At 72.0% G+C, this 55,416-nt stretch carries 60 protein-coding genes (2 of these 60 cut by a window edge); 16 read left to right on the forward strand and 44 right to left on the reverse strand.

Features of this window, described 5'->3' with window-relative positions:
- From E8D34_RS08855 to E8D34_RS08920, 15 genes are all read right to left on the reverse strand, one after another.
- Positions 1-397, reverse strand: partial view of an allantoate amidohydrolase gene (locus E8D34_RS08855; RefSeq protein ID WP_136594250.1) — the 5' end (the start) only. It extends 872 nt beyond the left edge of the window; 397 of the gene's 1,269 nt are visible here — the first part of the coding sequence; the start codon lies at positions 395-397; the stop codon falls past the left edge of the window.
- The gene (locus E8D34_RS08860) at positions 394-1,572 is read right to left on the reverse strand and encodes an FAD-dependent oxidoreductase (protein WP_136594251.1); all 1,179 of its coding nucleotides are present in this window, start codon (positions 1,570-1,572) and stop codon (positions 394-396) included. The genes E8D34_RS08855 and E8D34_RS08860 overlap by 4 nt, the downstream gene beginning before the upstream one ends.
- Before the next feature lie 4 nt (positions 1,573-1,576).
- Positions 1,577-2,911, reverse strand: a complete 1,335-nt coding sequence (locus tag E8D34_RS08865; RefSeq protein ID WP_136594252.1) for an FMN-binding glutamate synthase family protein — start codon at positions 2,909-2,911, stop codon at positions 1,577-1,579.
- Positions 2,911-3,597 carry a protein glxC gene (locus E8D34_RS08870; protein WP_136594253.1) on the reverse strand — a complete coding sequence of 229 codons (687 nt, stop codon included), beginning with the start codon at positions 3,595-3,597 and terminating at the stop codon, positions 2,911-2,913. Before E8D34_RS08870 ends, E8D34_RS08865 begins: the two co-directional genes overlap by 1 nt.
- Entirely contained in the window at positions 3,594-4,592 is a 999-nt protein-coding gene (locus E8D34_RS08875; RefSeq protein WP_136594254.1) for a glutamine amidotransferase, read from the reverse strand. The genes E8D34_RS08870 and E8D34_RS08875 overlap by 4 nt, the downstream gene beginning before the upstream one ends.
- A gap of 39 nt (positions 4,593-4,631) precedes the next feature.
- On the reverse strand, positions 4,632-5,930 hold the full coding sequence (glnT, locus tag E8D34_RS08880; RefSeq protein WP_136594255.1) for a type III glutamate--ammonia ligase: 1,299 nt from the start codon (positions 5,928-5,930) through the stop codon (positions 4,632-4,634).
- A gap of 119 nt (positions 5,931-6,049) precedes the next feature.
- On the reverse strand, positions 6,050-7,111 hold the full coding sequence (locus E8D34_RS08885; protein WP_206056632.1) for a DUF3445 domain-containing protein: 1,062 nt from the start codon (positions 7,109-7,111) through the stop codon (positions 6,050-6,052).
- The gene (locus E8D34_RS08890; protein ID WP_206056633.1) at positions 7,108-8,139 is read right to left on the reverse strand and encodes a PDR/VanB family oxidoreductase; all 1,032 of its coding nucleotides are present in this window, start codon (positions 8,137-8,139) and stop codon (positions 7,108-7,110) included. Before E8D34_RS08890 ends, E8D34_RS08885 begins: the two co-directional genes overlap by 4 nt.
- Complete coding sequence (locus E8D34_RS20735; protein ID WP_168929378.1) at positions 8,136-8,639, reverse strand: dimethylamine monooxygenase subunit DmmA family protein; 504 nt, start codon at positions 8,637-8,639, stop codon at positions 8,136-8,138. The genes E8D34_RS08890 and E8D34_RS20735 overlap by 4 nt, the downstream gene beginning before the upstream one ends.
- Entirely contained in the window at positions 8,636-9,655 is a 1,020-nt protein-coding gene (locus E8D34_RS08895) for a DUF3445 domain-containing protein (protein ID WP_168929379.1), read from the reverse strand. Before E8D34_RS08895 ends, E8D34_RS20735 begins: the two co-directional genes overlap by 4 nt.
- A complete protein-coding gene (locus E8D34_RS08900) occupies positions 9,655-10,596 on the reverse strand; it encodes a PDR/VanB family oxidoreductase (RefSeq protein ID WP_136594256.1) in 942 nt (313 codons plus the stop codon). The genes E8D34_RS08895 and E8D34_RS08900 overlap by 1 nt, the downstream gene beginning before the upstream one ends.
- A complete protein-coding gene (locus E8D34_RS08905) occupies positions 10,593-11,129 on the reverse strand; it encodes a dimethylamine monooxygenase subunit DmmA family protein (protein ID WP_136594257.1) in 537 nt (178 codons plus the stop codon). The genes E8D34_RS08900 and E8D34_RS08905 overlap by 4 nt, the downstream gene beginning before the upstream one ends.
- Complete coding sequence (locus tag E8D34_RS08910) at positions 11,129-11,509, reverse strand: ethanolamine utilization protein (protein WP_136594258.1); 381 nt, start codon at positions 11,507-11,509, stop codon at positions 11,129-11,131. The genes E8D34_RS08905 and E8D34_RS08910 overlap by 1 nt, the downstream gene beginning before the upstream one ends.
- A 138-nt stretch (positions 11,510-11,647) precedes the next feature.
- Positions 11,648-12,421, reverse strand: coding sequence for an ethanolamine ammonia-lyase subunit EutC (eutC, locus tag E8D34_RS08915; protein WP_136594259.1), 774 nt, complete (start codon positions 12,419-12,421; stop codon positions 11,648-11,650).
- Entirely contained in the window at positions 12,418-13,818 is a 1,401-nt protein-coding gene (locus tag E8D34_RS08920) for an ethanolamine ammonia-lyase subunit EutB (RefSeq protein WP_136594260.1), read from the reverse strand. The genes eutC and E8D34_RS08920 overlap by 4 nt, the downstream gene beginning before the upstream one ends.
- A 75-nt stretch (positions 13,819-13,893) precedes the next feature.
- Here E8D34_RS08920 and E8D34_RS08925 point away from each other — a divergent pair, with 75 nt between their 5' ends.
- Positions 13,894-14,886: an alpha/beta hydrolase gene (locus tag E8D34_RS08925; RefSeq protein WP_240771241.1), complete on the forward strand. Its 993-nt coding sequence runs from the start codon at positions 13,894-13,896 to the stop codon at positions 14,884-14,886.
- A 116-nt stretch (positions 14,887-15,002) separates the two neighbouring features.
- Here E8D34_RS08925 and E8D34_RS08930 read toward each other — a convergent pair whose 3' ends face one another.
- From E8D34_RS08930 to E8D34_RS08945, 4 genes are read right to left on the reverse strand one after another with little or no spacing between them, the layout of a single operon-like run.
- On the reverse strand, positions 15,003-15,791 hold the full coding sequence (locus E8D34_RS08930) for a sulfite exporter TauE/SafE family protein (RefSeq protein ID WP_136594261.1): 789 nt from the start codon (positions 15,789-15,791) through the stop codon (positions 15,003-15,005).
- Positions 15,788-16,927: an SPFH domain-containing protein gene (locus tag E8D34_RS08935; RefSeq protein ID WP_136594354.1), complete on the reverse strand. Its 1,140-nt coding sequence runs from the start codon at positions 16,925-16,927 to the stop codon at positions 15,788-15,790. The genes E8D34_RS08930 and E8D34_RS08935 overlap by 4 nt, the downstream gene beginning before the upstream one ends.
- Positions 16,927-17,400 carry an NfeD family protein gene (locus E8D34_RS08940; RefSeq protein ID WP_136594262.1) on the reverse strand — a complete coding sequence of 158 codons (474 nt, stop codon included), beginning with the start codon at positions 17,398-17,400 and terminating at the stop codon, positions 16,927-16,929. Before E8D34_RS08940 ends, E8D34_RS08935 begins: the two co-directional genes overlap by 1 nt.
- Positions 17,401-17,441: 41 nt before the next feature.
- A complete protein-coding gene (locus E8D34_RS08945) occupies positions 17,442-18,233 on the reverse strand; it encodes an ABC transporter ATP-binding protein (protein ID WP_136594263.1) in 792 nt (263 codons plus the stop codon).
- Positions 18,234-18,277: 44 nt separating this feature from the next.
- Here E8D34_RS08945 and E8D34_RS21040 point away from each other — a divergent pair, with 44 nt between their 5' ends.
- Together E8D34_RS21040 and serB are read left to right on the forward strand one after the other, a co-directional pair.
- Positions 18,278-19,042: a hypothetical protein gene (locus tag E8D34_RS21040; RefSeq protein WP_206056634.1), complete on the forward strand. Its 765-nt coding sequence runs from the start codon at positions 18,278-18,280 to the stop codon at positions 19,040-19,042.
- The gene (gene serB, locus E8D34_RS08955) at positions 19,039-20,265 is read left to right on the forward strand and encodes a phosphoserine phosphatase SerB (RefSeq protein ID WP_136594264.1); all 1,227 of its coding nucleotides are present in this window, start codon (positions 19,039-19,041) and stop codon (positions 20,263-20,265) included. The genes E8D34_RS21040 and serB overlap by 4 nt, the downstream gene beginning before the upstream one ends.
- Before the next feature lie 64 nt (positions 20,266-20,329).
- Here the strand turns inward: serB and E8D34_RS08960 are convergent, their stop codons facing one another.
- Complete coding sequence (locus E8D34_RS08960) at positions 20,330-20,836, reverse strand: histidine phosphatase family protein (protein WP_136594265.1); 507 nt, start codon at positions 20,834-20,836, stop codon at positions 20,330-20,332.
- A 47-nt stretch (positions 20,837-20,883) separates the two neighbouring features.
- On the opposite strand from E8D34_RS08960, the gene E8D34_RS08965 reads away from it, so the two are divergent.
- A complete protein-coding gene (locus tag E8D34_RS08965) occupies positions 20,884-21,567 on the forward strand; it encodes a TIGR02206 family membrane protein (protein ID WP_136594266.1) in 684 nt (227 codons plus the stop codon).
- A gap of 56 nt (positions 21,568-21,623) precedes the next feature.
- Here E8D34_RS08965 and fabI read toward each other — a convergent pair whose 3' ends face one another.
- The 3 genes from fabI to E8D34_RS08980 all read right to left on the reverse strand — a co-directional run bounded on the left by fabI (position 21,624) and on the right by E8D34_RS08980 (position 23,470).
- A complete protein-coding gene (fabI, locus tag E8D34_RS08970) occupies positions 21,624-22,403 on the reverse strand; it encodes an enoyl-ACP reductase FabI (protein ID WP_136594267.1) in 780 nt (259 codons plus the stop codon).
- Positions 22,404-22,410: 7 nt separating this feature from the next.
- Entirely contained in the window at positions 22,411-23,121 is a 711-nt protein-coding gene (locus E8D34_RS08975) for a beta-ketoacyl-ACP reductase (RefSeq protein ID WP_136594268.1), read from the reverse strand.
- 136 nt (positions 23,122-23,257) lie between these two features.
- Complete coding sequence (locus E8D34_RS08980) at positions 23,258-23,470, reverse strand: dodecin (protein ID WP_136594269.1); 213 nt, start codon at positions 23,468-23,470, stop codon at positions 23,258-23,260.
- Positions 23,471-23,495: 25 nt separating this feature from the next.
- Here E8D34_RS08980 and E8D34_RS08985 point away from each other — a divergent pair, with 25 nt between their 5' ends.
- The 3 genes from E8D34_RS08985 to E8D34_RS08995 all read left to right on the forward strand — a co-directional run bounded on the left by E8D34_RS08985 (position 23,496) and on the right by E8D34_RS08995 (position 25,111).
- On the forward strand, positions 23,496-23,801 hold the full coding sequence (locus E8D34_RS08985; RefSeq protein WP_136594270.1) for a DUF3099 domain-containing protein: 306 nt from the start codon (positions 23,496-23,498) through the stop codon (positions 23,799-23,801).
- On the forward strand, positions 23,791-23,982 hold the full coding sequence (locus tag E8D34_RS08990) for an acetone carboxylase (protein WP_136594271.1): 192 nt from the start codon (positions 23,791-23,793) through the stop codon (positions 23,980-23,982). The genes E8D34_RS08985 and E8D34_RS08990 overlap by 11 nt, the downstream gene beginning before the upstream one ends.
- A gap of 211 nt (positions 23,983-24,193) precedes the next feature.
- Positions 24,194-25,111, forward strand: a complete 918-nt coding sequence (locus E8D34_RS08995; RefSeq protein WP_136594272.1) for a DUF559 domain-containing protein — start codon at positions 24,194-24,196, stop codon at positions 25,109-25,111.
- A gap of 89 nt (positions 25,112-25,200) precedes the next feature.
- Here E8D34_RS08995 and moaA read toward each other — a convergent pair whose 3' ends face one another.
- Positions 25,201-26,199 (reverse strand): GTP 3',8-cyclase MoaA, encoded by a 999-nt coding sequence (gene moaA, locus E8D34_RS09000; protein ID WP_136594273.1) that lies wholly within the window; start codon positions 26,197-26,199, stop codon positions 25,201-25,203.
- Between the two features lie 35 nt (positions 26,200-26,234).
- On the opposite strand from moaA, the gene E8D34_RS09005 reads away from it, so the two are divergent.
- Entirely contained in the window at positions 26,235-27,218 is a 984-nt protein-coding gene (locus E8D34_RS09005) for an SURF1 family protein (protein ID WP_240771242.1), read from the forward strand.
- Here the strand turns inward: E8D34_RS09005 and E8D34_RS09010 are convergent.
- The 3 genes from E8D34_RS09010 to glpK are packed head-to-tail and all read right to left on the reverse strand — an operon-like array spanning position 27,104 to position 31,225.
- Entirely contained in the window at positions 27,104-27,880 is a 777-nt protein-coding gene (locus E8D34_RS09010; RefSeq protein WP_136594274.1) for an SDR family oxidoreductase, read from the reverse strand. The genes E8D34_RS09005 and E8D34_RS09010 overlap by 115 nt on opposite strands.
- Before the next feature lie 26 nt (positions 27,881-27,906).
- Positions 27,907-29,646: a glycerol-3-phosphate dehydrogenase/oxidase gene (locus tag E8D34_RS09015; protein WP_136594275.1), complete on the reverse strand. Its 1,740-nt coding sequence runs from the start codon at positions 29,644-29,646 to the stop codon at positions 27,907-27,909.
- A gap of 58 nt (positions 29,647-29,704) precedes the next feature.
- On the reverse strand, positions 29,705-31,225 hold the full coding sequence (gene glpK, locus E8D34_RS09020) for a glycerol kinase GlpK (protein ID WP_136594276.1): 1,521 nt from the start codon (positions 31,223-31,225) through the stop codon (positions 29,705-29,707).
- 137 nt (positions 31,226-31,362) lie between these two features.
- Between glpK and E8D34_RS09025 the strand changes: the two genes are divergently transcribed.
- Complete coding sequence (locus E8D34_RS09025; protein ID WP_136594277.1) at positions 31,363-32,175, forward strand: ABC transporter ATP-binding protein; 813 nt, start codon at positions 31,363-31,365, stop codon at positions 32,173-32,175.
- On the forward strand, positions 32,172-34,712 hold the full coding sequence (locus E8D34_RS09030; RefSeq protein ID WP_136594278.1) for an FtsX-like permease family protein: 2,541 nt from the start codon (positions 32,172-32,174) through the stop codon (positions 34,710-34,712). The genes E8D34_RS09025 and E8D34_RS09030 overlap by 4 nt, the downstream gene beginning before the upstream one ends.
- An 87-nt stretch (positions 34,713-34,799) precedes the next feature.
- Here the strand turns inward: E8D34_RS09030 and abc-f are convergent, their stop codons facing one another.
- From abc-f to E8D34_RS09050, 4 genes are all read right to left on the reverse strand, one after another.
- The gene (abc-f, locus tag E8D34_RS09035; protein WP_136594279.1) at positions 34,800-36,398 is read right to left on the reverse strand and encodes a ribosomal protection-like ABC-F family protein; all 1,599 of its coding nucleotides are present in this window, start codon (positions 36,396-36,398) and stop codon (positions 34,800-34,802) included.
- A gap of 111 nt (positions 36,399-36,509) precedes the next feature.
- Positions 36,510-37,415 carry a phosphotransferase gene (locus E8D34_RS09040; protein ID WP_136594280.1) on the reverse strand — a complete coding sequence of 302 codons (906 nt, stop codon included), beginning with the start codon at positions 37,413-37,415 and terminating at the stop codon, positions 36,510-36,512.
- A 9-nt stretch (positions 37,416-37,424) separates the two neighbouring features.
- A complete protein-coding gene (locus tag E8D34_RS09045; RefSeq protein WP_136594281.1) occupies positions 37,425-39,044 on the reverse strand; it encodes an ABC transporter permease in 1,620 nt (539 codons plus the stop codon).
- Entirely contained in the window at positions 39,041-39,991 is a 951-nt protein-coding gene (locus E8D34_RS09050; protein ID WP_136594282.1) for an ABC transporter ATP-binding protein, read from the reverse strand. Before E8D34_RS09050 ends, E8D34_RS09045 begins: the two co-directional genes overlap by 4 nt.
- A 61-nt stretch (positions 39,992-40,052) precedes the next feature.
- Between E8D34_RS09050 and E8D34_RS09055 the strand changes: the two genes are divergently transcribed.
- Complete coding sequence (locus E8D34_RS09055; protein ID WP_136594283.1) at positions 40,053-40,526, forward strand: GNAT family N-acetyltransferase; 474 nt, start codon at positions 40,053-40,055, stop codon at positions 40,524-40,526.
- Here the strand turns inward: E8D34_RS09055 and E8D34_RS09060 are convergent.
- A complete protein-coding gene (locus tag E8D34_RS09060; RefSeq protein WP_136594284.1) occupies positions 40,523-41,158 on the reverse strand; it encodes an acVLRF1 family peptidyl-tRNA hydrolase in 636 nt (211 codons plus the stop codon). The two genes, E8D34_RS09055 and E8D34_RS09060, sit on opposite strands and share 4 nt — an antisense overlap.
- 48 nt (positions 41,159-41,206) lie before the next feature.
- Between E8D34_RS09060 and E8D34_RS09065 the strand changes: the two genes are divergently transcribed.
- Positions 41,207-41,725 carry an SRPBCC family protein gene (locus E8D34_RS09065; RefSeq protein ID WP_136594285.1) on the forward strand — a complete coding sequence of 173 codons (519 nt, stop codon included), beginning with the start codon at positions 41,207-41,209 and terminating at the stop codon, positions 41,723-41,725.
- Here the strand turns inward: E8D34_RS09065 and E8D34_RS09070 are convergent.
- The 11 genes from E8D34_RS09070 to E8D34_RS09120 form a co-directional block, all read right to left on the reverse strand.
- Positions 41,713-42,156, reverse strand: coding sequence for a hypothetical protein (locus E8D34_RS09070; protein WP_136594286.1), 444 nt, complete (start codon positions 42,154-42,156; stop codon positions 41,713-41,715). The genes E8D34_RS09065 and E8D34_RS09070 overlap by 13 nt on opposite strands.
- A 10-nt stretch (positions 42,157-42,166) precedes the next feature.
- Positions 42,167-42,511: a metal-sulfur cluster assembly factor gene (locus tag E8D34_RS09075; RefSeq protein WP_276606591.1), complete on the reverse strand. Its 345-nt coding sequence runs from the start codon at positions 42,509-42,511 to the stop codon at positions 42,167-42,169.
- 62 nt (positions 42,512-42,573) lie between these two features.
- Complete coding sequence (gene sufU, locus E8D34_RS09080; RefSeq protein ID WP_136594287.1) at positions 42,574-43,041, reverse strand: Fe-S cluster assembly sulfur transfer protein SufU; 468 nt, start codon at positions 43,039-43,041, stop codon at positions 42,574-42,576.
- 2 nt (positions 43,042-43,043) lie between these two features.
- Positions 43,044-44,309 carry a cysteine desulfurase gene (locus E8D34_RS09085; RefSeq protein ID WP_136594288.1) on the reverse strand — a complete coding sequence of 422 codons (1,266 nt, stop codon included), beginning with the start codon at positions 44,307-44,309 and terminating at the stop codon, positions 43,044-43,046.
- A gap of 40 nt (positions 44,310-44,349) precedes the next feature.
- On the reverse strand, positions 44,350-45,108 hold the full coding sequence (sufC, locus tag E8D34_RS09090; RefSeq protein WP_136594289.1) for a Fe-S cluster assembly ATPase SufC: 759 nt from the start codon (positions 45,106-45,108) through the stop codon (positions 44,350-44,352).
- Positions 45,105-45,452: a non-heme iron oxygenase ferredoxin subunit gene (locus E8D34_RS09095; RefSeq protein WP_136594290.1), complete on the reverse strand. Its 348-nt coding sequence runs from the start codon at positions 45,450-45,452 to the stop codon at positions 45,105-45,107. The genes sufC and E8D34_RS09095 overlap by 4 nt, the downstream gene beginning before the upstream one ends.
- Before the next feature lies 1 nt (position 45,453).
- A complete protein-coding gene (sufD, locus tag E8D34_RS09100; protein ID WP_136594291.1) occupies positions 45,454-46,641 on the reverse strand; it encodes a Fe-S cluster assembly protein SufD in 1,188 nt (395 codons plus the stop codon).
- Complete coding sequence (sufB, locus tag E8D34_RS09105) at positions 46,641-48,059, reverse strand: Fe-S cluster assembly protein SufB (protein ID WP_136594292.1); 1,419 nt, start codon at positions 48,057-48,059, stop codon at positions 46,641-46,643. The genes sufD and sufB overlap by 1 nt, the downstream gene beginning before the upstream one ends.
- A complete protein-coding gene (locus E8D34_RS09110; protein WP_136594293.1) occupies positions 48,056-48,808 on the reverse strand; it encodes a helix-turn-helix domain-containing protein in 753 nt (250 codons plus the stop codon). Before E8D34_RS09110 ends, sufB begins: the two co-directional genes overlap by 4 nt.
- Before the next feature lie 76 nt (positions 48,809-48,884).
- Positions 48,885-49,361, reverse strand: a complete 477-nt coding sequence (locus tag E8D34_RS09115; protein ID WP_168929381.1) for a hypothetical protein — start codon at positions 49,359-49,361, stop codon at positions 48,885-48,887.
- Complete coding sequence (locus E8D34_RS09120; protein ID WP_136594294.1) at positions 49,354-49,719, reverse strand: hypothetical protein; 366 nt, start codon at positions 49,717-49,719, stop codon at positions 49,354-49,356. The genes E8D34_RS09115 and E8D34_RS09120 overlap by 8 nt, the downstream gene beginning before the upstream one ends.
- A 42-nt stretch (positions 49,720-49,761) precedes the next feature.
- On the opposite strand from E8D34_RS09120, the gene E8D34_RS09125 reads away from it, so the two are divergent.
- Genes E8D34_RS09125 through E8D34_RS09135 form a run of 3 tightly spaced genes read left to right on the forward strand, consistent with a single transcriptional unit; the run spans position 49,762 to position 52,396 of the window.
- Positions 49,762-50,697, forward strand: a complete 936-nt coding sequence (locus E8D34_RS09125) for an ABC transporter ATP-binding protein (RefSeq protein WP_240771243.1) — start codon at positions 49,762-49,764, stop codon at positions 50,695-50,697.
- The gene (locus tag E8D34_RS09130) at positions 50,694-51,458 is read left to right on the forward strand and encodes an ABC transporter permease (RefSeq protein WP_136594295.1); all 765 of its coding nucleotides are present in this window, start codon (positions 50,694-50,696) and stop codon (positions 51,456-51,458) included. The genes E8D34_RS09125 and E8D34_RS09130 overlap by 4 nt, the downstream gene beginning before the upstream one ends.
- A gap of 8 nt (positions 51,459-51,466) precedes the next feature.
- Complete coding sequence (locus E8D34_RS09135; RefSeq protein ID WP_136594296.1) at positions 51,467-52,396, forward strand: COX15/CtaA family protein; 930 nt, start codon at positions 51,467-51,469, stop codon at positions 52,394-52,396.
- Between the two features lie 298 nt (positions 52,397-52,694).
- Here E8D34_RS09135 and E8D34_RS09140 read toward each other — a convergent pair whose 3' ends face one another.
- Positions 52,695-53,606, reverse strand: coding sequence for a heme o synthase (locus tag E8D34_RS09140; RefSeq protein ID WP_240771251.1), 912 nt, complete (start codon positions 53,604-53,606; stop codon positions 52,695-52,697).
- Between the two features lie 192 nt (positions 53,607-53,798).
- Between E8D34_RS09140 and tkt the strand changes: the two genes are divergently transcribed.
- Positions 53,799-55,416, forward strand: partial view of a transketolase gene (gene tkt, locus E8D34_RS09145; protein ID WP_136594297.1) — the 5' portion only. The gene runs 488 nt beyond the window's last position; the window shows 1,618 of its 2,106 coding nt (coding positions 1-1,618); the start codon lies at positions 53,799-53,801; its stop codon lies beyond the right edge, outside the window.

Here is a 55,416-nt window from a genome sequence, read left to right on the forward strand (position 1 = left end):
AGACCGCGATCGCCCGCGCGCGAGTCGTGTCCCCGTCGAGGTCCCGAGCCGCGAGCAGGTCGAAGGCGACCAGCGCGGAGGCGACGCCGAGCGGACCGTCGTACGCGCCACCGCCGGGGACCGAGTCCAGGTGCGAGCCCGTCACCACCGCGTCCTCACGGGAGCCCGACGGTGCGTGCCACGCCCAGATCACGCCGTTGCGGTCGGTCTCCACGTCCAACCCGCGCTTGCCGGCGTGCGCGATGAACCACTCCCGCAGGTCCAGCTCCGCCGTCGACAGCACCGGACGCGAGTAGCCGCCGCGGACCGGATCACGACCGATGTCGGCGATCTCGGCCAGCAGGCCGGCGACCGAGTCCCCCGTCGGCGACGCGGCGGTCCCGGGGCTCGGCGTCACCGCATCTCCCCCGCGCCGACGTACGGGTGCAGGCTGGTCAGCGGGCGCCCCTCGGCGAACCGCTCCAGGCGGAAGTCCGCCGCGGGGATGTCGGCGTCGGTGCTGTCGCCCTCGAGCAGCAGGTCGGCGACGAGGTCGCCGACCGCCGGGCTGATCTTGAACCCGTGGCCGGCGAAGCCGGCGGCGAGCACCAGGCCGGCGGGGCCGACCGGCGCGATCACCGGGTTCCAGTCCGGCGGCACGTCGTAGACGCCCGCGTAGGAGTGGGTGATCGACGGGTCGGGGAAGCCCGGGAAGCGGTGCATGACCTTCTCGGCGTACTTCTCGATGCTGGCCTCGCTGGCCAGGTTCGAGTAGTGGTCGGGGTCGACGAACCTGTTCTCGGGCTCGTCGTGGTCGCTGTTGCCGACGAGGAACTGACCGGTGCCCTCGATCCGGCAGTACTGCAGGCTGACCAGGTCCGACACCACGGGCAGGTCGACCAGCGGGAGGCCGGCGTCGACGATCAGCAGCTCGGACCGGTAGCCCTCGACGGGGAAGTCGACGCCGACGTCGGCCAGCAGCTTCGCCGACCACCAGCCCGCCGCCACGATCACCGCGTCGGCCTGGAGCACCTCGCCCGAGGCGAGCTCGACGCCGGTCACCTTCTCCCCCTCGGTGAGCAGGCGCGCGACGGCCGTGTTCTGGCGCACGCGGGCACCCTTGTCGCGAGCCACCTGGCCGAAGTAGAGCGCCAGCTGAGTGGCGTCGGCGTACCCGCCGCGCGGCTCGTAGGCGACGGCCGAGACGTCGTCGACGTTCATCATGGGCCACATCGGGGCGAACCGGTCCACGTCGACCATCTCGGCCTCGATGCCCAACGCCTGCTGGGCCGCGATGTTGGCCCGCAGCGCGGCCTCGTTCTCCTCGCCGACGATCACGCTGTAGCCCACCTGGCGGAACCCGACGGTGGCGCCGAGCTTCTCGAACAGCGGCACCCCGCGCCAGGCCATCGCGGCGATGGACGGTACGCCGTAGTGCGCGCGGACGATGCCGCTGGACTTCCCGGTGCCGCCGCTGGCCAGGCTGTGGCGCTCCAGGACGAGCACATCCTCGATGCCCCGCTCGGTGAGGGCGCGGGCGATCGAGAGGCCGATCAGACCGCCGCCGACGACGATGACGCGCTTGCCGGACATCGGATCAGAATCCGCCCTGTCCGGGGATCCAGCTGGTGCCGGCGAGGGGGACGCGGGCCATGGCGGCCGCCTCGATCGTCACCGCCACCAGGTCCTCGGGCTCCAGATGGGTCAGGTGCGCCTTGCCGCAGGCGCGGGCGATGGTCTGCGCCTCCATGGCCAGCACCCGCAGGTAGTTGGCCAGCCGGCGGCCGCCCTCCACCGGGTCGAACCGGGCGGCGAGCTCGGGGTCCTGGGTGGTGATGCCGGCGGGGTCCCTGCCGTCCTGGAAGTCGTCGTAGAAGCCGGCTGCGGAGCCGATCCTCTCGTACTCGGTCGCGTACTTCGGGTCGTTGTCGCCGAGCGCGATCAGGGCGGCGGTGCCGATGGCGACCGCGTCCGCGCCGAGCGCCATCGCCTTGGCGACGTCGGCACCGGAGCGGATGCCGCCGGAGACGATCAGCTGCACCCCGCGCTCGGCCTGGCGGTGCACGCCGAGCTCCTGCAGCGCCTGGACGGCCTGCGGGACCGCGGCGAGCGTGGGGATGCCGACGTGCTCGATGAAGACGTCCTGGGTGGCGGCGGTGCCGCCCTGCATGCCGTCGACCACGACCACGTCGGCGCCGGAGTGCACCGCCAGCTTGGTGTCGTAGTACGTCCGGGTGGCGCCGACCTTGACGTAGATCGGCTTCTCCCAGTCGGTGATCTCGCGCAGCTCGGCGATCTTGATCGCGAGGTCGTCCGGGCCGGTCCAGTCGGGGTGGCGCGACGCGCTGCGCTGGTCGATGCCCTGCGGCAGCGTGCGCATGCTCGCGACCCGTTCGGAGATCTTCTGCCCCAGCAGCATGCCGCCGCCGCCGGGCTTCGCACCCTGGCCGAGGACGACCTCGATGGCGTCGGCCTTGCGCAGGTCGTCGGGGTTCATCCCGTAGCGCGACGGCAGGTACTGGTAGACGAGGTGCTTGGACTGGCCGCGCTCCTCCGGGGTCATGCCGCCGTCGCCGGTCGTCGTGGAGGTGCCGACCTCGGAGGCGCCGCGGCCCAGCGCCTCCTTGGCCCGGCCGGACAGCGCACCGAAGGACATGCCGGCGATGGTGACCGGGGTGTCCAGGTGCAGCGGGTACTTCGCGTGCCGGCCGCCCAGGACGACGTCGGTGCCGCACTTCTCGCGGTAGCCCTCGAGCGGGTAGCGCGACATCGAGGCGCCCAGGAAGAGCAGGTCGTCGAAGTGGGGCAGCGCCCGCTTGGCGCCCCAGCCGCGGATGTCGTAGATGCCGGTCTCCGCGGCCCGTTGGATCGCGGCGATCGCGCCGCGATCGAAGGTCGCGCTCTCGCGGAGGCCCCAGGTGTTCGTGCTCATCAGTAGGCCCCCGTGTTGTCGACGTGGAAGTGGTACAGGGTGCGGGCGGAGCCGTACCGGGTGTAGTCGGCCGGGTCGTCCTCGGTGAACCCGGCGGCCTTGAGCAGGCCGGCGAGCTCCTCGAGGTGCTCCGGACCCATCTCCTTGGCGACGCAGTCCGCGCCGAGGGAGGCGACGGTGCCGCGGACGTAGATGCGGGTCTCGTAGATCGAGTCGCCGAGCCCGTCGCCGGCGTCGCCCCGGACGACCACGCGGCCGGCCTGGGCCATGAAGGCGCTGCTGTGTCCGACGTTGCCGCCGACCACGATGTCCACGCCCTTCATCGAGATCCCGCAGCGCGCGGCCGCGTCGCCCTCGACCACGAGCAGGCCGCCGTGGGCGGTGGCGCCCGCGCTCTGCGAGGCGTTGCCCTTGACCACGACGGTGCCGCTCATCATGTTCTCGGCCACGCCGGTGCCGGCGTTGCCGTTGACGACCACCTCGGCCTGCTGGTTCATGCCGGCGGCGTAGTACCCGACGTGCCCCTCGACCGTCACCTTGACCGGGGCGTTGAGGCCGACGGCGACGTTGTGGGCGCCGAACGGGTTGGTGATCGTGATGTCGGCCCCGCCGTCGAGGAGATCGGGAGCGTGCAGGGCGGTGTTGACCTCGCGCAGCGGCGTCGCGGTCAGGTCGTAGGTCGTCATGCGGAGACTCCCTCGAGGATCGGCGCCGCCGCCGACTCGCCGGTCGGATCGCCCGCCGAGTCGACGGACGACCCGACGGACGACCCGCCGGTCGACGCGGTGCGGGTCCACGCGTAGATGACCTCGGGCTCGGGCTCCCAGATCCGGGCCGCCTCAACGCCCGGCAGGTGCGCGAGGGCACGGAACTCGCTGGCCATCGCCACCCAGTCGTCGGTCTCGGCGATCACGGCCGGCTTGCAGGCGATGGCGTCGCGGACCACGGCGAACGAGTCCCGGTGGGAGACCAGCAGCGTGTAGAAGCCGTCGAAGGTCGCGCAGAGCTCCTTGAGCGCGGCCTCCACGTCCTTGCCCTGGGCCAGCTGGTGGGCCACGAACCGGGCGCCGACCTCGGTGTCGTTCTCGCTGTCGAACTCCACCCCGGCGGCGCGCAGCTCGCGCCGGATGGTGGCGTGGTTGGAGAACGAGCCGTTGTGCACCAGGCACTGGTCCACGCCGACGGCGTACGGGTGCGCGCCTGACGGCGTGACCGCCGACTCGGTCGCCATCCGGGTGTGGCCGACGCCCTGCCAGCCCTGGGCCCGCGAGAGGCCCCACGCCTCGGAGAGCGTCCGCGGCGCGCCGACGCCCTTCAGCACGGCGAGGTCGGCGCCGAAGCCGGCCACGAGCGCCTGCGGCACCGCGGTCCGGGCGGCGGCGAGGAGGGCCTCGCTGTCCGCGTCGGCGGTCAGCAGGTACGTCGCGTCGAGCACCTTCACGGTGACCGGTGAGCCGAGGGCGTCGGTGACCGCGACGGCGACCTCGTCGGCCGGCGCGGTCACGTCGAGCAGCGAGACCGCGCCGTGTCCCGGCGGGGTCCACGCCGGGTCACCGTAGACGGCGACTCCGGCGGAGTCGGCGCCACGGTCCTGCATCTCGCACAGCATGCCCGAGAGCAGCTCGCCGAGGCGGGGGTGGAGATCGGGGTTGCGCAGGTGCAATCCGACGATGCCGCACATAGCCGTGTCCTTTCTCTGGTGGCGATTCAGGCGGCCCGGTCAGAAGGCCGTGAGGTAGCGGTCGAGCTCCCACGCGCTCACGGCGGCGTGGTAGTCGATGAACTCGCGGCGCTTGATGTCGGCGAAGTAGTCCGCCACGCCCTCGCCGGCGGCGTCGAGCACGCCGCTGACCACGTCGTCGGCGCGCATCAGGTCGATCGCCTCGATGAGCGTGTTCGGCAGCTCGCCGTCGGGGCCGCTACCGACCGGTCCGGGGTGCGCGCCGCGCCGGATGCCGTCCAGCCCGGCGCCGAGCGCGCCCGCGACCGCGAGGTAGGGGTTCGCCGAGGCGTCGCCACCGCGCATCTCGATCCGCTGGTTGTCGGGGACCCGGATGTAGTGGGTGCGGTCGTTGCCGCCGTACGTCGGGCGACGCGGGGCCCACGAGGCGCCGGAGGCGGTGGAGACGGCGCCGGTGCGCTTGTAGGAGTTCACGGTCGGGGCGATCAGGCCCTGCAGCGCCTGGGCATGGTCGAGGATGCCGGCCACGAAGCCGTAGGCGGTCTCGGAGAGGCCGAGCGGGTCGGACCCCTCGCCCGGGAAGACCGGCTCGCCGGCGGCGGTCAGCGACAGGTGCAGGTGCAGCCCGCTGCCGGTCCGGTCGGCGAACGGCTTGGGCATGAACGTGGCGATCATGCCTCGCTCAGCCGCCATCACCGACAGCAGGTAGCGCAGCGTGACGACGCGGTCGGCCGTGGTCAGCGCGTCGGCGTAGTTGAAGTTCTGCTCGAACTGCCCGTTGCCGTCCTCGTGGTCGTTGGCGTAGTTGCCCCAGCCGAGCTGGTTCATCGCCGAGGAGATCGAGGTCAGGTGGTCGTACATCCGGTAGACGCCCCGCGCGTCGTAGCAGGGCTGGTCGGCGGTGTCGTCCGGGTCCGCCGTCGCGATCGAGCCGTCGGCGTTCCTGCGGACCAGGAAGTACTCGACCTCGGCGCCGACCCAGGGCTTGAACCCCATCTCGGCGGCCTCGGCGATCACCCTCTTGAGGATGTTGCGCGGCGCGAACGGCCACGGCTCCCCCAGGACGTGCGGGTCGCAGTGGACCAGCGCCAGGCCCTCCTTGACGAACGGGATCGGCGTGAACGACTCCACGTCCGGGATCGCCATCACGTCCGGGTCCTTCGGCTCCTGGCCGAGCGCGCCCACGGCGTACCCCGCGAAGCCGACGCCCTCGGACGCCAGCTCGTCGACGGCCTCGACCGGGACCAGCTTCGCGCACGGCTTCCCGCGCAGGTCGACGAACAGTGCCAGAATGAACTTGGTGTCCGACTGCTCGGCCAGCTCCCGCAGTGTTTCCACGGCCGATCTCCGTTCCGGTTTCTTGTCTGGAATCGCTGTACACCCCTAGTAGACAGTTGGGGTATTACGTACCCGTTACACAGCGATGAGGTTTGTGGTTCGGGTGGCTCCGGCCGCGGTCAGGCGCGCAGGTAGGGCACGACGTGGTGCCGGTAGTCGATGAAGCCCTTGTAGGTGGCCAGCGGCTCGGGAAGCTCCTCGATCACGGTGGCCAGCTGCGCGGCCCACGCCGGGATCTGCTTGATCTCGTCGAGGGAGGCCATGTAGGTGCGGATGTTGAAGGTGACCGTGCCGGTCATCGGCAGCCGGATGAAGTGCTCCACCTCGAGCCGCAGCTGGAGCGCGCCCCAGTCCTCCTCGCGGATCAGCTCCGCGATGTCCGTGCCCCACTCGGGGAGCTCCTCCAGGCTCACGTCGAGCTTGCGCGACCCCGAGGCCGACAGCGTCCAGTTCACCCGGCGGAAGACCTGGTCGGCCGGGACCCGGCGCAGGAACTGCTCGGCCCGCGCCGTGATCCCGGTGTCGTTGAAGCCGGGGACGTTGTGGTGGATCTCGTACATGTCCATGCCGACGTCGAACGAGACCGACCAGGCCGCCGCGAAGGTCACCGCACCGGCGTCGAAGTAGAGGCGGCCGTCCCGTTCGGTGACCAGCAGCAGGTCGTCGGGGATCTCGCGAGCCAGGAAGTCGAACGGACCGCGCGGCAGTGAGTCCCACTCCCCCAGCACGAAGGACTGGTCGGTGCCCAGCAGGTCGTTGCGCCAGTGGAAGCGGCGCGGGTCGTCGTCGACGCCCTCGGTCAGGTGCATCAGCTCGGGGTAGGACGCGTCCAGGTCGCGCAGGTAGTAGAGCAGGAGGTCCCACGCGGCCAGCTCCATCCCGGGGCGCATCTTCACCCGGTGCGGGTCCTCGTCGAGGATCCGCCGCCGGTCGGCCATGATCGCCGGGTACTCCGCGCCGCCGAGGTCGCAGATGACCCGTCCCCACTCCCCCGCGGCGGTACGCCGCGGGGTCATCGCCGGATCCACGTTGACCGTGTACCGGAACGCGCCCAGGTCGTCGGGGAACGGCCAGGGCAGCCCGCTGGTGTGGTCGACCGGCTGCGCGAGGTAGGCCTCGGCGGCGGGTGTCAGCGGAGCCAGCGCGGGACTCTCGGGGCTCTCGGGCACGTGCAGGGTCACAGGTCCACCTCGATCGTCGATCCGTCGGTTCCACGGGAGACGCAGCACAGGAGGCTGTCCCCGCTCTCCTTCTCCTCGTCGCCGAGCACCAGGTCACGGTGGTCGACCAGGTCCTGGCCCGGGGCGCCGAGCAGCCCGATCCGGCACTCGCCGCAGACGCCCTGCCGGCACAGGCTGGGCACCGGGTAGCCGGCACCGTTCAACCGCTCGAGCAGGGAGACGCCGGGCGCGACGTCCAGGCGCTCGCCCGTCGACGCGACCACGGCGGTGAACGGGCTGCCCGCATCCAGCTCCGGCGCGGTGAACCGCTCGAGGTGCACGCGCGCGTCTGGCCACCCGGCCTCGGCGGCCAGGGAGAGATAGCTGTCCAGCAGCGGCATCGGGCCGCACGCATAGGCGTGGGTCCCCAGCGGCTGGTCGGCGAGGCGGTCCTTCAGCAGATCGATGGTCCCCTCGACCGTCGTCGCCTCGAAGAGCCGGATGCCGGGCGCCTCGGCCAGCTCGGCCAGCTCCTCCAGGTGCGCGGCATGACCGGGCCGGTAGGAGTAGAGGATGTCGGCGGTCCCTCCGCGCGCGGCCACCGCCCGAGCGTGGGAGAGCACCGGCGTCACGCCGATGCCACCGGCGACGAGCAGCGCGTGGCGCTGGTCGAGGATCGGCGCGAACATCGAGCGCGGGCCCTCGATCTCCAGCAGGTCACCCGGCCGGAGGTGGTCGTGCAGCCAGTCCGAGCCCCCGCCGTCACCGCGGCGCATCACCGAGATCCCGTACGACGTCGGCGCCATACCGTCGCCGACCAGCGAGTAGGCGTTGCGCTTCTCGCCCGCGGTCACCACCAGGTGGCTCCCTGGCTGGTACGACGCCAACGGAGCCCCGTCGGGCGCCGCCAGCCGGAAGTGGGTGATCGTCGGGGTCAGCGGCACCACGTCGGTGACCACGAGGGCTCGGGCCTGGGTCCGGTAGGCCGGGTGGCGGTGCCGGTTCAGCTGGACCTGCCCGTCGGCGCCGGTCGGAAGGGTCGCGGTCACTCGGTCACCTCGCGTGCCCGGGAGTCGGAGGCGAGGTAGCAGCCCATCGCCGTGGCGAGCAGGTCGTGCACCTCGAGCAGGCGGGCGCAGCCGGGGCACTCGACCAGGCCGCCGGGCTCGCCCACCACGCGCCGGATGTCGCGGCAGTGCGCGCAGTAGACGGGCAGGTCGTCGGCGTGCGTGACGCTGACCTGGATCTCCACCGGCAGCGCGCCGTGCTCGCGCAGCAGGGCGACCGCGCGGTGGGCGTCGTACCGCCCGCCCACGACGAGGATCCGGACGCCGACCCGGGCGGAGCCGGCGACGTCGGCGAGGGTGGCGAGATCGGAGGGCGCGTCGATGTCGTCGAGCACCGCGAGCGTGGTCGGGGCGACGCCCTCGGCCAGCGTCGTCCACTCCCGGGCCACCCGGGCGGTCTCCGCGTCGGCGCCGATCGCAACCACCAGGAAGGAGCGCGCCCTGGTGTCGATCGTGGTGTCGACCGTGGGCGTCGCGCTCATGCCTGCCGTCCCGCCGCGAGGAGCCAGGCCGCGGCGCGGTCGCGGTACTTGATGATCCCCTTGTAGTCGGCCATGTCCTCGGGCAGCTCCGCGATCACCGTCGCGGCGCGGACCCGCCAGGGCTCGACGGTGGCGAGCTGGTCCAGCGGCAGCAGGTAGGTCCGGATGAGGAAGCAGATCGCTCCGGACTCGGGCAGCCGGATCAGGTGCTGCACCTCGACCCGGAGGTGGACCAGGCGCCCGAACGTCTCGTCGTCGACGCGCTGGATCATCTCCCGGTCCGGGCCCCACTCCGGGTAGAGCTCGGTGGAGACGTCGAGCCGCCGACCGATCGTCAGCGTCCAGTTGGTGCGCCGGTACGGCTGGTGGGGCTGGAGACGCTTGAGGAACTCGTGGGCCCGGGTGATGACGCCGAGCTCCCGCAGCCTCGGCACGGGTCCGTGGATCTCCAGGAAGCTCATCCCCACGTCGAAGCCGAAGCTCCAGTCCGCCGCGAAGGTGACCACGCCCGCGTCGCCCCAGAGCGCGTCGTTGCGCTGGTCCAGCAGGACGATGTCCTCCTGGACCTGGCTGGCGATGTAGGCCAGCGGCTCGTCGGGCAGGGTGGCGTCGTCGCCGTAGCGGAAGTCCTGGACCACGCCGAGCAGGCGGTTCTCCCAGCGCCAGGCCCGGGCGTCACCGGTCTGCTCCGGGTCGCGGGACAGCGCCATCTGGTCGGGATACGCCAGCGCCATCTCCTGCATCAGGGTGAGCAGGGTGTCCCAGGCGGCGCCGCGCATGTGCGGCAGCACCGCGTGCCGACCGGGATCACGGGCCAGGATCTCGCGTCGCTCGGCCAGCTCGGCGGCGTACTCGACGTCGATGTCGACGACGGCGGTGCCCCACTGGCCGGCGGGGGTGAGCACAGCGCCGCCGGCGGGCTCGACGTTGGTCGAGTAGCGGTAGCGGTCCTCGGGGAACGGGAACGGGAAGCCGGTCACCAGCGGATCGGTGGCGGCGGTGTCCAGTGCGGTCATCAGAGCGGAACCTCCAGGCTCGGGCCGTCGGCGCGCGAGACGCACGGCATGATGGCGTCGCACGCCTGCTTCTCCTCGTCAGAGAGGAACAGGTCGCGGTGCAGCGGGGTGCCTGCGGAGACCGGGATGCGGCACTCGCCGCAGACGCCCTGGCGGCACAGGTTCGGCACCGCTACGCCGGCGCCCTCGATGGCGTCGAGCAGGCTGGTGCCCGCGGGGACGTCGAGGGTCGTCCCGGTCTCGGTGAGGACGACCTGGAAGGGATCGCCCGGATCGAGCGCGTCGATGCCGAAGCGCTCGGAGTGGATCCTCGAGGCCGGCCAGCCGGCCTCGGTCGCCGCCTCGGTGACGCTGTCGATCATCGCGCCGGGACCGCAGACGTAGACGTGCGTGCCCAGCGGCTGCTCGGTGAGCACGGTCCGCAGGCGCTCGGCGAAGCCGGCGCGGTCGCCGAAGAACTCGCAACGGTCGCCGGCCAGCTCCTTGACGTCGTCGACGTGCGCACCGTGCCCCTCGCGGAAGGCGTAGAGCACCTGGACGTCGCGGCCCCAGAGGCGGGCGGCGCGGAGGTGGGAGACGACCGGCGTGATGCCGATGCCGCCGGCGACGAGCAGGTGGCGGGTCGCGGCGGCGATCGGCGGGAACATGCTGCGCGGCAGGTGGGCCGCGACCCGGTCGCCGGGCTCCAGGCCGTGGACCCATGCCGATCCGCCGGCGCCGTCCTCGACCCGCAGCACGGAGATCGCGTACTCGTCGGGCGCGATCGACTCGCCGACGAGGCTGTAGGCGTTGGCGCGGCCGCCGCAGTCGATCACCAGGTGGCTGCCGGGGACGAACGACGGGAGCGGACCGCCCTCGGCGGCGCGCAGGCGCACCGTGCGCACCGCGCGCGCCGCCTCCTCGACAGCCGCGACGACGAGCTCGATCCGGGTGCCGGTCACGAGGCGGCCTCCTCGGCGTCGATCTGGAAGCCGAGGAACGTCCCGGTGCGCCTCGACACGTGGTAGTAGACGAGCAGCCGGCGCGCGCAGCCGGCGCAGGGGACGACGTCGTCGATGCCCGCCGCCGATGGCGTGATCGCCCCGCAGTGGCAGCACTGCACGGCGACGGGCCCCGCGGCGGTCGGCGCCACGTGAAGCTCGTCGTCCTCCACCCCGGCGCGGACGGCGACGCCACGCAGCGCGAGGCAGTCGCCGACCGCACCCGCCACCCGGACCCGTACGCCGACCCGGGCCGCGGCCAGCGCCGACGCCAGGCGCACGCCGGCGTCCGCGTGGTCCTCGGCGAGCACCGTCTCGACCGGAACGTCACCCCGGGCCGCACGGATCTCCCGGCGCCAGGCCGCCACCTGCTGGGCACCGTCGGGGCCGACGCCGACGAGGACGTAGGAGGTCCCGGTGGCGTCCGGCGCCGGCGAGACCGCCGCGTTCGGGACGGCCCAGGGCGGCACGCTGGTGTGCTCCAGGCGCGGCATCAGAGCAGCGAGGCGTCGCGGTGGCCGGCGTAGAACGCGAGCGCGTACGACGGGGTGGAGAAGTAGATCTTGGAGCCCTTCGGGAAGAAGATCGCGTCCTTCGCGCGGGCCACCATGCTCTGCCCGGTCTCCTTGTTCTCGAGGAGGAACTCGCCCTCGAGCACGACCTTCATCTCGTCGTAGTCGTAGACGTACAGCAGGGGCTCGTCGGTGCTCTTCAGCTCGAAGAAGCCGCTGCACATCACGCTGCCGGCGGGGTTCTCGTACACGTCGGCGATGAACCCCTCCGTGCCCGCGTACTCGGGCTCGTCCATCTTGGGGAGGTTCTTCCAGGCGTCGGAGATGACCTGGAACGGCGCCTGGGTCGTGGTGCTGTCCATGGATGGGATCCGTTCTCTGCGAGGAACTGCTGACAACCACCATGAAACAGAGCGCGTGTTTCGGCGATGTTGATCCGGCGCGAAATCCACGCGACGTCGCGCCCGACGCCGCGCCGCACGCCGCCTGCGGGTCAAGCGCTAGCCGAGCTCGTGCACCCCTGCCTTGAGCCGGACGCCGGTCGCACCGAGGGTCCGCGCCCCGGCGACCAAGGAGGCGATCGTGCGCGCCGCCGTGTCGTAGTCGAGCCCGTGGGGCGGACGGATGTTGGAGACGCAGTTGCGAGCCGAGTCCTGGACACCAGGGCGCGGCTGCCAGGTCAGGTAGGCCCCGAGGCTGTCGCTGGCCGACAGCCCCGGCCGCTCCCCGATCAGCACCAGGAGCAGCCGCGCCCCGAGGGCCTGGCCCACGTGATCGCCGAGCGCGACCCGGGCCTGGGTCGCGATCACGGGCGGCGCCACGCGGGTGGCGGCGTCGAGCAGCGGCAACAGCGCGGCGAGCAGCGGCGCCGCGTGCGCCTCGACGGCGGCCGAGGAGAGCCCGTCGGCCACCACGACCGCGAGGCCCGGGTCGGCGTCCGGCGCCGGCGCGAGATCGGCGAGCGCGGCCAGCCCGGCGCGCCCGGGGGCCGGCACCCGGCCCAGGTCGGGCCGGGTGAGGTAGGTCGCGCGATCCGGCGCCGCCGAGGCCACGGTGCGCACCTCCCCCAGTCCGAGGGCGGACAGGTCCACGGCCAGGGCGCCCACGTCGACGGGCCGGTGCACGGCGTCCCGCGCCAGCGCATGCGCCGCACCGGCTTCGAGGACGGCGGCCGTGGTCAGCGCGTTCCCCGCGCGGCCCAGCCCGATCCGGGCCGGGGTAGCGCCCCGCAGGTGCGCCCAGAAGTCGTCCCCGCCCGCGCCCCCGCCGCTCATGCCAGCGCTCGCAGAGGGCTGGTGGCGGGGTCGACCGCCCGGACGCCACCGCCCGGGTCGAGCATGCCGAGGTCGGCCAACCACGACTCGAACTCCGGCGCCGCCCGCTTGCCCAACACCTTCCTGGCCGCGAGCGCGTCGTGGAACGAGGTCGACTGGTAGCCGAGCATCACGTCGTCGGCCCCGGGCACCGCGATCACGAAGGTGCAGCCGGCGACGCCCAGCACGGTGAGCAGGGTGTCCATGTCGTCCTGGTCGGCCTCGGCGTGGTTGGTGTAGCAGACGTCGACGCCCATCGGCAGCCCCAGCAGCTTGCCGCACAGGTGGTCCTCCAAGCCGGCCCGGACGATCTGCTTGCCGTCGTAGAGGTACTCGGGGCCGATGAAGCCGACCACGGTGTTGACCATGAACGGGTCGAAGGCCCGCGCCACGGCGTACGCGCGCACCTCCAGGGTCTGCTGGTCGACCGGGCGCCCGTCGGTGCCGAGGTGGGCGTCGGCCGAGAGCGCGGAGCCCTGGCCTGTCTCGAAGTACATGACGTTCTGCCCCACGGAGCCGCGGCCCAGGGCGGTGGCCGCCTCGTGACCCTCGGCCAGCATCGCCAGCTCCACGCCGAACCCGGCGTTGGCGCCCTGGGTGCCGGCGATGGACTGGAAGACCAGGTCGACCGGGTGCCCCTGCGCGATCAGGTCGATCGTGGTGGTCACATGGGTCAGCACGCACGACTGGGTCGGGATCCGGTAGCGCTCGCGCACCTCGTCGACCAGGTGCAGCAGGCGCGCCACGGTCGCCGGGTCGTCGGAGGCCGGGTTGATCCCGATCACGGCGTCCCCGCAGCCGAGCAGCAGGCCGTCCAGGATGCCGGCCGCGATCCCGGCCGGGTCGTCGGTCGGGTGGTTCGGCTGCAGCCGGGTGGAGAGCCGGCCGCGCAGGCCGAGGGTCGACCGGAAGGCCGTGGTCACCTCGGTCGCCGCGCCCACCGCGATCAGGTCCTGGTTGCGCATCAGCTTCGAGACCGCCGCCACCATCTCCGGCGTCAGCCCCGGAGCGACGGCGGCCAGCGCGGCGCTGGCGCCGTCGTCAGCGGCCGTGGTCAAGAGCCACTCGCGCAGCCCGCCGACCGTCAGGTGGGCGATCGGCGCGAATGCTGCCGGGTCGTGGCTCTCGAGGATGAGACGGGTCACCTCGTCGCTCTCCGGTGGCACCACGTGCTCGTTGAGGAAGGTGGTCAGCGGGAGGTCGGCGAGTGCCCACCGGGCCGCGGCCCGTTCGGCGTCGCTCTCCGCCGCGCATCCGGCGAGCACGTCGCCCGAGCGGAGCGGGGTCGCCTTGGCGAGGAGGTCGACGAGGCCGTCGAAGACGTAGGTGTGACCGTGCAGGGTGTGCTGGTACCTCACGCTCGCGGAGCGTAGGTGGCCATTGTTTCCGGCTTGTGTTCCCACGGCTTCGGGCCCGTGCGGCAGACTGGCGGGGTGAGCAGCGACAGCCCCCGGAGCCCGCTCGGCCTCCGCGACGTTCTCAGCCTGCCCGACGTGCTCGGCGATCCGTGGACCGCCGAGACCCTGCCGCTCGCGCCGGACGAGGAGGGCGAGGTCGTCGCCACGCTCGTCCACCGGTCCACCGGAACGGCCACCGACCGCGCCCTGCTGCACGTCCATGGCTTCTCCGACTACTTCTTCCAGACGGCGTACGGCGAGTGGTGGCTGGAGCGGGACCACGACATGTACGCACTGGACCTGCGCAAGTACGGCCGCTCCCTGCGCCCGCACCAGTCGCCGACCTACGTGGACGACCTCGAGGCCTACTTCGAGGAGCTCGACGCCGCCTGGGAGCGGATCACCGTCCGCGACGGCCACACCCAGGTCGTGCTGGCCGGGCACTCCACCGGCGGCCTGATCGTCGCGCTCTGGGCGGACTCGCGGCGGCCGGTCGAGCTGGCCGGTCTGCTGCTCAACTCGCCCTGGCTGGACCTGCAGGGTCCGGCGGTGCTGCGCACCTGGGCCGCCGGCAAGGCGCTGGACCGCGCCGGTCGCAAGCGGCCGATGCGCGAGCTGACCCGCGACGTCACCGGCTTCTACGCGCGCAGCCTGCACCGCGACCACGAGGGCGAGTGGGACTTCGACTTCGAGTGGAAGCCGTTCGGCTCGTTCCCCGTGCGGCTCGGCTGGCTGCGCGCGATCCGCGAGGGCCACGCCCGGCTCCAGGCCGGCCTGTCCGTGCCGGCGCCGGTGCTCGTGCTCTCCTCCGACCGCAGCTCGTGGCCCAAAGAGATGAACGAGGACATCTTCCGCACCGACATCGTCCTCGACGTGCGCCACATCCGGCGCTGGTCGGTCGCGGTCGGCCGGCACGTCACCTACGTCGCCATCCCGGGCGCGATCCACGACGTGATCCTCTCCCGCAAGGCCGCGCGGGAGCGCGCCTACGACGAGATCGACCGCTGGCTGCGCGCCTACGTCCTGTAGCGCGAGTCGGTCACAAGCACCGGCCGAGTCGGTCACAGGCACCGGCCGAAACGGCCGACTCGACCGGTCCCCACCACCCATTCGGGCGGTCGTGACGACCCACTCGCGGGGTGTGGTCAGGCGAGCAGCACGACGAGGGCGACCAGCCCGACGACGACGATCACCGCGCGCAGCAGCAACGGCGGCAGGCGGCGGCCCACCGCGGCGCCGAGGAACCCGCCGATCACGGCGCCCACGCCGATCAGCAGCACGAGGAGCCAATCCACCTCCGCCTGGGTGCCCAGCAGGTCGAGGCCGGCGACCACCACGAACAGCACGCCCGCGACGCCGTTGACGGCCGCCACCAGCACGTTCTTCAGGGCGTTGAGCCGCTGCAGCGCGTCGCTGAGGCCGATGCCGAGCACGGCCATCAGGATCACGCCCTGCGCTGCGCCGAAGTAGCCGCCGTAGACACCGGAGCCGAAGGTCGCCACCGGCAGCCACCAGGCGCCACGGTCACCGTCCCGGCCCCGTGCCTCCTCCCGCGCGGCCACCCAAGCGGACAGCCGCGGCTGGACCACCACCAGCACCAGGCCCAGGGCGATCAGGAACGGCACCACCGCCTCGAACGCCCCCGCGGGCAGCACCAGGAGCAACAGCGCCCCGGTGGCACCGGCCGGCACCGAGACCAGCAGGAGGCGGCGTACCCGCTGCCGCTGGCCGACCAGCTCGCGGCGGTACCCCACCGCTCCCGCGACCGAGCCCGGCACCAGGCCGAGGCTGTTGGACACGTTGGCCGTCAGCGGCGGTACGCCGAGCGCGAGCAGCGTCGGGAAGGTGATCAGCGTGCCCGACCCCACGACGGCGTTGATCATCCCCGCCCCGACCCCGGCAACCAGGACCGCGACGGCGTCGAGCGGACTCACGCGCGGGGCGCCTCCGGGCCCTGCTCGTCGGTGGCGTCGGTGGCGGGACCGGTCTCGGGCGGGTGGCTCGGCGCAGCGGTCGGGTGGGCCGGCAGGGCGGCGCTCTGGGCCTCCTCGATCGCCTTCGCGACCGCGTCCTGGGCCGCCTTCAGCTCCTCGGCCGACTGCTGCGCGACCTCCGGCTCCTCGGGCCCGAGGTCGACGCGGGTGCGCGGACCCTCGACCTCCTGCGGGATCCCCGGGAGGTTGTTGATCGTGGAGCTCAGCCCCTTGAGAGCGTCGCCGAACTCGCTGGGGATGATCCACAGCTTGTTGGCCTCGCCGTCGGCGATCTTCGGCATCATCTGCAGGTACTGATAGGCCAGCAGCGACTGGTCCGGCTGGCCGTCGTGGATCGCCTGGAAGACGGTCTGGATGGCCTGTCCCTCACCCTGGGCCCGCAGGATCGCGGCCTCCCGGTCGGCCTGCGCGCGCAGGATCGTGGACTCCCGTGCGCCCTCGGCGCTGAGGATCGCGGACTGCTTGTTTCCCTCGGCGGTGAGGATGGCGGACTGCCGCTGCCCCTCGGCGGTCAGGATCGAGGCGCGCTTGTCCCGGTCCGCGCGCATCTGCTTCTCCATCGCGTCCTTGATGGAGGCGGGCGGGTCGATGCTCTTGATCTCGACCCGGTTCACGCGGATGCCCCACTTGCCGGTGGCCTCGTCGAGCACGCCGCGCAGTCCGGAGTTGATCTGGTCGCGGCTGGTCAGCGTCTGCTCCAGGTCCATGCCACCGATGATGTTGCGCAGCGTGGTCATGGTGAGCTGCTCGATCGCGGAGATGTAGTTCGCGATCTCGTACGTCGCCGCGACCGCGTCGGTGACCCGGAAGTAGATCACCGTGTCGATGTCGACCGACAGGTTGTCCTCGGTGATCACCGGCTGCGGCGGGAAGCTGACCACCTGCTCGCGCAGGTCGACCCGGTGGCGCACGTTGTCGATGAACGGCATCACGAAGTTCAGGCCCGCGGACAGCGTCACCTTGTACTTGCCGAAGCGCTCCACCACGCCGGCGCGCGCCTGCGGGATGACCTGAACCGTCTTGTTGAGGGTGACCACCACCAGCAGGAACAGCAGGGCCAGCAGAATCCAGCCGATCACGGGATCTCCTTCTCGTCAGTGGGAGCGGGCAGGGTGCGCGGGCGCACGTGCGCCGTCGCTCCGAGGATCGCGACGACCTCGACCTGCTCGCCGATCTCCAGGGGGTCGTCGGCCGACGCGGTCCAGATCTCTCCATCCAGACGCACACGACCCGGGTGCAGGGAGGTGATCGGCTCGGTCACCACCGCCGGCAGTCCGATCAGTCGGGCGTTGCCGAAGCTCAGCTCGGGGCCGCCGTGCAGCCGGCGCGCCAGCGACGGCCGGACCACGGCGAGCATCGCGACGGAGACCCCCGACGCGACGAGTGCGCTGAGCACCACGGAGTCGGTGGCCAACGCGGTGCCCATGCCGGCCAGCGCGCCGACCGCGAGCATCGCCAGGAACAGGTCCAGGGAGAACATCTCGGCGATGGTGAACAGGATCGCGACGCCGAGCCACGTCTGCCACAGGTGCTCGCCTATCCAGTCCATGCTCCGACCCTATCGGCGAGGCGATGACCGCGCCGGATGTTTCAGGCCCGGCGCCGCCGGCGCGCCGACCAGCGCCCCTCGTGCTGCTCCACCACCAACGGCATCCCGAACGTGGCGGACAACGTGGTCGCGTTCAGCGTCGACTCGATCGGACCGGCATCCACCACCGCGCCGTCGCGGAGCATCAGCACATGGGTGAACCCGGGCGGGATCTCCTCCACGTGGTGCGAGACCAGCACCGTCGCCGGTGACTCCGGGGCGTAGGCGAGCACCGACAGCGTCGAGACCAGGTCCTCGCGGCCACCGAGATCCAGGCCCGCCGCCGGCTCGTCCAGGAGCAGCAGCTCCGGGTCGGTCATCAGGGCCCGCGCGATCAGCACGCGCTTGCGCTCGCCCTCCGAGAGGGTGCCGAACGTCCGTTCGGCCATGCGGGTGACCCCGAGCTCCTGCATCAGGTCCTCGGCGCGCTTGAGGTCCAGGTCGTCGTACTGCTCGCGCCACCGGCCCAGGACGGCGTACGACGCGGACATGACCACGTCGCGGACCAGCTCGCCCCGGGGCACCTGCTCGCCCAGCGCCGCGCTGGTCACGCCGATCCGCGGCCGCAGCTCGAACACGTCGACCGTGCCGAGCAGCTCGCCGAGGATGCCGACGGCGCCGTCGGTCGGGTGGATCTGCGCGCCGGCGACCTGCAGCAGCGTGGTCTTCCCGGCGCCGTTCGGGCCGAGCACCACCCATCGCTCGCCCTCGCGGACGACCCAGCTCACCCGGTCCAGCAGGGTGGCGCGGCCACGCCGCACGCTGACTTCGGCGAGTTCGAGGACTGCGGACATGGCGGCAACCCTAACGGGGCGCCGCGGCGTATCGTCACCGACTCGTGGACGCCTACTCCGACACCCCCGACGACCCGCTGCCCCGGGCTGGGCGCCTCGCCTGGTGGGGCACCGCCTGGCTGCGCGGTGACATCGGCCCCGACGACCTGCTGGACGCCGTGACCGGGTCCGACGTCGCGCACCTTGTGGTCGGCGCGCCGGCCGGCGCCGCGGGGCTGGTTCCGCTGCTGGCCGACGCCCGCGACCGCGGCGCGACGGCCGTCGGTGCCGCGTTCCCCGCCGCCGGCGACCCGATCGGCGTGCGCGGGCCCGCGCCGTTCACCGCCGCCGCCGTCGAGGCCGGGGAGGCCGCGCTGCTGCTCGGCGCCGAGGAGGCCCTGGTGCCCACCGTCGTGGGCCGCGCGGTCGAGTGGGTGCGGCACCCGGCGGCCCGGCGGCCCCCGCCGGACCTCGGCGAGGCCGACCGGGCGCTCCGCTCGGCGGTGCTGGACGCCGCGAACGGCCTGGCCGACCTCGACGTCGCCGCCTGGAGCCCGGAGATCGCCGACGAGCTGCACGACCTGAGGCACGGCACCGGGCTGGTCGCGCCCCCCGGCGTACCTGACGCGTGCCGGGCGCTCGCCGGGCGAGCCATCCACCTGCAGGACGTCATCGCGCTGGCACTGGAGTCCGAGGGCGGCGCGCTCAGCCTCGGCGAGATCGAACGCCGCCGGGCGCTGCTGGCGCCGCTCGAACGCGCCGTGCGGGCCGCGTTGACGGCAGCCTGCTCCCCCGACGGCTGGCCGCCGGCGATAGCCTCCCCCCGATGAACGCCACGCCTGCCGCCAGCGAGACGCTGCTGATCACGGTGACCGGGACCGACCGCCCCGGGATCACCTCCTCGGTCTTCGGCACGCTGGCCGCCGCCGGCGTCACCGTCGTCGACCTCGAGCAGATGGTCATCCGCGGCCGACTGGTGCTCGGCGTGCTGGTGAGCGCCCCGCGGGACGCCGCCCGCCTGCGTGCGGCGCTGGACGCGACCGCGTCCGACCTCGGGGTGAGCATCCACGTCGAGCGCGGCTCGGGAGACGACGGCGGCCGGCCCGACGGGCGGACCCACGTCACCGTCATCGGCTCCCCGCTGCGCGCAGGAGCCATGGCGGCGGTCGCCGGCCGGATCGCCGACGCCGGCGGCAACATCGACCGCATCGAGCGGATGGCGCGCTACCCCGTGACCGCGATCGAGCTGCACGTGTCCGGCGCGGCGCCGGACACGCTGCGGACCCTGCTCGCCTCCGAGGCGGCGGAGAACGACTTCGACGTGGCGGTGCAGCCGGCCTCCATCCTGCGCCACGGGGTGCGGCTGATCGTGATGGACGTCGACTCCACGCTGATCCAGGGCGAGGTCATCGAGATGCTCGCCGAGCACGCCGGACACGGAGCGGAGGTCGCCGAGGTCACGGAACGGGCGATGCGCGGCGAGCTGGACTTCGCGGAGTCGCTGCGCGCCCGGGTCGCCCTGCTCGAGGGGCTCGACGCCGGCGTGCTGGACGAGGTCTACGCCAAGATCGTGATCAACCCCGGCGCCCGCACGCTGGTGCGAACCCTGCGGCGGCTCGGCTACCGCTTCGCCATCGTCTCCGGCGGCTTCAGCCAGATCACCGACCGGCTCGCTGCCGACCTCGGCATCCACCGGGCGCGCGCCAACACGCTGGAGATCGTCGACGGCCGGCTCACCGGGCGCGTGGTCGGCGCGATCGTCGACCGGGCAGGGAAGGCCGACGCCCTCCGCGAGTTCGCCGCAGAGCTCGGCATACCGGAGGCGGCGACGATCGCCATCGGCGACGGCGCCAACGACCTCGACATGCTCGCCGCGGCCGGCCTGGGCATCGCCTACAACGCCCGGCCCGTCGTCCGCGACGCCGCCGACACCTCGCTGAACGTGCCCTACCTGGACGCGATCATGTACCTGCTCGGGATCACCCGGGAGGAGATCGAGGCCGCCGACGCCGCCGCCGGGTTCACCACACCGTCGCCGCCGCTGGAGGCCTGACGCCGCGGCCGAACACGTCCGGCCGTCGAACCGCGTCGACTCCGGGTCAGCCGGGTCAGCCGGGTCAGCCGCGTCCGACGTGGAACGCGCGGAGACGCCCGGACATCGCCCCGATGCCCGCCCACCCGTCGGGCACGTCGAACACCGCCACCGCCGACGTCGGGAAGCCGCCGGACAGGTCGCCCGAGGCGTCGCCCTCCCCGTCGTCCAGCAGCTGCGCGAGGACGGCCATCGTCGGGTTGTGGCCCACCACCACGACGGCGCCGACGTCCGGTTCGGTCGCGGCGAGGAGCTCGAGCGCTCCGACCTCGTCCGCGCCGTACAGGCTCTGGTCGAAGTGCGCGACCACTCCGTCCCACCCCGCCGCGTCGGCGACGTCGGTCCAGGTCTCACGGGTGCGCGCGGCGGTCGAGACGTAGGCGAGGTCCGGGTCGATCCCGATCTCGCCCAGCCATCGGCCGGCGTCGGCGGCGTCAGCGTGGCCCCGCTCGGCGAGGGGGCGCTCGTGGTCGGTCGCCGCGAACGCCTCCGCCTTGGCGTGGCGGACCAGGATCAGTACGGGAGCTGGCACGCTCCGAGCCTAGGGCAGCACGGGCCGGGGCGTGCGACACTGCGCGGGTGACGCCCTACGGCGCGACCCACCTGGTGCCACTCGCGCTGTTCGGCGTCGGGCTCGTCGGAGCCGTCGCGCTGGGCCGTCGTCGCCGGGGACTGGGCCGCCCCACCGCCCTCGACCGCGCCTGGGCGATAGCGGTGGCCGCGGCGACGGTCCCCTTCCAGGTCGTCGACGTGCTGACCCGCTTCGAGCTCGGCGTCTCCCTCCCCCTGCACCTGTGCGACCTGGCCTGGGTAGCGGCGGCGGTCGCGCTCTGGACCCATCACCGGGTCGCGGTGGCGCTGACGTTCTACTGGAGCCTGCTGACCCTGCAGGCGATCGTGACCCCGTCGCTCGGCGAGGAGTTCCCGGAGCTGCGCTACCTGGCGTTCTGGGCGCTCCACCTGCTGATCGTGTGGGCCGCCGGCTACCTGACGATCGGGCTCGGCCTGACCCCGGGCTGGCGCGAGTACCGGGCCACCATGGCCCTCACGCTGGCGTGGGTGGCGGTCGCTGGCGCGTTCAACGCGGTGGCCGGCACCAACTATGGCTACCTGTGCCGCAAACCGGGCGCGGGGTCCGCACTGGACCTGCTCGGGCCCTGGCCGGCGTACGTCGTGGCGGAGGTGGCGATCGTCGCCGCGGTGTGGGCCGCGATGACGGCCCTCGCCTCGCGCCGACCGAAGGTTCCGGCCGACTCCACCTAGCAGGGCGCGAGCCGGCAGAGAGTCTCTGCCAGCTCGCGCCCTCGTCACGGACTGGCTCAGGCGCCCATCGCGTGGAAGCCGCCGTCGACGTGGACGATCTCGCCGGTGGTGGCCGGGAACAGGTCCGACAGCAGCGCGCAGACCGCGCGGGCGGTCGGCTCCTGGTCACCGTTGTCCCAGCCCAGCGGGGAGTTCTGCTCCCACAGCGAGTCGAGCTCCTCGAAGCCCGGGATCGCCTTCGCGGCCAGGGTCTTGAGCGGGCCGGCCGAGACCAGGTTCACCCGGATGCCGTCGGGTCCCAGGTCGCGGGCCAGGTAGCGCGAGGTGGACTCCAGCGCCGCCTTCGCCACACCCATCCAGTCGTAGACCGGCCAGGCGACGGACGCGTCGAAGGTGAGGCCGACCACGCTGCCGCCCTGTCCCATCAGCGGCTTGCACGCCATGGCCAGCGACTTCAGCGAGTACGCCGACACCTGGACGGCCTGCGCGACGTCCGCCCACGGGCCGGTGAGGAACTTGCCGCCGAGCAGGGTCTCGGGGTTGCCGTAGGCGATCGAGTGCACCACGCCGTCGAGCGTCGCGTCCGGGCCGAGGTGCTCGCGCACCTGGTCGGCCAGGCCGGCGAGGTGCTCCTCGTCGGTCACGTCGAGCTCGAGCACCGGGGGCAGCTCCGGCAACCGCTTGGCGATCCGGCGGGTGATCCGCAGCGCCTGGCCGAAGTTCGAGATCAGGACCGTCGCGCCCTGCTCCTGGGCGAACTTCGCCACCGCGAAGCCGATCGAGGTGTCGAGCGTGACTCCGGCGACCAGGATCGTCTTGCCGTCGAGGATTCCCATAGGTGTGTCAGTGCCCCATTCCAAGTCCACCGTCGACCGGGATCACGGCCCCGGTGACGTATGCCGCTGCATCTGCGGCGAGCCAGGTGACTGCGCCGGCGATCTCCGCCGGGTCGGCGTACCGACCCAGGGGGACCTGATTCTTGATCTCCGCCTTCTGCTCGTCGGTGAGCACGGCGGTCATGTCGGTGTTGACGAACCCCGGCGCGACGACGTTGGCGGTGATGTTGCGGGAGCCGAGCTCGCGCGCCAGCGACCGGGCCATGCCGACCAGGCCGGCCTTGGAGGCGGCGTAGTTGACCTGGCCGGGTGAGCCGAGCAGGCCGACCACGCTGGAGATGAAGATGATCCGGCCACGCTTCAGGCGCAGCATGCCCTTCGCCGCGCGCTTGGCGACGTGGAAGGAACCGGTGAGGTTGGTGTCGATCACCGAGCTCCAGTCCTCCTCCGACATCCGCAGCAGGAGCGTGTCTGCCGTGATGCCCGCGTTCGCGACGAGGATCTCGACCGGGCCGTTGACCGCCTCCGCCTCCTTGAACGCCGCATCGATCGAGGCGGCGTCGGTGACGTCCGCCTTGAGCTCGAGAGCGCCCTCGGGGGCGCCACCGTTGCGGGTGGTGACGGCGACCTTGTCGCCCTGGGCGAGGAAGGCCTCGGCGATCGCGCGGCCGATGCCGCGGTTGCCGCCGGTGACGAGGACCGATCGGGGCTGGTTCACGGGATCGACGCTAGTAGTCGCAACCGATGTGGATCGCTGCCTCGGGGCCTCAACTTCAGCGAGGTTCTTTGTGAGGTTCCTACAAGTCCAACGATCTGCGGCGTCGAGCCGGCGACGATCCGCCGGCCGCCGCGACTCACTCGTCCTCGAGGCGGAAGCCGACCTTCATCCCGACCTGGAAGTGCTCCACCTGCCCGTCCTTGATCTGGCCGCGGACCTGGGTGACCTCGAACCAGTCGAGGTGACGCAGGGTCTGGCCGGCGCGCTCGACGCCGTTGCGGATGGCCTGGTCGATGCCGTCGGGAGAGGTGCCGACGATCTCGGTGACACGGTAGGTGCGGTTGGACATACGGGGAGCCTATAGGCTGGCGGGCATGGCGACAGCAGGTGCCGGTCCGGTCCGGATCACCACCGTGGGCAACGACCCGCGGGCCGACCTGGCACGCCGTCAGCGCAAGTACATCTTCTGGATGTCGGTGCGGTCGCTGTGCTTCATCGGCGCCGCCTTCGCCGGCGTGGCCGGCATCAACTGGCTGTGGCCGTTCCTGATCGCCGCCGCGGTGATCCTGCCCTACCTGGCGGTCGTCATGGCCAACGCCAACGACAGCCGGGACTCCTCCCTCCCTCTGCCCGACGGTCGCTCCGGGCAGCGCCAGCTGGGCGGTCCGAGTGGCTCCTGACGTCTGCTCCGCCAAGGGCTGCCAGGCCCCGGCGCAGTGGCAGCTGCTGTGGAACAACCCCAAGATCCACACCCCGGACCGCCGGAAGGTCTGGCTGGCCTGCGACGAGCACCGGGAGTCCCTGGAGGTCTTCCTCGGGGCGCGGAAGTTCCTCAAGGACACCATCCCGCACTCCGCCTGACCCCACGCCCCCTCCTCCGCCGACTTGGGCTTTGTGGCGCAGTGACTTGGGCATTGTGGCTGGCCGAATCGCGCCCAGTGCCGACGACCGGGCCTCCCCCACCACGCCGGGGCCCGCTTGTCCGCGCACAGGCGAGCGCCTCTGGTTCGCGATACCCAGCCCGTAGGTGCTGCCTCGATCGGTCCGGACCAAGGGATGATGCTCCGTTGGCATGGACCACGACCTGCTCCCCGCCGCCCCCTTCACCGCTCAGACCGCAGCCCGACTGGGTATCAGCAGGCACCAGCTGCGAGAGGCGCTGGCGGACGGCAGCCTGCGCCGGTACACGCGAGGAGTGTTTGCGCGCGCTGACCTGCAGGATGACGCCTTGTTGCGCGCGCAGGTCATCGCACTCGGTGCCTCCCGCCACCACGTCGCTGTGGACCGGACCGCGGCGTGGCTGCACGGCGTCGATGCCCTCACGCTCTCGGAGCATGACCTGCTCCACGTTGTCGAGACCTGTGCCCTCAGCGGCCACCACCCGACGGCACGCGCCGAGGCCCGCGGTCGCACCCGAGATCTCCAGCCGAGTGACGTGACCGTCGTCCATGGTGTGCGAGTGACGACGCCACTTCGCACCGCCCTCGACCTCGGTTGTCACCTGCGCCGGCGGGAGGCGCACGCCGCGATGAGCGAGCTCGCCGGGCTGCACGACCTCACCGCCGAGATGATGACCAGGGAGCTGGGGCGATTCCGAGGCAGGCGTGGCGTGGTCCAACTGAGGGAACTCGTCCCGTCGGTTGAACCCGGAATCGAGTCACCGCGAGAAGCTTGGATCCTTCTCGCCTTGCTCGATGCGGGCCTACCGCGCCCCGAGCCCCAGGTCTGGGTGGAGATCGATGGCGAGCCCGTCTACCGTCTCGACTTCGCCTATCGTCGCGCCAAGGTCGCGATCGAGTACGACGGCAGCGACTCGCACAGCTCCCCTGCCCAGCAGGCGCACGACCGCGAGCGTCGCGAGCGGCTCCGCGCGCTGGGTTGGCGGGTCATCGTGGTCCGCCGGGGCGACTTCACCGACCCGCAGCTCAGGCTATGGATCCGCGGCGTGCGTGAGGCATTGGCGCCGTCCTACACCAATCGGCGGTGGTGACGGCCCTTCCGGCACCGGATCTTGAAAGTCGTCCCGCCACAAACCTCAAGTCGCGGCACCACAAACCCCAAGTCGGCGGGTGGGGGTGTTCAGCCGCCGATCGCGGACATCGGCCGGTCGGGCTGCAGGAACGTCGGGTCGTCGATGCCGTGGCCGGGCAGCTTCGGCAGTACCGCGGCCCGCCACCTCTCGGCGAGGTCGTCATCGTCGGCGCCGGCCCGCAGCGCCGTGCGCAGGTCCGACTCGGACCGGGCGAACAGGCAGTTGCGGACCTGGCCGTCGGCGGTCAGCCGGACCCGGTCGCAGTCCCCGCAGAACGGGCGGCTGACCGAGGCGATCACGCCGACCGTGGCCGGCCCCCCGTCGACCGTGAACAGCTCGGCGGGGGCGCTCCCCCGCGGCTCCTCGGCCGGCGCCAGCGCGAACTCCGCCTCGAGCCGGGCCAGCGTCTCATCGGCGGTCACCATCGTCGTGCGCGACCACCCGTGCTGCGCGTCCAAGGGCATCTGCTCGATGAAGCGCAGCTGGTAGCCGCGGTCGAGGCACCAGCGCAGCAGCTCGGGAGCCTGGTCGTCGTTGATCCCCCGCAGCAGCACCGCGTTGACCTTGACCGGGCCGAGGCCGGCCGCCTCGGCGGCCGCGAGGCCGTCGACCACGTCGCGCAGCCGGTCGCGCCGGGTGATGGTGGCGAAGGTGTCCTCGCGCACCGAGTCCAGGCTGACGTTGACCCGATCCAGGCCGGCGCCCGCCAGCGCGCCGGCCACCTTGGCCAGCCCCAGGGCGTTGGTGGTGAGGGAGAGCTCGACGTCGGGGTCGATCGCGTGCGTGCGCGCCACGATGTCGACCAGCCCACGACGTACCAGGGGCTCACCGCCGGTGAAGCGGACCTCGCGCACCCCGAGCCGCGTGACCGCCACACCGATCAGGCGCACCACCTCGTCGTCGGTGAGCTGGTCCTCGTTCGGCATCCAGTCCAGGCCCTCGGGCGGCATGCAGTAGGAGCAGCGGAGGTTGCACCGGTCGGTCAGCGACACCCGAAGATCGGTGGCGACCCGACCGAACCGATCCACCAACGGCAGCACCTGCATGTGGCCAGCATAGGCACGCCGTCTACCGTGGCCCCGTGAAGCTTGTGGCCTGGCTCGGGTCCTGGCGGTTCCTGGTGAGCCGACGCTGGGTCCTCTTCTTCCTCACCATCCTCCTCGTCGGCTGGGCGACCTGGTGGCTCGGCGAGTGGCAGTTCGGCCGCCTCGACGACCGCAAGGAGCGCAACGCGATCATCGAGGCCAACGAGGTGCGCGACCCGGTACCCGTGGCCGACGTCCTCGCGCTCGGCGAGCAGGTGGCCCAGGACGACCAGTGGCGGGTGGTGAGCGCGACCGGGACGTACGACGTCGCCGACACCATCGTCGTGCGCAACCGCTCCGGCGACGACAGCCTGCCGGGCGTCGACGCGGTGGTGCCGCTCGTCACGGCGGACGGCACCGCCCTGCTGGTGGACCGCGGGTTCCTGGCGCTCGAGCCCGGCCAGACGTTCGTCGCGCGCGACGAGATCCCGGCTCCGCCGTCGGGCGAGGTGACCATCACCGGTTGGGTACGCCAGGACGGCACCGGCAACAGCACCGACGTCACGGACCAGACCACCCGGGCGATCTCGAGCGTGAAGATCGGCGAGGCGCTGGACCGGGAGGTCTACGGAGGCTTCGTGGACCTGCGCACGGAGGACCCCGAGCCCGCCGTGCCGCTGGAGCGGGCGGATCTGCCCGACCTCGACAACGGCCCGCACTTCTTCTACGGGCTGCAGTGGTGGTTCTTCGGGGTGCTCGCCGGCGGCGGGTTCCTCTACCTGGCCTGGGACGAGCGTCGCAACGGCCGCCGGGGGGAGCGCCGGCCGCAGCGCAAGCCCGGCCCGTTCTCGCGGGCTCGCGACGACGTGCCCCCGGGGCTCCGGGCCCAGGTGGAGGCGCGGGAGGAGTCCCGGCAGGCGCGGACTCAGAGCGAGCGGGTCATCCCTCCGTCGACGGGGAGCGAGACGCCGGTCAGGTACGACGAGGCCGACGAGAGCAGGAACGCGGCGACCCGTCCGAACTCCTCCGGCCGCCCGTAGCGCCGCAGCGGGATCTGGGCGACGGCGGCCGCCTTCGAGGCCTCCGCGTCCCCCGTCGCCGCATCCAGCTCCGCGACCCGGTCGGTGCCGATCCGTCCGGGCAGCAGCGCGTTGACCCGTACGCCGGAGGGCCCGAGCTCGTCCGCGAGGCTCTTCGCGACCATCGCCAGCCCCGGTCGCAGGCCGTTGGAGATCGCCAGGCCGGGCACGGGCTGACGGACGCTGGTCGACAGGACCATCGCCAGCGAGCCGCCGGCGGGCAGCGCGGTGCCGATCTCGCGCGCCAACCGCACCCCGCCGAGGAAGACGCTGCCGAACGCGGCCGTCCACTGCTCGTCAGTGACCGCGGTGACGGGACCCGCGGGCGGTCCGCCGACGCTGATCAGCGCGCCGTCCACACGCCCCCACTCATCCGACGCGGCCTCCAGCAGGCGCGCGGGAGTGCCCGGGTCGGCGTTGTCCGCGGTGACCCCGAGCACCGCGCCGCCGCCAGCGTCGGCCACTGCGGCGAGGTCGACCACGGCGCGCTCGACCGCCTCCGCGGAGCGCCCGGTGACGAGCACCCGCGCCCCTTCGCGCAGCAGCTGCTCAGCCGTGGCGCGGCCCAGCCCTCGGGTGCCGCCGGTGACGATCAGGACGCGGTCGTTCAGCTGGAGGTCCACGCCCCGAATCTAGCGACCGTGCTCGGCTACTCCGCGGAGGCCACCTGGGTGACCGGCACGACGTCGGCTGCACCCTTGCGCGCCGCGTCGGCGGTGTGGTCGTCCGGCTGACGCTGGCTCTCCCGCTCCGCCTCCACCCGCTTCACGTAGTGCTCGACCTCGCGCTCGGTCTGGTCCGCGTCCCAGCCGAGGTGCCCGCGGACCAGCTCGGCCACGTAGGGCGCCGCCGCGACGCCACGGTCGAAGGTCTCGAACGAGATCCGCGTGCGCCGGGTGAGGATGTCGTCCAGGTGCCGTGCCCCCTCGTGCGTGACGGCGTAGACGGCCTCGACCGCGAGGTAGTCCTCGGCGCCCGTCAGCGGCTCCCCGAGGACCGGCTCCGCGGCGACGATGTCGAGCACCTCGAGCACGAGCGAGCCGTACCGCTCCAACAGGTGCTCGACGCGGTTGACCGCCAGCCCCGAGTTGCGCGCCAGCTGGCGCCGCTGGTTCCACAGGGCCTGGTAGCCGTCGGCGCCGACGAGCGGCACGTTCTCCGTCACGCAGGCGCCCACGGTCCGTCCGAGGACCGACTCCAGCCCGTGCACCGCCTCGTCGACGGCATCGGCCGCCATCACCCGGTAGGTCGTGTACTTCCCGCCGGCGACCACCACCAGCCCCGGCACGCTGTGGGCCACCGCGTGCTCGCGGGAGAGCTTCGAGGTCGCTTCGCTCTCGCCGGCGAGCAGCGGTCGGAGTCCGGCGTACACCCCCTCGACGTCGTCCCGGTTCAGGGGCACCTCGAGCACGGCGTTGACGCGTTCGAGCAGGTAGTCGATGTCGCGCGAGCTGGCAGCCGGGTGGTCCTTGGACAGCTCCCAGTCGGTGTCGGTGGTGCCGATGATCCAGTGTCGCTTCCACGGGATCACGAAGAGCACCGACTTCTCGGTGCGCAGGATCAGGCCGGCCTCCCCGCGGATCCGGTCGCGCGGGACGACCAGGTGGATGCCCTTGCTGGCGCGGACGTGGAACTGAGCTCGCTCGCGCGCCATCGCCTGGGTCTCGTCGGTCCAGACGCCGGTGGCGTTGATGACCTGTGAGGCGCGGATGGTGAACCGCCGCCCGGTCTCCAGGTCGATCACCTCGGCGCCGACCACCCGTTCGCTCTCCTTCACCAGGCCGAGCACGCGGGTGCGGGAGGCGACGGCGGCGCCGTAGGTGGCCGCGGTGCGCGCGAGGAACATCGTGTGCCGCGCGTCGTCGACCTGCGCGTCGTAGTACCGGATGGCGCCGACCAACGCCTCCTTGCGCAGCGAGGGGAAGGCTCGCCGCGCACCGCGCCGGGTCAGGTGCCGGTGCACGGGGGTCGTGTCGCCGTAGCCGCTGAACCGCGACATCGCGTCGTAGAGCGCCACGCCGGCACCGGCGTACCACCTCTCCCAGCCGCGGCCGGTGAGCGGGTAGAGGAAGGGAACGGGCCGGACCAGGTGCGGGGCGAGGCGCTGCATCAGCAGGCCGCGCTCCTTGAGGGCCTCGGCGACCAGTCGGAAGTCGAGCATCTCCAGGTAGCGCAGTCCGCCGTGGATCAGCTTGGAGCTGCGGCTGGAGGTGCCGGAGGCGAAGTCGCGGGCCTCCACCAGCCCGACGGAGAGCCCGCGGGTGGCGGCGTCGAGCGCCGAGCCCGCGCCGACCACCCCACCCCCGATCACCAGGACGTCGAGCTGCGTGCTCGCCATCCGGCGCAGGGCGGCGGAGCGGGTGCGGGGCGAGAGTGCGGCGGGCTGCATGGATGTCTCCCTGGTCGGACGGCCCTGCGGGGCCGCGCGGTCGGTGCCGGGTGAGCGCTCAGACCTCGACCCAGTCGAGTGTCCGCTGGACGGCCTTCTTCCACTGCGCGTAGCCGGCCTCCCGCCGCTCCTCGCCCCATTGCGGCTCCCAGCGGGTGTCCTCACGCCAATTCTGTCGCAGCTCGTCGGTCGAGCCCCAGTAGCCCACCGAGAGGCCGGCGGCGTACGCGGCGCCGAGCGCGGTCGTCTCCGGGACCTCGGGGCGGCTCACCGGCACGCCGAGCACATCGGCCTGGATCTGCATGCAGAGGCTGTTGAGGGTGACTCCCCCGTCGACCTTCAGCGTCTCCAGCGCCACCCCGGAGTCGGCGCTCATCGCCTCGACGACGTCGCGCGACTGGTAGCAGATCGCCTCGAGGGTGGCCCGGGCCAGGTGCGCGTTGGTGTTGAACCGGGAGAGGCCGACGATCGCGCCGCGGGCGTCCGAGCGCCAGTACGGCGCGAAGAGGCCCGAGAACGCGGGTACGAAGTACACCCCGCCGTTGTCCTCCACCTGCCGGGCCAGCGACTCCGACTCCGCAGCGCCGCTGATGATGCCGAGCTGGTCGCGCAGCCACTGGACCGCCGAGCCGGTCACCGCGATGGAGCCCTCGAGCGCGTACACGCACGGCTCGTCGCCGAACCGGTAGGCCGGCGTGGTCAGCAGCCCCGACCGGGAGCGGACGATCTCAGTGCCCGTGTTGAGCAACATGAAGTTGCCGGTGCCATAGGTGTTCTTGGCCTCGCCGGGGGCGAAGCAGACCTGGCCGACCGTGGCGGCCTGCTGGTCGCCCAGGATGCCGGTGATCGGCACCTCGCCGCGGAACGGACCGCTGCGACGGGTGACGCCGTACGGCGTGGTCGCGGAGGACTCGCGGATCGCCGGCAGCATCGCGCGCGGCACCCCGAAGACCTCCAGCAGCTCGGGGTCCCAGTCGAGCGTCTCCAGGTCCATCAGCATCGTCCGGCTGGCGTTGGTGACGTCGGTGACGTGGACGCCGCCCTCGACCCCACCCGTCAGGTTCCACAGGATCCAGGTGTCCGGGGTGCCGAAGAGCGCGTCGCCGGCCTCGGCGAGATCGCGGAGACCCTCGACGTTCTCCAGCAGCCAGCGCAGCTTGCCGCCGGAGAAGTACGGCGCCGGCGGCAGCCCCGCGCGCTGCCGGATCAGGTCGCCGGTCCCGTCCCGCTCCAACGCCGCCGCGATGCTGTCGGTGCGGGTGTCCTGCCACACGATCGCGTTGTGCAGCGGGCGGCCCGTACGGCGGTCCCAGACGATCGTGGTCTCCCGCTGGTTCGTGATCCCGATCGCCGCGAGGTCGGCGTGCGAGAGGCCGGCCTGGCCGAGGGCCGTCTGGACCACCGCGGAGGTCCGCTCCCAGATCTCCACCGGGTTGTGCTCCACCCAGCCGGCGCGCGGCAGGATCTGCTGGTGCTCGAGCTGGTGACGGGCCACCACCTGGCCGCCGTGGTCGAAGACCATGAAACGGGTGCTGGTGGTGCCCTGGTCGATCGCGCCGACGTACCGCGGCTGTGCCATGGCGACACTCTGGCACAGCGCCCCGACGGATCGGCACAGGTCCGCGGGCCGGTCCCGGCCATCCGGGACCCACCCTGAGAGGACCTCAGGGTCGATCCCCGATGGCACGTGTCGACGGCTTCCGGCAGGCTTGACCCATGACCACGGCTCCCGCGTCCCCGCCTGCCCCCACCCACGACCCCGTGCCGCCGGCCGCACGGGCGAGGGACCTGCGCAAGACCTACGGCTCCGGGGACTCGGCCGTCCACGCTCTCGACGGCGTGACGCTCGACCTCGCCGCGGGCCGGTTCACCGCGATCATGGGGCCGTCGGGATCCGGCAAGTCCACCCTGATGCACTGCATGGCCGCGCTGGACGCGCCGACCTCCGGCGACGTCGAGGTCGACGGCGTCGACCTCGGCCGCCTCAAGGACAAGGCGCTGACCACGCTGCGGCGCGAGCGGATCGGCTTCGTCTTCCAGGCCTTCAACCTGGTCCCCACCCTCACCGCGCGGGAGAACATCCTGCTGCCGCTCAACCTGGCCGGCAAGAAGCCCGACCAGCAGTGGTTCGACACCGTGATCGACGCGGTCGGTCTGCGCGACCGGCTCGGACACCGGCCGAGCGAGATGTCCGGCGGCCAGCAGCAACGGGTCGCCTGCGCCCGCGCGCTGGTCAGCCAGCCCTCGATCGTCTTCGCCGACGAGCCGACCGGCAACCTGGACAGCACCTCGGGCGCCGAGGTGCTGTCGTTCCTGCGCCGCAGCGTGGACGACTTCGGCCAGACCGTGGTGATGGTGACCCACGACGCCGTCGCGGCGTCGTACTGCGACAGCGTGGTCTTCCTGGCCGACGGCCGCGTCGTCGACGAGCTCCACCAGCCCGAGCGCGAGCAGATCCTGGAGCACATGACGCGCCTGCAGGACGTCGCCGCCGCGCGCCGCGCCGAGGCCGGAGGCGGCACGGCGTGATCAAGCTGACCCTCCGCAACCTGCTGGCCCGCAAGGTGCGGCTCGTGATGAGCGGCCTGGCGATCGTGCTGGGCGTCGCGTTCCTCTCGGGCGTGCTGGTCTTCAGCAACGGCCTGTCCTCGACCTTCGACGGGATCATCTACGGCTCCACCCCCGACGGCGTGGTCCGCCCGGCGGACTCCGACTCGTTCGACGCGGCACCGGCCCAGACGACGCAGACGCTGACTCCCGCCGTGGCCAACGACCTGGCGGCTCTGCCGGAGGTGCAGCGGGCCGACGGCGACGTGGTCGGGATCGGGATGAGCCTGCTCGCCTCCGACGGGACGCTGGTCGGCGGCACCGGAGCGCCGACCCTGGCGTTCAACTTCAACGGCGCGCCGAACATGGCCGGGGAGTCGCCGATGGAGCTGACCAGCGGCCAGTGGCCGGAGGCCGCCGACGAGATCCTGCTCGACGACGCCGCCGCCGAGAACGGCGACTACGCGCTAGGCGACGAGGTGAAGCTGCTGGCGCCCTTCGGCGAGCCCGAGCGCACCGCCACCCTGGTCGGCACGGGCGAGTTCAACGGCGGCGGTACGGCGGGCGCGACCCTGCTGGTGTTCAGCACCGAGGGCGCCCAGGACCTGTTCCTCGAGGGCCGCGACGAGTACAACCAGATCACCCTCACCGCCGCGGACGGCGTCACCCAGGAGGAGCTCGTCGCCGCGGCCAGCTCGGTGGTTCCCGACGGCTGGGAGGCGGTGACCGGCGACCAGGTGGCCGAGGAGTCGCAGAACGCCGTCGGTCAGTTCCTCGACATCATCTCCACGTTCCTGCTGGTGTTCGCGATCATCGCCGTGATCGTCGGCGGCTTCATCATCGTCAACACGTTCACGATCCTGGTCGCGCAGCGCAGCCGGGAGCTGGCACTGCTGCGCGCGCTCGGCGCCGCCCGTCGACAGGTCACCTCGTCCGTGCTGCTCGAGGCCGTGGTGCTCGCGTTCGTGGCGTCCACCATCGGCATCGGGCTCGGGTGGCTGCTCTCCCGCGGCCTGGCGGCGATCTTCCGCGCCGCCGGGCTCGACATCGCCGGCGACGCACTCACCCTGGGCGGCCAGGCGATCCTGGTCAGCTACGTGGTCGGCATCGGCGTCACCCTGGTCGCCGCCTACCTGCCGGCGCGCCGTGCGGGCAAGGTGGCCCCTGTCGCGGCGATGCGCATGGACTCGACACCCGAGCGCGGCTCGCTGCGCCGCCGGACGACCATCGGCAGCGTGTTGCTGGCCCTCGGCGCCGGAGCCGCCGTGCTCGGTGTCGTCGGCGGCCCGGGCCCGGACGCGGTGTGGATCGGCGTCGCCGCGGTGATCTGGATCCTCACCGTCGCCGTGATCGCCTCGGTGATCGGGCACCCGGTGCTGGTGTTGTGCCGCGGCCTGTTCGGTGCGCTCTTCGGCACCACCGGTCGGCTGGCCGGCGAGAACGCCCTGCGCGACCCGCGCCGCACCGGCGCCACCGCGTCGGCGCTGATGATCGGGCTCGCGCTGGTCTCGACGATCGGCGTGCTCGCGTCGTCGCTGAACGCCTCGGTCGACGACATCGTCGAGGAGGAGTTCACCTCCGACTTCCTCGTGCAGAGCTCAAACTTCCTGCCGTTCTCCACCGACGTCGGCGACCGCCTGGCCGAGGTCGACGGCGTCGACCTGGTCAGCCGCCAGCAGTGGACCGCGGCCCAGCTCGACGGCGACACCGTGTTCGTGGCCGGCAACGACAGCGCGTTCAGCGAGATCTACGACCTGACCATGGTCGACGGCACGCAGGACATCAGCGGGGACGAGGCCGTCGTCACCGAGGACTTCGCCGCCGACTACGACCTCAGCGTCGGCTCGCCGCTGACGCTCAGCTTCCTGGCCGGCAAGAGCCTGGACCTCACCGTCGCCGGGATCTCTGAGTCCACCGAGACCAGCGCTGAGATCAGCGTGCCGCTGGAGCTGTTCGCCACTGTCGACATCCCGCGGCAGGACACGAACCTGTCGATCACGCTGGAGGCGGGCGCCGATCCGATCGCGGTCGGTGAAGCGCTCGACGAGGCGGCGAAGTCGACCCCGATCGTCGCGGTCTACGACAAGCAGGAGTTCTCCGACACGATCCGGGGCCAGATCAACCAGCTGCTCTACATGATCTACGGCCTGCTGGCGCTGGCGATCGTGATCGCGGTGATCGGCATCGTGAACACGCTCGGCCTCTCCGTCATCGAGCGGACCCGCGAGATCGGGCTGCTGCGCGCGATCGGCATGAGCCGGGCACGGCTGCGGCGGATGATCACCCTGGAGTCGGTGGCCATCGCGGTCCTCGGCGCCGTCCTGGGCATGGCCCTGGGCGTGCTCATCGGCGTGCTGCTGCGCGAGTCGCTGAAGGACGACCTGACCAGCCTCGGCCTGCCGCTCGGGAGCCTGGTCCTGTTCCTCGCGATCGCGATCGTGGTCGGCGTCCTGGCCGCCGTGATCCCGGCGATCCGGGCCTCGCGCCTCAACGTGCTGGCGGCCATCGCCTCGGAGTGAGGAGGCCTCGGCGGGCTCGGCCGGCTGGTCGAGTCCGTCGAGCCCGCGGCCTCAGTCCGGACCTCAGTCCGGACCTCAGTCCGGACCTCAGGCCAGGCTGATCAGGTCGGCGTACTCGACGTTCCAGAGGTCCTCGACGCCGTCGGGCAGGATCAGCACGCGGTCCGGCTCGAGCGCGTGCACGGCCCCCTCGTCGTGGGTGACCAGGATGATGGCGCCCTCGTAGCGACGAATCGCGTTGAGGACCTCCTCACGGGAGGCCGGGTCGAGGTTGTTCGTCGGCTCGTCGAGCAGCAGCACGTTGGCAGCCGAGACGACCAGCGAGGCCAGTGCGAGCCGGGTCTTCTCACCACCGGACAGCACGCCCGCGGGCTTGTGCACGTCGTCGCCGGAGAAGAGGAACGAGCCGAGCACCGAGCGCGCCTCGGTGTCGGTCAGCTGCGGCGCGGAGGACTGCATGTTCTCCAGCACCGAGCGACCCACATCGAGGGTCTCGTGCTCCTGGGCGTAGTAGCCGACCTTGAGGCCGTGCCCGGGGATCACCATGCCGGTGTCGGGCTGGTCGACGCCGGCCAGGATCCGCAGCATGGTGGTCTTGCCCGCGCCGTTGAGCCCGAGGATGACCACCCGCGAGCCCTTGTCGATCGCGAGGTCGACGGCGGTGAAGACCTCGAGCGCGCCGTACGACTTGGACAGGTCCTTCGCGGTGAGCGGGGTCTTGCCGCACGCGGCCGGCGTCGGGAACTTGATGGCGGCGACCTTGTCGGCCTGCCGCTCCCCCTCGAGCCCGTCGAGCAGCTTCTCGGCGCGCTTCAGCATCTGCTGGGCGGCGCTCGCCTTGGTCGCCTTGGCCCGCATCTTGTTGGCCTGGTCGGTGAGCGTCTTGGCCTTGTTCTGCGCGTTCATCATCTCGCGCTTGCGCCGGGCCTCGTCGGTCTCCCGCTGCTGCAGGTAGTTGCGCCAGCCCATGTTGTAGACGTCGATGACCGCGCGGTTGGCGTCGAGGTGGTAGACCTTGTTGACGGTCTCCTCGAGCAGCTCGTTGTCGTGGGAGATGACGATGAAGCCGCCCTTGTAGGACTTCATCCAGTCCCGCAGCCACGTGATCGAGTCGGCGTCGAGGTGGTTGGTCGGCTCGTCGAGGATCAGCACCTCGGCGCTGGAGAAGAGGATCCGGGCCAGCTCCACGCGCCGACGCTGGCCACCCGACAGGGTGCCCAGCTCCTGGTCCATCAGCCGGTCGGGGATGCCGAGGCTCTGCGCGATCTGGAGCGCCTCGGTCTCAGCGGCGTACCCGCCACCCGCGTCGAGCTCGTCCTGCGCCCGCTGGAAGCGCCGCATCGCCTTCTCGCGGACCTTCGGGTCCTCGGAGGCCATCTGGTGCTCCGCGTCCCGCATCCGCCGTACGGCGTCGTCGAGGCCGCGCGCGGACAGGATCCGGTCGCGCACCAGTACCGCGGGGTCGCCGACCCGCGGGTCCTGCGGCAGGTAGCCGATCTCCCCGTTGTTGCTGACGGTTCCGGACGCGGGCAGCACGTCGCCGGCGAGGACCTTGGTGAGGGTGGTCTTGCCGGCGCCGTTGCGCCCGACCAGACCGACCTTGTCACCCGGGCCCACCCGGAAGCTGACGTTCTCCATGAGGAGCCGCGCACCGACTCGAACCTCGACCTGGTGCACCGTGATCATGACGTGCCCCATTCTCCCATGTCAGCGCCCCATCCCACGCATCAGCGGCGCACCCGGACCGGCCCGAACCCGTACGACGTCAGCGCCGGTGACGCGCCGGCAGCGGGCCGGTCAGCGCTCGAGCAGCGCCTCGATCATCGGGAAGGTCCGCTGCAGGGTGCGCAGGTGCGGGGCGACCGCCGGATGGCGGTACTTGGAGGCCAGGGCGCCCTCCCCGGTGGCGACCCGCGCCAGCGCCCACTCGGCCCGGCTGAGTGCCGTGAAGACGGCCACCACCCGGGCGCCGGTCACCACCGCGTCGCGATCGGCGACCTCCGCGGGCAGCCCCAACAGGTAGGCGTCCAGCAGCGGCTCGAACTCCTCCCGCGAGGAGAGCGACAGGTAGCCGAGGTCGCCGCCGACCGGGCCGTGGCCGAGCGTGCCCCAGTCGATCGCGATCGCGTCGTCCCCGTCGCGTCCGGGCAGGTTGGCCGCCGTCGGGTCACCGTGCTGCGGTACCTGGGGCAGCCCCTCCAACGCCTCGAGGAAGCCGTTCCGCCCGCGCCACAGGACGTCGGCGACGTCGGCGACGGTGGTGCGGGCGAGCGTGGGCCAGCCGCCGCGCCGAGCGACGCGCTCCAGGCGGTCGCGCAGCAGGTGGGCGGCGAGGAAGCGCGGGCGCGGCAGGTCGACGCCGGCGAACCTGCCGAGCGCGACGGCGAGGAAGAGCCCGCTGCTGGCGTCGTCCTCCACCCAGTCACGGGTGATCGTGATGCCCTCGGCGTCCTCCTCGACCGCGGCCGCCGGGCTGCGCAGTCCGCGGGTACCCGCGGTCAGCCCGGTCAGCAGCACGTCGGCCTCCCGACGCCAGTAGCCGACGTGGTCGGGCTGCGAGAGGACCGCGGGGTCGCCCGGCCCCGGCGCGGCGAGGCGCTTCACGACCACCGGACGGCCGCCGTGCGCGGTGCGCCAGACGCCGACGGTCGACGTACCGGAGCCGCCCGGGAGGGCCAGCCACTCCGGCTCGGGCTGCCACATGGCGCGAAACTAGCCGATGTCGCGCCGCCGGAACGCCATTTGTCCCGCGAAGGACAGCAGCGTGGCGACCAGTGCCACGGCGAGCACCGGGACGGCGTCGAAGTCCTCGGCGGGCACCAACGGCAGGTGATGGAACGGCGAGAGATCCACCAGCCAGCCCGGGAACTTCAGGAAGTCGCCGAACATCAGGACCACGACGCAGAAGGCGAGAGCCAGCCAGCCGATCAACAGCCTCCGCGGGGCGGCGCCGTAGAGGAGGCGCGCGAGCCCGCTGAGCACCAGGACCGCCGGCACGTACATCAGCGCCGGTACGCCGTAGCGCACCACCGCACCCCAGTCGCCGGTCGTGGCGGCGTAGCCGAGGCCGAGCCCCAGGCCACCGCCGGCCAGGACGACGAGCGTGCCGCCGACCGTGACGGCGACGTGGCCGACCAGCCAGGCCGAGCGGCTGAGCCCGGTGGCCAGCAGCGCCTCCATGTGCCCGTCGCCCTCCTCGGAGCGAGGCCGCTGCACCGAGGAGATCGCGTAGCCGCTGCCGATCAGCGCCAGGATCACCAGCGAGGTGGCATAGAACGCGTCGACCAGGTTCAACGCGCCCCCGCCCGCCATCGCGTCGAGGGCGAACTGGTTGTCGCCGAGCAGCTCCTTCACGCTGTCGCCCATGGCGCCGTAGGCCGCGCCGGTCATGAAGACTCCCGCGGTCCAGCCGTAGACGCTGCCGCGCTGCAGGCGCCAGGCCAGGCCGAGGCCGGAGCGCAGCCCGGCGCCCGCACGCGCCGGTCCCGGGCGGCCGACCAGGATCCCGGCACCCACGTCACGACGCTCGAACAGCAGGTTGCCCACCGCGGCGGCGCCCACCGCTGCGACGACCAGGAGCGCGAGCGGCCACCAGCGCAGGCCCGAGTAGGGATACATCTGCTGGTACCAGCCGATGGGCGAGAGCCAGGTGAGGACCCCGTTGCCGACGTCGCCGACCGCACGCAGGACGTACGACGCGCCGATCACCACGCCGGCGATGCCGTACATGCCCCGGGCGCTGGTGGTGAGCTGCGCGGCGATCAGGGCGGTGCCGCTGAAGACCCAGCCGAGCGTGGTCAGTCCGACGCCGGCGGCGACGCTGTCGGTGATCGACAGCGGCATGCCCTTCAGGTGCGAGTCGACGTGCAGGGTCAACAGGCTGCCGATCAGCAGCGCCCCCATCGCCAGGTTGGCGATCAGCGCCACGCCGAAGGCGGCGACCAGCGGGGCGTGCCGTCCGATCGGGGCGCCCCGGACGAGCTCGTCGCGGCCGGTCTCCTCATCGACCCGGGTGTGCCGCCCGACCAGGAACATGCTCATCAGGCCGGCGACCACCGCACCCATGGCGCTGGCCTGCCAGAAGATCTGGCCGCCGACCGTGTCCAGGGCGCGCGCGGGGCCGAGCATCGCGATGAACGCCGCGTTCCCGTCCAGGCTCGCCGCGGCCCGGTCGAGCTCGGCCTGCGTCGCGTAGACGCCCGCCAGGCCGGCGCCCTGCGACCAGTACAGGAACGCGGCCCCGAGGCTCCACCACAGGATCATCCACTTGTCGCGCGCCAGGTGGCTGCGCAGCAGCAGCCCGGTGCCGACCAGGCTCGTCGAGGCGCTCACGTGCTCGCTCCGGATGCGGCGGTCGCCTCCCCGGGCGTCACGGGCTCCTCGGGCTCATCGCCGTAGTGGCGCAGGAAGAGCTCCTCCAAGGTCGGCGGCTGGGAGATCAGGGTCCGCACGCCGACCCGGTGCAGCGCGCCGAGCACCTCGTTGAGCTGGTCGGTCTCGACCTGGCAGCGCAACCGATGACCGTCGACCTGGACGTCGTGGACGGCCGGGAGACCGGCGATCCCGGTCGGCGGACCAACCAGCTCCACGTCCAACGAGGTCCGGGTCAGGTGGCGCAGGTCGGCCAGCGATCCGGACTCGACGATCCGCCCCGAGCGGATGATGCTGACGCGGTCGCCGAGTTTCTCCACCTCGGCGAGGATGTGGCTGCTCAGCAGGACGCTTCCGCCGTCGTCGCGGAAACGGTCGACCAGGCCGGTGAACGTCTCCTCCTTGAGCGGGTCCAGTCCGGACGTCGGCTCGTCGAGGAGCAGCAGCTCGGTGTCGGCGGCGAGCGCGGCGACCAGCGCCACCTTCTGCCGGTTGCCCTTGGAGTAGCTGCGGCCGCGCTTGGTCGGGTCGAGCTCGAACATCTCGATCAGCTCGTCGCGCCGCTTCGGGTCCAGCCCGCCACGCAGGCGACCGAGCAGGTCGATCGCCTCGCCGCCGGTGAGGTTGGGCCAGAGGCTGACGTCGCCGGGGACGTAGGCGAGCCGGCGGTGCAGCTCGGCGGCCTCGCGCCACGGGTCGCCGCCGAACAGCCGGACATCCCCGGAGTCGCGGCGCAGCAGTCCGAGCAGCACCCGCAGCGTGGTCGACTTGCCGGCGCCGTTGGGTCCCAGGAAGCCGTGCACCTCCCCCCGCCGGACCTCGAGGTCGAGTCCGTCGAGGGCGCGGACGGGGCCGAAGGTCTTGACCAGGTCGCGGATCTCGATCACGGCGTCGCCGGAGCTCTGCATGGGGGTGACGCTACACAGGACCGCCGGCACCCGTCCGGCAAGCGCCACCTAGCATTTCGCCATGCAGATCGATCTCGACGATCCTCGGCGCGAGGACGTGCTGGTGCTGCTCGCCGAGCACCTGGCGGACATGTACGCGACCTCGCCGGCGGAGAGCGTCCACGCGCTCGACCCGGACGCTCTCGCGGGCCCCGACATCTCGTTCTGGACCCTGCGCGAGGACGGCGTCCTGCTGGGGTGTGCCGCGCTCAAGGAGCACGACCCCGGGCACGCCGAGATCAAGTCCATGCGATCGGCCACCAGCGCACGACGCCGCGGCGTCGGGGTGCGGCTCCTCGACCACCTGATCGCGGTCGGCCGCGACCGCGGGTACCGACGGCTGAGCCTGGAGACCGGCACCGAGGACTACTTCCTCCCGGCGCGCGCCCTGTACGGCTCGCGCGGCTTCGTTCCCTGCGAGCCCTTCGCCGACTACACCCACGACCCCCACAGCGCCTACCTCACCCTGGAGCTCGAGGCAGCGGTCTCGGCCTAGCCGCGGAGCGGCGGCGCGTTCTCGACCTCGACCGCGATCGCGCACGCGTCGGCCACCGCCTGCTCCAGCACGCTGCGACGCGGGTCGGGCACCGCCAGCCAGGGGCCGACGACCGTCAGCGGGGCCAGCCGCGGGTCGGCCAGGACCGCCTCGACGGCGGCATGGTCCCCACCGGTCACGAGCACGTCCACGCGCCCCTCGCCGGTCAGGATCCGTACGGCGTGGCCCGCCGCGGCCTCGTAGGCCTCCCGCGCCTGGTTGTCCCGGCGCCGGGCGAACCGCTGCTGGGACTGGCCGCCGGCCTTCGTGCGCCCCTGGACGTGCCGCTGGCCGACCTTCGACGCCTCGATCCCGGCACCGGCGAGCCGGGCGACGGCGAAGCCGCCCTTGCGGACCAGCAGGACGCCCCAGGCGGGCGGCGGTGGTGCGGCCGCGGCGGCGAACGCGACGGCGTCAGGCACGCCGTCGTACCGACGGTCGAACGGGAGGCGGGCGCGGAACCAGGAGCCGTCGGACGCGGTCCCCCGCAGAACACCGTCCTCGACCCGGAGGGCGACGCCGCTCCGTCCGGAACAGAAGCCGTCGACCCACCGCGACCAGCGGGCCGCGGGCACCAGCACGTGCCTGGCCATCCGTCTCCACCCCTCCCGTAGAACGAGAACCTGTTCTAGTCTCGTCCCGTGTCCGCCCAGCATCCCTGCGAGAAGGTCGACCTCGACTTCGTCGACACCGCCCCCTACCGGTACTCCAACAGCGTCGACCTCGCGATCACGCCCGCCCAGCTCTTCGAGGTGCTCGCCGACGCCTCGTCCTGGCCACGCTGGGCGAAGGTGATCACCGACGTCGAGTGGACCACGCCCGAGCCCCGCGGCGTGGGAACCACGCGCACCGTGACGATGCGCGGTGGGCTCGTCGGCGAGGAGGAGTTCCTGGCCTGGGACGAGTTCACCAGGATGGGATTCCGGTTCAACTCCGCGTCCACCAGGACCGTGAAGGCCTTCGCGGAGCGGTACGACGTGGTGCCGACCCCCGAGGGCTGCCGGCTCACCTGGACGCTCGCGCTCGACGTGCGCGGCCCCTCGAAGTGGACGATGCCGCTCGGAACGCCCGTGATGAACCGGGTCTTCCGGCGGTTCCTGCGCAACCTGCGCAGCTACACCGACGCTCGGTTCGGCTCCGGCGCGGCTCACTCCTCGTAGAGGACCTGCAACCGTTCGATCAGCACCGGCGCGCCCGGCTCCGCCGCGGGAGCCGGCTCGATCAGCACCGTGGCGTCCACCTCGCCGGCCGGCAGGACGGTCACCGCCCGGGCCGTGACCAGCGCCCGCGGCCGCCCGGAGCCGTCGACCACGATCCCCAGGGTGCCCACCGTCGGCGCCTCCTCCCCCGCGGCCAGCTCGGACGCGAGGACGGCGATCGAGTGGCGCTCGCCCGAGAGCAGCACCTCCAGCAACCGGTCCGCCTCTGCCGGGTCCTCGCCGAAGGACCACGTCGGGGGCGGCACCGCGGCGAGCGGGGAGGGGGCGAAGTATCCGGGGAGCGTGGCGACCTTCGCGCGCTCGCGCGCGACCGTCCAGAACCGGAGCAGGTCCTCGTGGCCACCGTCACCGGGGTCGGCCTCGCCGGTCACGGCCCGATCCTCAGACGTTGAAGCCGAGCGCCCGCAGCTGCTCGCGGCCGTCCTCGGTGATCTTGTCCGGGCCCCACGGCGGCATCCAGACCCAGTTGATCGCGACGTCGTTGACCAGGCCCTCGAGTGCCATGTTGGTCTGGTCGGTGATCACGTCCGTCAGCGGGCACGCCGCCGAGGTCAGGGTCATGTCCAGCACGACGTTCGACGACTCGTCCAGGTGCACGTCGTAGACCAGGCCGAGGTCGACCACGTTGATGCCCAGCTCGGGGTCGACGACGTCCTTCATCGCCTCGGTGACGTCCTCGACGGTGGCGGTGGCGGTGCCGCCGGTCGCCTGGGGAACCTCGGGCAGATCCGCGTTGTCGGTGGCGTTGTCGGTGGCGTTGTCGGTGGCGTTGTCGGTCACGTTCTCGGTCACTTGTGTGTCTCCAGCGATCGGGCGGTGGCGTCCTTGAAGGCCATCCACGAGAGAAGGGCGCACTTGACGCGCGCGGGGAACTTGGCGACTCCGGCGAAGGCGATGCCGTCCTCGAGCACGTCCTCGTCGGGCTCGACGGTGCCCTTGCCCTGCATCAGGGTGAGGAAGTCCTCGTGGACCGCCATCGCCTCGGCCACCGTCTTGCCGACCAGGAGGTCGTAGAGGACGGACATCGAGGCCTGTGAGATCGAGCAGCCGAGGGCGTCGTAGGACACGTCGGCGACGACGGCCTCGTCACCGGAGCCGGTGACGTGCACCCGCAGCGTGATCTCGTCGCCGCAGGTCGGGTTCACGTGGTGCACCTCGGCGTCGAAGGGCTCGCGCAGACCCTTGCCGTGCGGGCGCTTGTAGTGGTCGAGGATGATCTCCTGGTAGAGCGCGTCCAGGTCCTGTGCGGCAGCCATGGTCAGCCCACCTTGAAGTACGAGCGGGTGTAGTTCAGCGCCTCGACGAGCGCGTCGATCTCCGCCGGCGTCGTGTAGAGGTACGACGACATCCGGGTCGAGGACTGCACGCCGAACCGGGCGTGGGCCGGCTTCGCGCAGTGGTGACCGGCGCGCACGGCGACGCCACGGCTGTCCAGCACCTGCGCGATGTCGTGCGGGTGCACGCCCTCGAGCTCGAACGAGATCGCCCCGCCGCGCGCGGTCGCGTCGAGCGGACCGAGCACGGTCAGGCCCGGGATGCTCTGCAGGCCCTCCAGCGCGTACGCCGTGATGGTCTGCTCGTGCCGGTGGACCGCGTCCAGGCCGATGTGGCCGAGGTACTCGACCGCCGCGCCCAGCCCGATCGCCTCGACGATCGGCGGGGTGCCGGCCTCGAACTTGTGCGGGATGCCGGCGTAGGTCGAGCCCTCCATCCGGACGGTCGCGATCATCTCGCCGCCGCCCAGGAACGGCGGTAGCGACTCCAGCACCGCGCGGGCGCCCCAGAGCACCCCGATGCCGGTGGGGCCGACGACCTTGTGGCCGGTGAAGGCCAGCAGGTCGGGACGCTCCTCGGGTGCCATCGCCGCGAGGTCGATCGGCAGCTGCGGGGCGGCCTGGGAGGCGTCGACGACGACCAGCGATCCAACGGCGTGGGCGCGACGCGCGATCTCGGCGATCGGGTTGATGGTGCCGAGCATGTTCGAGACCCAGGTCAGCGAGACGACCTTGGTCCGCTCGGTGATCAGCTCGTCGATGTTGCCCAGGTCCAGCCGGCCGTCGTCGGTGATCGAGAACCAGCGGAGGGTCGCACCGGTGCGCTCGGCGACCATCTGCCACGGCACGATGTTGGAGTGGTGCTCCATCTCGGTGATCACGATCTCGTCGCCGGGCTTCAGCTGTCGCTCCCCGGGGAACGACAGCGTCTGCGCGGCCAGGTTGAGCGCCTCGGAGGCGTTCTTGGTGAAGATCACCTCGTCCCGCTCGGGGGCACCGATGAACGCGGCGACCTTGTCGCGCGCGGCCTCGAAGGCCTCGGTGGACTCCGCCCCGAGCTGGTGCATCGCCCGCGCGATGTTCGCGTTGTGCCGCTCGAGGTGGTCGACCATCGTGTCGATCACCACCTGCGGCTTCTGCGAGGTGTTCGCGCTGTCGAGGTAGACCAGCGGCATCCCGCCCGCGAGCGTGCGCTCGAGGATCGGGAAGTCCTTGCGGATGACCTCCAGCTCGGGGAGTAGTCCGTCCATCGGTGCTCCTTCGTGGAACGTGGGTGCCTGGCGGCGGGTGTCAGGCGCGGGCGCCGACGTACTTCTCGTAGCCGTTGGCCTCGAGCTCGTCCGCCAGCTCCGGACCGCCGGACTCGGCCACGCGGCCGTCCACGAAGACGTGCACGTGGTCGGGCTTGATGTAGCGCAGGATCCGCGTGTAGTGGGTGATCAGCAGGACGGCCTTGTTGTCCCGCTCGCGGAAGCGGTTGACGCCCTCGGAGACGACCTTGAGCGCGTCGATGTCGAGGCCGGAGTCGGTCTCGTCGAGGACGGCGACCTTCGGGTCGAGCAGGTCGAGCTGGGCGATCTCGTGGCGCTTCTTCTCGCCGCCGGAGAAGCCCTCGTTGACCGAGCGCTGCGAGAACGTCGAGTCCAGGTTCATCCGGTCGAGGGCGCCGTTGACGTCCTTGACCCAGGTCCGCAGCTTGGGGGCCTCGCCGTCGATGGCGGTCTTGGCGGTGCGCAGGAAGTTCGCGACCGAGACGCCGGGGACCTCCACCGGGTACTGCATGGCCAGGAACAGGCCGGCACGGGCGCGCTCGTCGACCGACATCGCCAGGACGTCCTCGCCGTCGAGGGTGACGGTGCCGCCCGTGATGTCGTACTTCGGGTGGCCGGCGATCGAGTAGGCCAGGGTGGACTTGCCCGAGCCGTTGGGGCCCATGATGGCGTGGGTCTCGCCGGACCGGATGGTCAGCGTGACGCCCTTGAGGATCTCCTTGGGGCCGTCCTCGGTGCTGACCGAGACCTGCAGGTCCTTGATCTCCAGGGTGCTCATGCGGGGGTGACTCCGTTCAGGGTGGTGGTGATGTCGACGTAGACCGCGGGCCCGTCGGGCTCGTCGCGGATCTCGACGGGGAAGGTCGCCACCGGCTCGGTGGCGGGGAGGCTGAGGGGCTTGCCGGACCTCAGGTCGAAGGTGGAGCCGTGCAGCCAGCACTCGATCTGGCAGTCGGCCACCTCGCCCTCGCTCAGCGCCACGGCGGCGTGCGAGCAGAGGTCCTGGAGCGCGTAGACGTCGTCGCCGTCGCGGGCGATGACGACCGTGTACTCCTCGACGTCGACCGCGAGGCCCTCATCGGATCGGACCTCGCTCAGCGCGCAGGCGCGGTGGAACGCCACGTCAGGCGTCCTTCAGGACGTTCTTCGCGAGCTCGATCTCGACGGTCTCGCGCAGCTTGTCCTCGACCATCGGGATGTCGATCTTGCGGATCAGGTCGTTGAAGAAGCCGTGCACGACCAGGCGCTGGGCCTCCTTCTCCGAGATGCCGCGCGAACGCAGGTAGAAGAGCTGCTCGTCGTCGAAGCGCGCGGTGGCCGACGCGTGACCGGCCCCGGCGATCTCGCCGGTCTCGATCTCCAGGTTCGGCACCGAGTCGGCCTGGCAGCCGTCGGTGAGGACCAGGTTGCGGTTCTCCTCGTAGGTCTCGATGCCCTCGGCGACCTTGCGGATCAGGACGTTGCCGATCCACACGGTGTGGGCTCCCTGACCCTGCAGCGCGCCCTTGTAGACCACGTTGCTCTTGGTCTTCGGCGCGTTGTGGTCCGCGAAGAGCCGGTGCTCGATGTGCTGGCCGTCGTCGGCGAAGTAGAGGCCGAGCAGCTCGGCCTCGCCGCCGGGGCCGGCGTACTCGACGTTGGCGTGCATCCGGACCAGGTCGCCGCCGAAGGTCACCGCCGCGTGCCGGACGGAGGCGTCGCGGCCGACACGGATCGCGTCGCGGCCCAGGTGCACCGCGTCGTCCTCCCAGTCCTGCAGGGAGAGGATGTTGACGTGCGCGCCGTCCCCGACGACGTACGACGTGGTGGTGCAGTAGCGCGCCGAGCCGGTGTGCTCCAGCACGATCGTGACCTGGGCGTTGGTGCCGATCCGGAACAGCAGGTGGCCCCAGACCAGGTCCTCCACCGAGCCGCCCTTGAGGCGGATCACGAGGGGCTCCTCGCTGGTGAAGTCGGCCGGGACGTCGACCAGGGTGGCGCCTGCGGCGTTCGCGATCGCCAGCGCGGCCGGCCGCTCGTTCGGCGCCAGCTCGCCCAGCTCACGCGCCTGCTCGGCGGTGATCGTCGAGATCTCCACACCGGCCGGCACCGAGGTCTCGGTGGCCAGCGCGGCGTCGGAGGCCTCGCCGTCGAGGATGCCGCGCAGCCGCTTGAGCGGCGTGAAGCGCCACACCTCCTCGCGACCGGTCGGGACCGGGTGGTCGGCCAGGTCGTAGGACGGCGGCGGGTTGAGGTGGCTCTCCACGCGGTCGGCCTCGAGGGCGTCGCGCACCGAGTCGGCCGGGGTCGTGGTGTCGATCGTGGCCGTCATCAGCCGACGGCTCCTTCCATCTGCAGTTCGATCAGTCGGTTCAGCTCGAGGGCGTACTCCATCGGGAGCTCCTTGGCGATCGGCTCGACGAAGCCGCGCACGATCATCGCCATCGCCTCGTCCTCCTCCATGCCGCGCGACATGAGGTAGAAGAGCTGGTCGTCGGAGACCTTCGAGACGCTCGCCTCGTGGCCCATGGAGACGTCGTCCTCGCGGATGTCGACGTAGGGGTAGGTGTCCGAGCGGCTGATCTGGTCGACCAGCAGCGCGTCGCAGAGGACGTTCGACTTCGAGCCGTGGGCGCCCTCGTTGACCTGGATCAGGCCCCGGTACGACGTCCGGCCGCCGCCGCGGGCCACCGACTTGCTCAGGATCGAGCTCGAGGTGTGCGGCGCGGCGTGCACCATCTTGGCGCCCGCGTCCTGGTGCTGGCCCTCGCCCGCGAACGCGATCGAGAGGGTCTCGCCCTTGGCGTGCTCGCCCATCAGGTAGACGGCCGGGTACTTCATGGTGACCTTGGAGCCGATGTTGCCGTCGACCCACTCCATGGTGGCGCCGGCCTCGCAGACCGCTCGCTTGGTCACCAGGTTGTAGACGTTGTTCGACCAGTTCTGGATCGTCGTGTAGCGGCAGCGGCCGCCCTTCTTGACGATGATCTCGACGACCGCGGAGTGCAGCGAGTCCGAGGAGTAGATCGGCGCGGTGCAGCCCTCGACGTAGTGCACGTAGGCGTCCTCGTCGACGATGATCAGCGTGCGCTCGAACTGGCCCATGTTCTCGGTGTTGATCCGGAAGTAGGCCTGCAGCGGGATGTCCACGTGGACGCCCTTGGGCACGTAGATGAACGAGCCGCCCGACCACACCGAGGTGTTGAGCGCGGCGAACTTGTTGTCGCCGACCGGGATCACCGTGCCGAAGTACTCCTGGAAGAGCTCCGGGTGCTCCTTCAGCGCGGTGTCGGTGTCCAGGAACAGGACGCCCTGGGCCTCGAGGTCCTCGCGGATCGAGTGGTAGACGACCTCGGACTCGTACTGGGCGGCGACGCCGGCGACCAGGCGCTGCTTCTCCGCCTCCGGGATGCCGAGCTTGTCGTAGGTGTTCTTGATGTCCTCGGGCAGCTCCTCCCAGGAGGTGGCCTGCTTCTCCGAGGAGCGCACGAAGTACTTGATGTTGTCGAAGTCGATCCCCGACAGGTCCGAGCCCCACGAGGGCATGGGCTTGCGGTCGAAGAGCTTCAGGCCCTTCAGGCGCAGGTCGAGCATCCACTGCGGCTCGTCCTTCTTCGCCGAGATGTCGCGGACGACGGCCTCGTTGAGGCCGCGCTGGGCCGCGGCACCGGCGACGTCCGGGTCGGCCCACCCGAAGTCGTAGCGACCGATCCCCTTCAGCTCGGGGTTGAGCTCTTCGATCGAAGTCATGAGATGACCCGCTCCTTCTCGTTGTTCGCCGACCCCGCGTCAGGGATGTCGGAGTTGTCGGCGTTCAGGCCTGTCGCGACCCGGTGGGTGTCCGGGATGCAGGTGGTGCAGACGCCGTCGCCGTGGGCGATCGTCGCCAGCCGCTGCACGTGGGTGCCGAGGACCCGGCTGATCGCCGCGGTCTCCGCCTCGCACAGCTGGGGGAACTCGTGGGCCACGTGGGAGACCGGGCAGTGCTGCTGGCACAGCTGCTCCCCCGCGATGGGTGCCGCACCGGCCGGGAGGTCCCGCACCGACGCCGCGTAGCCCTGCTCGCTGAAGACCTCGGCCAGCACCTGGGCCGGGCTCGCCTCCGGGTGTGCCTCGGCGACCGCGCCGAACCGCTCCTCGATGAACGAGGCGCGCTGCTCGGCGAAGGCCTTCACCGCCTCCTCCCCCGCCGTGTCGGCGAGGAAGCGGAGCGCGGCGGCGGCCAGGTCGTCGTACTGGGCCTCGAAGCCGTCGCGGCCGCGCTCGGTGAGCGCGAAGGCCTTCGCGGGACGACCGCGGCCCCGGCTGCCTACCGGACGCGGGTCCCGGGCCTCGACCGCACCCTCGGCGAGGAGGTGGTCGAGGTGGCGTCGCACGGCGGCCGGCGTGAGGTCGAGACGCTCCGCGAGATCGGCCGCCGTCGAGGGGCCGTTGACCAGGATCGACCGCGCGACGCGCTGCCGCGTCGGCTGGTCGCTCGTCTGGTCCACGAATTCCACAACGCAAGTGTGGCGTTAATGCTTCCGGCGGTTCAAGGAAGGCCCCCCTAACCCGCCTCGCCGTGTGACCCGGGACTCAGTCCCCGGGCCTCGTTCCCCGGCCCTGCCGGGGCTCCGGGCGGGTGTGCCACAGCCAGGCGAGCCCCGCGAGCGGCAGCAGCAGCGGCAGGAAGCCGTAGCCCTGGCCGAAGTGGGACCAGACCGTCTTGTCCGGGAACAGGTCGGTGGCCACGTAGCTCAGCATGCCCACCGACAGCACGCCGACCAGCTCGATGCCGACGGCCACGAGCGCCAACCACCAGCCGCGGCGTCCACCCACCAGCAGGCAGGTCGTCGCCACCAGGTAGATGACCGCGGCCAGCAGGGAGAGCGAGTAGGCCAGCGGCGCCCGGTCGGGGTACATGCTCAGCTGTACGGCGGAGCGTCCAGTCGCGGCGACGGCGAAGACGCCGTAGGTGAAGACCAGCGCGCGGCCCCAGCCCGACGACAGCTCCTCGCGGGGACGGCCCGCGGCCCGCGCGGCGGCGGTCGCGGTCGGGTCGTGCTCAGGCACCGGCGCCTCCCCAGATGTCCCAGAGCCGCACCTCGAGCGCCGCCACCGTCAGCATCGCCAGCAGCAGCACGGCCGTGCCACCCCGGCTGCGCTCGGCGAGCGACCAGAACGCGCCGATCGGCGGCGCGGCAGCGACGCCGATCAGGTAGCTGACGAAGAGCACCCCCGTCACGTCCCGGTCGGTCGTCGCCAGCGCCACGATCCCGACCACCAGCTGGATCAGCAGGGCGAGCTCGACGAGACCGAGCAGGATGAACGTGCGGTCGGACGGGATCTCGTCGCGGACGAGGTGGACGACGACCGCGATCGCGGCCACGCCGCAGAGCACGAGCACCGCCCCGAAGAGCCAGGGAGTCACGCCGAAAGCGTAGGTGCCGGGGTCGGGCTCTACACTCGCCGGGTGCCTGCAGGTCCCGCCGTGTCCGTCGACGGTCTGGTGATGAGGTACGGCGACAAGACCGCCGTCGACGGGCTCTCCCTCGAGGTCGAGCCCCACACCATCACCGCCGTCCTGGGTCCCAATGGGGCCGGGAAGACCACCACCCTCGAGACCTGCGAGGGCTACCGCCGTCCCCAGCAGGGCACGGTCCGCGTGCTCGGGCTGGACCCGGTCCGCCAGCGTGCCGAGCTGATGCCCCGGATCGGCGTGATGCTGCAGTCCGGCGGCGCCTGGAGCGGCGCGAAGCCCGCGGAGATGCTGCACCACTTCGCCCGACTGCACGCCCACCCGCTGCCGGTGGACCTGCTGATGGAGCGGCTCGCGTTGCACGAGTGCGCGGGCACCACCTACCGACGGCTCTCCGGCGGGCAGGCCCAGCGCCTCGGCCTGGCGATGGCCCTGATCGGACGCCCGGAGCTGGTCTTCGTCGACGAGCCGACCGCCGGCATGGACCCGGCCATCCGTCGTACCGTCTGGGAGCTGCTGGAGGAGCTGCGGGCCGACGGCGTCACCGTGGTGCTCACCACGCACTACCTCGAGGAGGCCGAGCGCCTGGCCGACCGGGTGCACATCATCGACCGCGGCCGGCTCGTCGCCAGCGGTACGCCGCTGGAGCTGACCCGCGGCGGGACCGTCGCCACGATCCGGCTCGTCGTCACCCAGCCGTTCCCGGCCGGCGCCCCCGAGGACCTGGCGCGCGCGCTCGGCGAGGGCACCGACCTGGTGCGGCTGGACGCCCTGAGCCTGCAGCTCTCCGGGCCGGCGGACGGATCGACGCTGGCCGTCGTCGCCGCCTGGTGCGAGAAGCACTCGATCCTGCCGGAGTCGCTCAGCCTCGGGCAGCGCAACCTCGAGGACGTCTTCCTCGAGCTGACCGGCCGGGAGGAGCTCGCGTGAGCACCGGAACCTTCGCCCCCGCCCCCGGCGCCGCGCCCCTGCCGCGCCAGGTGCTCGCGCAGACCGCCATGGAGGCGCGGCTGATGCTGCGCAACGGCGAGCAGCTGCTGATCGCTGTGGTGATCCCGATCGTGGTGCTCGTCGGCGCGGTCCGCGCCGCCGAGCACATCGACCTCGGCGTCTCCGGCCGCGCCGTCGACGTCCTCTCACCCGGCGTCCTCGCGCTCGCGGTGATGTCGACGTCGTTCACCTCGCTGGCGATCGCCACCGGCTTCGAGCGGCGCTACGGCGTGCTCAAGCGCCTCGGGACCGCGCCCCTCTCGCGCTCGACCCTGCTCGCCGGCAAGGTCGGCGCACTGCTGGTGGTCGAGGTGATCCAGTTCGTCGTGATCGGCTCGGTCGCGCTGGCGCTGGGCTGGTCGCCGGACGTCTCGGTCACGGGCCTCCTGCTGGCCGCCCTGCTCGGCACCGGCGCCTTCGCCTCGCTCGGGATGCTGCTCGCCGGCTCCCTGCGGGCCGAGGCGACACTCGCCGCGGCCAACCTGGTCTACCTGCTGCTGCTGGCCGGCGGTGCGGTGATCCTGCCCGCCTCGGCTTACGGTGGCCTCGGCGACCTCGTCGCCTGGCTGCCCTCGGGCGCACTCGGCGAGGCCATGCGCGACGCCTGCGCGGGCACGGTCGCCTGGCGCGACCTGGCGGTCTTGCTCGGCTGGGCCCTGGCGGGCTCGGCCCTCACGGCGCGAACGTTCAAGTGGGAGTAGGAAACAGCGTGGAGACGGTGCAGACGGAGACCGGTGCGCGCGGCGTCAGCGGCGGGGCCTCCCGCGGTCTGGCCCGGTGGCTCTGGCCCCTGGCGATCGCCAACCTGATCGGCAACATCGCGATCGTCGTCACCGGCGGCGCGGTCCGGCTGACCTCCTCCGGGCTCGGCTGCCCGACCTGGCCGAAGTGCTCCGAGGAGTCCTACGTCCCCCACGGCCAGCTCGGCTGGCACGGCGCGATCGAGTTCGGCAACCGCACCCTCACCTTCGTGCTGGTCGCCATCGCCATCTCCTGCTGGCTCGCCGCGCGCTCCGCGCTCCGCGCCGGCATCCCCGGCGCCGACCGCTCGGTCCGGCTCGCCACCATCATCGCCTTCGGCATCCCCGCCCAGGCACTGCTCGGCGGCGTCACCGTGCTCACCGAGCTCAACCCGTGGGTCGTGGCCGGCCACCTGCTGCTCTCGATGGCGATCATCGGTGTCTGCGTGCTGCTGCTGGACCACCTGCGCCCGGTCGCCCGTCCCGCCGCGCCCGCGGCGCTGGGGCGGCTCTCGGTGACCACCTTCGCGGTCGGCTGGGTGGTGCTCTACCTCGGGACGGTGGTGACCGGATCCGGTCCGCACTCCGGTGACCTGGAGTCCCGTCGTACGGGGTTGGACCCGCAGGTGATGTCCCACGTCCACGCGTGGGCCGTCTACGCCCTCGTGGCCGTGAGCCTCGTGGTGCTGTTCCTGGCCCGCCGCGCCGCGCTGCCGGTGCTGACCCGCGCCGCGGTGCTCCTGCTGGCCGTGGAGCTGACGCAGGGAGCGATCGGCTTCTGGCAGTACTTCACCGACCTGCCCGAGCTGCTCGTCGGCCTGCACATGCTCGGCGCCGCCCTCACCTCCGCGACCCTCACCTGGCTGCTGCTCGCCGCCCGGGCACGCCCCCGGGTCTGACCCGAGCCGCGCCTTGTAGCGCGCCGAGTTGAGCGTTGTGGCGCGCCGAACTGGGCGTTGTGGCGCGCCGAACTGGGCGTTGTGGCGCGCCGAACTGGGCGTTGTGGCGCGCCGAGTTGGGCGTTGTGGCGCGCCGAACTGGGCGTCAGAGCCCGCCGAGCACGACTGTGCGGAGCGTCGGGTCGTCGGGCTGCGGCGCTGGGCGCTGGCGACGGGCCACCGCACCGCACTTCTCGGGCCGCCAGAACCCGCGTCTCGGGCCGCCACAAACCCCAAGTCGCGGAAGGGTGCGTGCGGGCTACTTGAGCAGCGGGTCGATCGCGACGGCGACGAACAGCAGCGACAGGTAGAGGTTCGAGGAGTGGAACAGGCGCATCGGCTGGATGACGCTGAGCTCCTCGCTGCGACGGGTACGGCGCAGCATCTGGTGGGCCTCGAAGAGGAACACCGCACCCAGGACCGTGGCGACGATCGGGTAGAAGAGACCGGTCTCCGCGACCGGCCACAGCAGCAGCGAGGTGGCGACCATCACCCAGCTGTAGGCGACGATCTGGACGGCGACGGCCCGGGCCGGCTTGACCACCGGGAGCATCGGCACGTCGACCTGGGCGTAGTCCTCGCGGTAGCGCAGCGCCAGCGCCCAGGTGTGCGGCGGCGTCCAGAAGAAGACCACCGCGAACAGGATGACCGGGACCCAGGAGAGCTCGCCGGTCACCGCCGTCCAACCGATCAGGGCCGGGAAGCAGCCGGCGATGCCGCCCCACACGATGTTCTGCGTCGTACGACGCTTCAGCAGCATCGTGTAGACGAACACGTAGAAGGCGTTGGCGCCGACCGAGAGCGCGGCCGACAGCGGGTTCACCCAGACCGCCAGGATGACGGTCGAGAGCACCCCGAGCACGACGCCGAAGGTCAGCGCGGCGGCCGGCGTCACGATGTGCCGCGGCAGCGCCCGACGGCGGGTGCGCCGCATCTGCTCGTCGATGTCGCGGTCGTAGACGCAGTTGAAGACCGACGCCGAGCCGGCGGAGAACGCCCCGCCGACGACGGTGGCGGCGACCAGCCCGAGCGGCGGCACGCCGCGGGCGGCGAAGAACATCACCGGGACGGTGGTCAGGAGCAGCAGCTCGATGACGCGGGGCTTGGTGAGGCCGACATAGGCCATCACCACGTCCTTGACGGTCGCCTTGGGCCGATCGCCGGCCGGCAGCTCACCGTTGACGCCGCGCGGGGTGCTCCGGTTGCTCACCTCGCGGCGGGCGGGGTCGACGTAGGTCACGGAGATCCTCACTGCAGCGGACAACCCGAAAGGGCAGAGCGTCGTGATTGTAGCGAGGATCCGCCGTTCCACCGCTACCGAGGCGGTGTGACCCGTTCGACGCGCGCCGATAGGCTCGGGGGCATGATCCCGGACCTCGAGTGGACCGACCTCGACACCAAGGCCGTCGACACCGCGCGCGTGCTCGCGATGGACGCCGTTCAGAAGGTCGGCAACGGCCACCCCGGCACCGCGATGAGCCTGGCGCCGGCGGCGTACCTGCTCTTCCAGAAGGTCATGCGGCACGACCCCGCCGACCCGGACTGGATCAACCGCGACCGCTTCGTGCTCTCCTGCGGCCACTCCAGCATCACCCTCTACACCCAGCTCTACCTCGGCGGCTTCGGCCTCGAGCTCGAGGACCTCGAGGCGCTGCGCACCTGGGGCAGCCTGACCCCGGGCCACCCCGAGTACGGGCACACCCGCGGCGTCGAGGTCACCACCGGCCCGCTCGGTCAGGGCGTCGCGAACGCCGTCGGTATGGCGATGGCACAGCGCAAGCAGCGCGGCCTGCTCGACCCCACCGCCGCCCCGGGCGAGAGCCCGTTCGACCACCACGTCTACGTGATCTGCTCCGACGGCGACCTCCAGGAGGGCGTCAGCGGAGAGGCCAGCTCCATCGCCGGCACGCAGGAGCTCGGCAACCTGACGGTCATCTACGACCGCAACCAGATCTCCATCGAGGGCGACACCGACGTCGCGTTCACCGAGGACGTGGCCGCGCGCTACGAGGCCTACGGCTGGCACGTGCAGACCGTCGACTGGACGAAGGCCGGCGACCGGACCAACGGCGCCGACTACCACGAGGACATCCCCGCGCTGTACGACGCGATCAAGGCCGCCGAGGCCGTGTCGGACAAGCCGAGCCTGATCGTCCTCGACACGATCATCGCCTGGCCCGCGCCGAACGCGCAGAACACCGAGGCCGCCCACGGCTCGGCGCTCGGGGCCGACGAGGTCGCGGCCACCAAGAAGGTCCTGGGCTTCGACCCGGAGAAGACCTTCGAGGTGCCGGACGACGTCATCGCCCACACCCGCGGCCTGCTGGAGCGCGGTCAGGCCTACGGCGCCGAGTGGGACAAGGCCTACGAGACGTGGGCCGCCGGCCACCCCGAGGGCGTCGCGCTGCTGCACCGGCTCAAGGAGCGGGCCCTGCCCGAGGGCTTCGCAGAGGCGCTGCCGACGTGGGAGGCCGACGCGAAGGGTGTCGCGACCCGCGCCGCGTCCGGCAAGGTGATCAACGCGATCGCGCCGATCATGCCCGAGCTGTGGGGCGGCTCGGCCGACCTCGCGGGGTCGAACAACACCACGATCAAGGACGCCGGGTCCTTCGTGCCCACGAGCCGCACCACCCATGACTGGGAGGGCGACCCGGTCGGCGGCCGGGTGCTGCACTTCGGCATCCGCGAGCACGGCATGGGCGCGATCATGAACGGCATCGCCGTGCACGGCGGCACCCGCGTCTTCGGCGGCACCTTCCTGACGTTCTCCGACTACATGCGGGGCTCGGTCCGCGTGGCCGCGCTGATGCAGGCGCCGGTCACGTACGTGTGGACCCACGACTCGATCGGCCTCGGCGAGGACGGCCCGACCCACCAGCCCGTCGAGCACCTGGCCGCCCTGCGCGCCATGCCCGGTCTCGACGTGGTCCGTCCGGCCGACGCCAACGAGACCGCCGCCGCCTGGGCCGCGATCCTGGCCA

The sequence above is a fragment of the Nocardioides sp. GY 10113 genome, from assembly GCF_004919105.1.
Classification (GTDB): Bacteria; Actinomycetota; Actinomycetes; order Propionibacteriales; family Nocardioidaceae; genus Nocardioides.

What these genes read in the sequence shown, in the direction of transcription:
- E8D34_RS08945 (WP_136594263.1), bottom strand. Translation starts at nt 18,233, where the DNA reads ATGTCCGCAGTCCTCGAACTCGCCGAAGTCAGCGTGCGGCGTGGCCGC.
- E8D34_RS08875 (WP_136594254.1), bottom strand. Translation starts at nt 4,592, where the DNA reads ATGTGCGGCATCGTCGGATTGCACCTGCGCAACCCCGATCTCCACCCC.
- sufC (WP_136594289.1), bottom strand. Translation starts at nt 45,108, where the DNA reads ATGAGCACCCTGGAGATCAAGGACCTGCAGGTCTCGGTCAGCACCGAG.
- E8D34_RS20735 (WP_168929378.1), bottom strand. Translation starts at nt 8,639, where the DNA reads ATGAGCGCGACGCCCACGGTCGACACCACGATCGACACCAGGGCGCGC.
- E8D34_RS09050 (WP_136594282.1), bottom strand. Translation starts at nt 39,991, where the DNA reads ATGCAGAGCTCCGGCGACGCCGTGATCGAGATCCGCGACCTGGTCAAG.
- E8D34_RS08860 (WP_136594251.1), bottom strand. Translation starts at nt 1,572, where the DNA reads ATGTCCGGCAAGCGCGTCATCGTCGTCGGCGGCGGTCTGATCGGCCTC.
- E8D34_RS08905 (WP_136594257.1), bottom strand. Translation starts at nt 11,129, where the DNA reads ATGCCGCGCCTGGAGCACACCAGCGTGCCGCCCTGGGCCGTCCCGAAC.
- sufD (WP_136594291.1), bottom strand. Translation starts at nt 46,641, where the DNA reads ATGACGGCCACGATCGACACCACGACCCCGGCCGACTCGGTGCGCGAC.
- E8D34_RS08865 (WP_136594252.1), bottom strand. Translation starts at nt 2,911, where the DNA reads ATGAGCACGAACACCTGGGGCCTCCGCGAGAGCGCGACCTTCGATCGC.
- E8D34_RS08910 (WP_136594258.1), bottom strand. Translation starts at nt 11,509, where the DNA reads ATGGACAGCACCACGACCCAGGCGCCGTTCCAGGTCATCTCCGACGCC.
- fabI (WP_136594267.1), bottom strand. Translation starts at nt 22,403, where the DNA reads ATGGGAATCCTCGACGGCAAGACGATCCTGGTCGCCGGAGTCACGCTC.
- E8D34_RS09025 (WP_136594277.1), top strand. Translation starts at nt 31,363, where the DNA reads ATGACCACGGCTCCCGCGTCCCCGCCTGCCCCCACCCACGACCCCGTG.
- E8D34_RS08980 (WP_136594269.1), bottom strand. Translation starts at nt 23,470, where the DNA reads ATGTCCAACCGCACCTACCGTGTCACCGAGATCGTCGGCACCTCTCCC.
- E8D34_RS09060 (WP_136594284.1), bottom strand. Translation starts at nt 41,158, where the DNA reads ATGGCCAGGCACGTGCTGGTGCCCGCGGCCCGCTGGTCGCGGTGGGTC.
- abc-f (WP_136594279.1), bottom strand. Translation starts at nt 36,398, where the DNA reads ATGATCACGGTGCACCAGGTCGAGGTTCGAGTCGGTGCGCGGCTCCTC.
- E8D34_RS08985 (WP_136594270.1), top strand. Translation starts at nt 23,496, where the DNA reads ATGGCGACAGCAGGTGCCGGTCCGGTCCGGATCACCACCGTGGGCAAC.
- glpK (WP_136594276.1), bottom strand. Translation starts at nt 31,225, where the DNA reads ATGGCACAGCCGCGGTACGTCGGCGCGATCGACCAGGGCACCACCAGC.
- sufU (WP_136594287.1), bottom strand. Translation starts at nt 43,041, where the DNA reads ATGGCTGCCGCACAGGACCTGGACGCGCTCTACCAGGAGATCATCCTC.
- E8D34_RS09055 (WP_136594283.1), top strand. Translation starts at nt 40,053, where the DNA reads ATGCAGATCGATCTCGACGATCCTCGGCGCGAGGACGTGCTGGTGCTG.
- E8D34_RS08940 (WP_136594262.1), bottom strand. Translation starts at nt 17,400, where the DNA reads ATGGACTGGATAGGCGAGCACCTGTGGCAGACGTGGCTCGGCGTCGCG.
- eutC (WP_136594259.1), bottom strand. Translation starts at nt 12,421, where the DNA reads ATGAGCGGCGGGGGCGCGGGCGGGGACGACTTCTGGGCGCACCTGCGG.
- E8D34_RS09015 (WP_136594275.1), bottom strand. Translation starts at nt 29,646, where the DNA reads ATGCAGCCCGCCGCACTCTCGCCCCGCACCCGCTCCGCCGCCCTGCGC.
- E8D34_RS09085 (WP_136594288.1), bottom strand. Translation starts at nt 44,309, where the DNA reads ATGGACGGACTACTCCCCGAGCTGGAGGTCATCCGCAAGGACTTCCCG.
- sufB (WP_136594292.1), bottom strand. Translation starts at nt 48,059, where the DNA reads ATGACTTCGATCGAAGAGCTCAACCCCGAGCTGAAGGGGATCGGTCGC.
- E8D34_RS08895 (WP_168929379.1), bottom strand. Translation starts at nt 9,655, where the DNA reads ATGACCGCACTGGACACCGCCGCCACCGATCCGCTGGTGACCGGCTTC.
- serB (WP_136594264.1), top strand. Translation starts at nt 19,039, where the DNA reads ATGAACGCCACGCCTGCCGCCAGCGAGACGCTGCTGATCACGGTGACC.
- moaA (WP_136594273.1), bottom strand. Translation starts at nt 26,199, where the DNA reads ATGCAGGTGCTGCCGTTGGTGGATCGGTTCGGTCGGGTCGCCACCGAT.
- E8D34_RS08995 (WP_136594272.1), top strand. Translation starts at nt 24,194, where the DNA reads ATGGACCACGACCTGCTCCCCGCCGCCCCCTTCACCGCTCAGACCGCA.
- E8D34_RS08870 (WP_136594253.1), bottom strand. Translation starts at nt 3,597, where the DNA reads ATGACGACCTACGACCTGACCGCGACGCCGCTGCGCGAGGTCAACACC.
- E8D34_RS09040 (WP_136594280.1), bottom strand. Translation starts at nt 37,415, where the DNA reads ATGTGGCAGCCCGAGCCGGAGTGGCTGGCCCTCCCGGGCGGCTCCGGT.